Genomic DNA, 57,671 nt, shown 5'->3' with positions numbered 1-57,671 from the left:
TGCGGCGGGTATTTTCATGTCTATGACCAGAACGACCCGCACCCGCAAGCCTGTCAAGCCCAAGGCGAAAGCCGGGCATGGCAGCGCGGGGCCGATCTCGTTCTTCATCGCATTGTTCATCGTGGCGCTGGGCGCCATCCAGCTGGTCTCGACCTTCTACACCTACGCGCTGACGCTATCCGACCTCAACGGGCTGAAACGTCAGGAGGCGGCGCTCGAAACCCGCAAGCAGGATCTCGAGAACGAGATCAGGCGCTGGGACGACGAGGCCTATGTCACCGCGCAGGCCCGTGAGCGTCTGGGTTTCGTGTTCCCCGACGAACAGGCGGTGCGCGTGCTGCATCCCGAAGCCGTGACGGGGCAGACCGACACCGAACAGGGGCAGGACCGCGATGAACCGGACAACCAGTCGCTGCCATGGTATGAGGAGCTCGCCTACGCCTTCGAACAGGCGGATATGCGGGAAGGCGAATCCGTCGCGCCCGCCGCGGACTCCGGACAGGATGCCGGCGGCGCCGAAGGCGCCAACGACGCCACAGGGGAGGAATAACCAGTGAACCAGAGCGAGGAACTCGCCCGTATCGCCGTCACGCTCGTCGACCGATGCATGGAGCATCCCGCCACGCCCGAGGACATCGCCGTGGTGGAACAGCAGCTTGGCCGCTATCCGCGCGGTATGGTCGCCGTGGGCGCACGGTGCGTGTGCGGCCGTCCGTTGGCCGTCGTCACGCGGCCGCTGCTGCCCGGCGGCATCCCGTTCCCGACCACCTGTTATCTGACGGGTCCTTCGGCGGTGAAGGCGGTTTCGCATGCCGAGGCCGCGGGCGTCATGGCTGAATACAATGCGATGCTCGCCGAGGATGACGCGCTGAAGGCGGCATATGAGCGTGCCCATCGGCTGTATCTGGCGTTCCGCCATGAGCTGGCCGGTCGTCTGGGCGATAGCGAGGAGCATATCGAAGGCATCAGCGCCGGCGGCCTGCCGACCCGCGTCAAATGCCTGCACGCGCTGCTGGCGCAGACGCTGGTCATGGGGAAGGGGGCCAACCCGATCGGCGACCTGACCATGGCTCGCATCAGTGACGAGTTCAGTCCGGATGTGTGCCGGTGTACGGTGGAATGACGGATGGACGATGCGCCGTGCGGGCGCGGTGACGGAGAAGGAGGAGACCGACATGGCATCGGTGACGGTGGCCGGCATTGACTGCGGCACGAATTCGATTCGACTCAAGGTGGCGCGTGTCGACGAACACGGCATGCAGGATGTCGTGCCGCGCACGTTGCGCGTCATCCGTTTGGGGCAGGACGTGGACAAGACGCATCGTTTCGCCGACGATGCGCTGGAACGCGCCTACGCCGCCGCCGGCGAGTTCGCCGACATCCTGGCCGGGCATCCCGTGGACGGCATCCGGTTCGTGGCCACCTCGGCCACGCGCGATGCCGAGAACCGCGAACAGTTCGAAAGCGCGATGGAACGCACCCTTGGCGTACGCCCCGAGGTGATTTCGGGCACCGAGGAGGCGGACCTGAGCTTCCTGGGCGCCACCAGCGTGGTCGAACGCGATCTGGACGCGCCGTATCTGGTGGTCGATCTGGGAGGCGGATCCACGGAACTGGTCCTGGGCGGCGACGGCGTGTCGGCCCCGAAAACGCAGGTGCAGGCCGCGTTCTCGATGAACATCGGATCGGTGCGCATGACCGAACGCCACCTGCATACCGACCCGCCGACCGAAGACGAGATCGACGAGGCCATCGCCGACATCGACGAGCATATCGACGAGGCGTTCGGCATCGTGCCCGCCGGCAAGGCCCGGACCATCATCGGCGTGTCGGGTACGGTGACGACGATGACCGCATTGACGATGGGCCTGAAGGAATACGACCATCGCCTGGTGGACGGCGTGCGGGTCCCGTTCGCGGACGCGTTCGCGGTGAACGACCGGTTCCTGCGCATGACGCGCGCGGAACGCCGGGAATACAAGACCATCCATCCCGGCCGTATCGACGTGGTCGGCGGCGGCGCCCTGGTGTGGAGCCGTGTGCTGGCGCGTGTGGGCGAGGCGGCGCAAGCCGACCACGGCCGGGCGATCGATTCGTTCGTGGCCAGCGAACACGGTCTGCTGGACGGCATCGTGCTCGACTACGGCAGGCGACTTCTCGCCGCGCGCTAATCGTGGCATAATACAAGTTGGCCGGTCAACGGCCGTGCCCCCGTGGCGAAATGGTATACGCAGCCGACTTAAAATCGGCCGCTTCGGCTTGCGGGTTCGAGTCCCGCCGGGGGCACCAAGGCGGCTCCGCCCGATGCATCGGGCGGAGCCGTTGTCGTGACCGCCGGACCGTTCTGAAGGAGTGCCTGTGTTCAGCGTGCTTGACATGTTCTCGATCGGCGTGGGGCCGAGCTCATCGCATACGGTGGGGCCGATGCGCGCCGCGCATGCGTTCGTGGCCTCGTTGCGTGACTGCGGTCTGCTCGGGGGCGTGGCCCGCGTGCGTGTGACCCTGTACGGTTCGCTGTCGCTGACCGGTCTGGGGCATGGCACCGATCGCGCCGCGGTGGCCGGATTGGAGGGCAACCTCCCTGAGACCGTGGATACCGACCATCTGCTGCATATCCACGAGGAGTGCGATCGCCGGGGGATCCTGACGCTCGGCGGCACGCACGCCATCGAATTCGACTACGGGCGCGACGTGGTCTTCGACCAGTGGCGCAGGATGGCGGCTCACCCCAACGGCATGCGTTTCGAGGCCTTCGACGCCTCCGGCGACATCGTGGACGAACAGGTCTGGTATTCGATCGGCGGGGGATTCATCCAGCGCGGCAACGCGGACGACCGGTTGATCGGCAACCATGAGCATCCGTCCGCGCAAGACGGGGCGCAGTCGGACGCCGCGGACGCCGCGACCAAATCGGATGGCGCGGCCGCATCCCCCACGGATGGCGACGTGCCGTATCCGTTCGCCACATGCGACGAACTGATCGATATCTGCCGGCGCGAGGGAATGGCCATCGACCAGGTGGTGTGGGCGAACGAGACCGCCATGCGGCCCGCCGACGAGGTGCGCGGACGGCTGCTCGAGGTCTGGCGGGTCATGCGCGAGTGCGTATCCAACGGCTGTTCCAGCACCGAGGCGGTGTTGCCCGGCGGATTGGACGTGCCGCGTCGTGCGCCGAGGATGTACGCGCGGCTGGCGTCCAACGGCGACGTGCTCAAACGAGATGCGGGACGCATCGACGCCGTGCTCGAATCTTCGGACGCCGCGTGGGTGGACCTGTTCGCGCTCGCCGTCAGCGAGGAGAACGCGGGCGGGCGCCGCATCGTCACCGCGCCGACCAACGGCTCGGCCGGCATCATCCCCGCCGTGCTGCTGTACTATTGGCATTTCGTCGACGTGGCCGACGAGGACGGCGTCATCCGGTTCCTGCTGACGGCCGGTGCGGTCGGGTATCTGTTCAAGCGCAACGCCTCGATCTCCGGCGCCGAAGTCGGATGCCAGGGCGAGGTGGGCGTGGCCTGCTCGATGGCGGCGGCAGGGCTCGCGGCCGTGCTGGGCGGCACCCCGGAGCAGGTGGAGAACGCCGCCGAGATCGGCATCGAACACAATCTGGGTCTGACCTGCGATCCAGTGGGCGGATTGGTGCAGATCCCCTGCATCGAGCGCAACGCGATGGGGGCGAACACCGCCATCAATGCGGTGCGCATGGCCATGCTGGGCGACGGCTCGCATATCGTCAGCCTGGATCAGGCCATCCTGACGATGAAGCAGACAGGCGAGGACATGATGTCGAAATACAAGGAGACCTCGAAGGGAGGTCTGGCCGTGAACGTGGTGGAATGCTGAAGCCGCTGTGCTAGGCTATGAGACATTGTGTTTGCAAGGAGGTCATGATGGCAGATATGCCGCAGGTCAACGCCGAGTTCGGCGCGACGCCCGTTATCGAGTTTCCCGCCGATGAGGCGCCGAAGGGTCTGAAGGTTATGGAACTGGTCGAAGGCGACGGTCCGATGGTCCGCCGCGGAGACACCGTGACCGTGAACTATCACGGCGTGGTGTGGGGCAAGTCCGAGCCGTTCGACTCCAGCTTCGTGCGTCACCAGCCGGCCAGCTTCGGCATCGGCGTGGGGCAGGTCATCAAGGGTTGGGACCAGACCGTGCCGGGCCATAACGTCGGCTCCCGTCTGGTCGTCTCGATTCCGCCGGAGTACGGCTACGGCTCCCGTGGCGTGCCGCAGGCCGGCATCGGCGGCGGCGATACGTTGGTGTTCGTCATCGACATCATCTCAACCCGCTGACGGATAGTCGTATAAGGGCAGGCGTCGGCGTCGGCCGGCGCTTTTTCATTCGCGGGCATGCATGGCGGAACGCCATGTTCCGTACTAGACTGGGCTCCCAATGAGCCAGTGCAAGAAGGAGGCACTATGACTGAGGAAAAGACGATTCTGCTGACGCAGGAGGCGTATGACAAGCTCAAGGAGGAGCTCACCTGGCGCGAGGGGGAGTACCGCGATGAGATCACCGAGCGCATCGCGGCCGCACGCGCCGAAGGCGATCTGTCCGAGAACGGCGGCTATCAGGCCGCACGCGAGGAGCAGGGCAAGAACGAGGGTCGTATCAACGAGCTGACCGTCAAGCTGCGCAACGCCAAGATCCTGGAGGCGCCCGAGGCGGGGCTCGTGGGCAACGGCTCCATCGTCACCATCGACATGGCCGGCCGCGAGATGGTATACGTGCTGGGCTCCCGCGATATCGCCGTGGCCACCGACTATGACGTGATCAGCCCCGAATCCCCGATCGGCGCCGCCATCATGGGCGCGCACGCGGGCGACACCGTGAGCTACCAGGCGCCCAACGGCCGTGAGATCTCGGTGACGATCAAGGACGCGAAGCCGCTGAACTGACGTCCTCTCCCGGACTCTGACACATCGTGACCCTGACATATTCCTCAAAACCGCGAAATATCAACGTTTTGGGAATTGTGTCAGGGTTACTCTGCACCAGAGTCCGAAAATGGGGGAGGGGTTACTGCCAGAGGTTGACGATGACCATGTAGATCGCCACCATCTGGCACGCGTATCCGGCCACCGTGCCGCAATGGAAGATCTCATGGAACCCGAAGACGCGCGGCCAGGGGTCGGGTTTGCGCAGCGCGTACACGATTGCGCCGGCGATATAGCAGGCGCCGCCGGCCGCCAACAGGATCACCGCCGGCGGTCCGGCATAGGGGGAGATCCAGAACAGCCACATGAACGCCACGCCGGAGACGCCGAAGACGATGTAGGTGATGGTGTAGAGCCAGCGGGGCGCGCTGATCCAGACCACGTGCACGATCATCGCGATCGAGGTGCAGGCCCACATGCCGCCGATGATGGCGTTTCTCCAGAACGGTTCCAGGGCGAAGGAGACCGGGGTGTAGGTGCCGGCGATCAGCAGGAAGATGTTGAGATGGTCGATGCGGCGCAGCACGTCGGTGACGCGCGGCGACCAGTCGCCCAGATGATAGGCGGCGGAGTTGGCGAACAGCACCAGCGAGCAGACCATGAACACGGCGCACGCCCACTTGAGCTGTGCGCCCTGGGCCAGGCAGATCAACACGATGCCCGCCGCCAATGACAGGGGAGCGGCGACCAGATGAATCCAGCCGCGCATGGCGGGCTTCGGACGGCCGTGCACGTCCAGACGGATCTTGCGCGCCACTTCGGCCGGGGCGATGCCCTCGAGCTTGGCTGCATGCGCCTCGCCCTTGGCTATGGCGAGGCGGGCCTTCGTCTCGGCCTTGCGCCGGATGTTGTCCGCCTTGTTGCGCGCCTTGACGCGCACGGCTTCGGCCTTGGCCTGCAGTGCCTGCTCCCGCGCTTCCGTGATTGCCGCGCGTTTGCGCTCGATGTCCTCGTCGGTATGCCGGTTCATCTGTCCTCCCGGATTGTGGTTACGCAACCGTAACCTACGTTATCGTAGGTTATGGATATCGTCGTTTTCCGGCGCGTGCTGGGGTAATGTGGGCGTATGGCTGATTTTTCCGAGATACTCGCAAGTCGTCCCGATCTTGACGCGAACGACCGTGAATGGCTGCACCAGCTGGTGGCGGACTGGCAGGTCGTCGCCGATCTGAGCTTCGCGGACCTGCTGTTGATCGTGCAGGATGGCGAGGGCAAGTACATCATCGCCGAACAGTGCCGTCCCTCCACGGTCATGAGCCTGCGCGAGGAGGACGTGGTGGGCAAGAGCGTGGCCGAGGACCTGTACGGCGAACTCGACCTGGCGATGCGGTCGCGCTCCGTGTTCCGGTCCACGGTGCTGCGCACGGTGGGCAAATCCACGGTGTGCAACGTGTATGCGCCGGTCCATCACAACGGCAAGACGCTGGGGCTGGTGGTGCGCGAGACGAATATGGCCACTCGCGAGTCGAACGGCCGCTACGAATCCGAAAGCATCAACGCCGGCAAACAGCTGTATGAGATGATTCCCCGCGGGCAGTTCCCGTACCGTGATTCGGTGATGAACCAGCGCCACATCGCCCGCGTGTCGGACGGTTTCATCGTGCTGACCGTGGATGGGGTGGTGCGCTACGCCTCACCCAACGCGATCAGCTGCTTCCGTCGCCTGGGGTCCGTGCGGGCCATGACCGGCCAATATCTCAGCGAGATCGGCACCCAGCTGCTGCACAGGAACGATCCCGTGCCCGAGACGCTGCCCCTGGTGTTGAGTGGCAAGGCCGCCGTCGATTCCGAACTCGACGCGAACCGTTCCGCCGTGTCGATGCGTTCGCTGCCGTTGTACGACGAGAACGGGAGGACCGGCGGCATCGTGCTGTGCCGTGACGTCACCGAGCTGCGCCGCCGTGAGAAGGAGCTGCAGACCAAGGATGCGGCGATCTCCGAGATCCATCATCGCGTGAAGAACAACCTGCAGTCGGTGTCCGCGTTGCTCCGTCTTCAGGCGCGCAAGACCAAGTCGCAGGAGGTCAAGAAGGAGCTGGCGGAGGCGCAGCGCCGCGTGCAGACCATCGCGATGGTCCATGAGGGATTGAGCCAGACCGTCGACGAGATCGTCGACTTCGACAAGGTGATCTCCAACCTGCTCAAGATGAGCGTCGATCTGGCCACCATGCGCGACCAGCACATCTGCATCGATTTCATCGGCAAGTTCGGCATGATGCCGGCGCAGGACGCCACGCCGTTGTCCCTGGTGCTGACGGAGCTGATCACCAACGCCATCGAGCACGGTTTCGAAGGCCGTCGGGAGGGGCATATCACGGTGTCCGTGGGCCGCGGCGGCAACAACCTCAACGTCGTGGTCGAGGACGACGGCGTGGGGCTGGAGCACGAGGAGGACAACGGCATGGCGCGTTCCTCCGGTTCCGGATTGGGCACCCAGATCATCAACACCTTCGTCAAGAATGATTTCGGCGGCACCGTGCGTTGGGAACCGCGCCGCGAGGGTGGCACGCGCGTCATCCTGGACATGAAACTGCGCGCCGCGAAAGACGAGTCCTGACACCGCCCGCGCCCGCATTGCCGACGCGGGCGCGGGCATACGACGCAAAAAGGAGGGCCTTCCGCGGCGGCGGAAGGCCCTCCTCACGGTAAGGACCGGTCGATACGGCTCACACCTGCATCTGCATGGCCTGGGAGCGGCGCGCACGCATCGCCCGACGCTTGAGCGCCCGGCGCTCGTCCTCGCTCAGACCGCCCCACACGCCGTAATCCTGATTGGTGTCCAGCGCGCACTTGAGGCAGGCGTCGATGACCTTGCACGTACGGCACACGGCCTTGGCCTCCTCGATCTGCTGATAGGCCGCACCGGTGTTGCCGACGGGGAAGAACAGCTCGGGGTCCTTGTCTCGGCATGCGGCCTTGGCCCGCCAGTCAAAAGCACTGCTCATAATGTCCTCGCACTCCTCAATCGCATTGTCCGACGTTTCGTACCAAGCACTATTCAGATAACCACGAAATCACCGTTTTTTCAAGAGGTTTCACCATGGAAAAACGCAGGCTTGGTGAAGGTCGTCTCGGGTAGCACGCATTGCAGGATGGTGGCGCGCCCCGGCTCCAGCAACACGCCGCGTCCGGGTGTGGTCAGCTCCTCGTGCCCGAACCGGTTGAGCAGCTCCGAGGGGATCCCGCTCATCAGATCGGTGGCCCTGTCCCCGGTCGGGAAGATGAGTCTGGTGCGGAACCATTCGGGACGTCGAAGATGCTGCGCCTGTTCCAAGGCCACGACCACGGTGGTGTTGTTCCGGCGTGCCGTCAGATTCATCCGTTCCGCAAGCGGATCGCCGCAGAACGGGTCGAACAATGCATCCGCATCGTCGACCAGCCATGCCGTGTGCATGGCCGTGCGTCCGTGTGGCGAGTCCGCCGACGGTGGATGGGGGATGGGCGGCGCCAGGGACGCCGAGGCGTAGGTCTCGCCGTGGCGCAGCGACACCGTGACCAGTGTGCGCGGCCGGCGGCGCCAGAGCTCGGCCAGCATCCGCAGCGCGGTGCTTTTCCCTCGCCCCTTCCCGCCGATGATCGCGATACCGCCCGTCGCCGGCAGAGGCGTGACGTCATGGAACCGCACCCCGTCATCGGCTACGGCGAAGGGGATCTGCCGCCCGTCGCCGGCATAGTTCTCCGTGGTGATCCGCGTCGGTAACGGAGGCGTGAACAGCGGTTCCGCCGAAGCTCCCAGAAACCGTCCCGCCAAGGTGACGGCATCCACCAGCGCCGTCCCCTGCACGGGGGCGCAGCATCGGATGGGGGTGACGTCTTCGCCGTCATAGCAGTATAGGGCGCCCGGCAGGGCCGGACTGATCGAGGCCGCGGCGGGGTTCCCAATCAGCTCCGTGGATTGCAGACCGTCCCGTACGCGCAGGCAGAGGTTGAGCGCCATATTCGATTTCATGTCGGCGTGGACCTGCCCCATCGGGTGTTGCGTGCAGGCGATGACGTGCATGCCGAGCGAACGGCCGAGCGAGGCGATGTGCGTGAGCCGTTCGATGGCGTCCGGCAACTGTTGGCGGAGGGCGTGAAACTCGTCGATGACGATGACGAGGAGCGGCAGCGGCTCCTGCATCGTCGCAATCGATGCGGCGTTGGCCTGCGCCGCCAGACGCTCCCGTCGCTTCAGCTCACGTTCCAACGCGATGATCGCCCGCAGCGCGTGGGCGGTGTCCAGATCGTCGACGGCGCCGACGGTATGGGGCAGTCCCCGGAGCGGATTGAACGCGGAACCGCCTTTGAAATCGAGCAGCACGAAGTGCAACCGTTGCGGCGGATTGCGCGCCGCCAGCGCCAGACACCAGTTCTGCAGCAGCACCGATTTGCCGGAGCCGGTGGTGCCCGCCACCAGGGCGTGGGGGCCCTGCGCCACGATATCCAGTGTGGCGATGCCGCCCGGACAGGTGCCGACGGGGACACGCGTGCTCGGTTCGGAAAGCCAGCGGAACGCAATCGTTCTCCACATCAGCGGGTCCTCGTCGAGCCCCAGCACGGCTGTCATGGACAGTTCCGGCAGCGCCGCGAAATCATCCGCCGTGCGGTGGCCGGGGTCCGCGGCCTGCCGGTGTTCCGGGGGAGGTGCGGCTCGTCCCCGCGCGATCATCGCCAACAGGGAGGCCAGGCAGCCCGCCAATCCGGGAACGATCATCAGCACGAACATCCAGCGCCGTTCGGCGGCCATGGCGGCCAACAGCACCAGCTGCGCGACGGCGGGCGTCACGGCCGCGAGCAAGGTCAGGCCACGGGCCCAATCCCGTCCGGGTTGGCGACGTGCGCGTGCATGATGCGATATCCCCTTCATGGGTCCAGTGTGGGGACGCCAAGGCTCCGTGGTCAAGCGGGGAACGGGGATGTGGTCGAAGGGTTGGCGATGGCGTGTCGATGGCGTGTCGTGCGCGTCACTGGCTTTCGGCCAGCGTGCCGACGGTGCCCGGGGCATGCGATCCGTCAGCCAGCTGCGAGAACAGGTCCAGGTTGCGCTGGTCGTCGAGCAGCACGCTCGAGCCCACGCCGTCGACGTAATAGCCCGGGTCGATCCAGTACACCGATCCGGTGACGCCGTTCTCGCCGGTGGCGTCACGGAACGCCAGCGCCATCGTCAGCAGCGTGTAGGGATTCGTGCTCTCATCCACGGTGACGGCGTTCAGCGTCGTATCCGCCACGGACATGATGGTTCCGGGGTTGGAAAGCGTCTCGGACGACAATCCCTTCTTCATGATGGCGCCGATGACCTGCCGTTGGCGTTCGCCTCGCCCGAAGTCGCCGTTGACATCCGCGTAGCGCATGCGGGAGAACGCCAAGGCGGTGGTGCCGTCGGCCATATGGCAGCCGGCCTGCCATTCCAATCCGGAGTAGGGGTCGCTGACGTCGTTGTCATAGCACAGCTCGATGCCGCCCAAGGCGTCCACCACCGCCGTCAAGCCGTTGAACTTGATCTGGGCGACGTGGTCGATCTTCTGCCCGGTGATCTGCTCGACGGCGGACACCATGGTGCGGTTGTCGTACAGTTCGCCGACGGCGTTGATCTTCATGGAGTAGCCCTCCACGGACACCAGAGAATCGCGGGGGATCGAGATCAGCGAGCTGGCCCCCTGCTCGGGCTTGGTCAGCACCAGTATGGTGTCGGAACGGGAGCCGGTGATGTCGCTGTCGCCGCCCTCACGTTCGTCGGAACCCAGCACCAGCCAGGTGGAGGCGGGGGTGTCGGCGCGGTCGGTCAGCCACGGCGCCTTGACGAGTTTGCCGTCGATCCAGTTCCAGACGCCGAAGGTCCCCAATGCCGCAAGCAGTACGATCGACAGCAGCACGGCGATGATGATGCGCCCGATATGGCGACGTTTCGGCGTTCGGACGGCGGCGCCCGCAGCGGTGCCGTTGGCGAACGGGACGGTGCCGGCACGCGGCATGGCCGAGCGGGTGTCGTACGGCGCGACGGGAGTCGTTCCCGGGGTTACGGGACGCTGTGCCGGGGCGGTGCGCGACGAACCGGAGGTGCGTCGGATGGGGCGTTGCGCCGGCTGGAAACTCTGCGGGATGTCCTGCGCGGCCTGTCCGCTTTTGCGGGCGGGGGTCGCGACGGGGGATTCCGCGGCGTTGACCGCGGATGCGGATGACGCTGCGGACGGCGTCGTCGAACGACGTCGCGCCGCGGGGATGAAGCTGGGAGGGACCGTGGACTGTTGCGGTGCGGACTGCTGTGCCGCAGACTGCTGCTGTGCGGACTGCGGGGAGACGGCCTGCGCCGGGATGCCCGCAGGGTTGTCGGACGCCGCGTTCATCGGATTGTTCGCCGTGCGGGAGGTGCGGCGTTGCCGCTTGCCCGACGGGACGAAACTCGGCGGGACGCCCTGCGAGCCCATGTCTTCCGGTTCAGCGGCCATACTTCCTCCAATGCTCGGTCTCCAGTCGTTTTTACACGGTAGGGGGCCTTTCGCGTGAACCGGTGAGCAATCCTCTGCAGGAACGGCACATTATCGTGCCGTTCCTGCAGGGCGGCGTCATACGATCATGAGGTGACGCCGCATACGGTGAACATCAGGTAGCGGTCGGCCACGCCGATGTACTGTCCGGTGACCGGGTCGACGATGGAACCGTCCTGCGGGTCGACGGTGCCGCCGGTCACCGGATCGATGAGCGTCTCCTGCAAGGTGACGGGATCGGTCACGGTGATCAGCCCGGTGTTCGGATCGGGATCGGGCAGCGGTTCCGTGGCCGTCGTGCCGTCGGCGGATGCGGAACCGTCGGTGCCGTCAAGAGTGTCGCCGGATATGGTCTGGTCCGTCGTTCCGGTCGGATCCTGCGTCTCGGCGCCGTTCTCGGCGTTCTCGTCGGCATCCGCATCCGTGGCGTTCAGCGGCTGCCCGTTGCGCAGCTTCTGCCAGACCTCGTCGGCGTCGGACGCCCACACGACGCGTGCCGCCGGATTCTGGGGGTCGGTCGTCACCGGCACCGTCTGGGCGAACAGGTTGGAGGAATCCAGATCCTTCAGGCTCATGGCCAGGCCGGCGAGGGTCGCCGCGTCGGCAAGGCCGGCGCTCAGATTCAGCGAGTCGATGGCCGAGCGTGCGAGCTGGTACAGCTGTGCGGTGTCGGTGAACAGGTTCTTGCTGAGCGCCTCGTTGAGCAACGCCTTGATGAGGTATTGCTGCCGGGTGGTGCGCATCACGTCGGAGCCGTCGGTGTTGGTGCCGTGGCGCATGCGGGCGTACTGGGTGGCCTGAACGCCGTCGAGATGCTGCATGCCGCGCTGGAGATTGAGCCCGGTGTAGGTGTCCTGCACGTCGAGGGGGATGCAGATGTCCACGCCTCCCAACGCGTCGATCATGCTGCTGAGCCCTTGGAAGTCCACCACCACGGCTTCCTGGATGTCCAGTCCGGTGAGCGCGTTGACCGCGTTGATCGTGCAGCCGGCGGCCGATGCCAGATCGCCGCCGTAGGCGTAGGCGGTGGCGAAGATCGAATTGAACTGGACGTAGTATTGCGCGGGGATCGTGCCGCCCGTGGTCGTGCAGCTGGGGACGTCGACCATCGAGTCGCGCGGGATGGACACCAGATTGATGTACGAGCGGTCGGCGGCGATCTGCGCGACAATCGTGGTGTCCGCGTTATGGATGTTCGCGGTGGAGGCGTCGCTGGAGGCGAGCGACGCGTTGTCGCCCTCGCGCGTGTCCTGTCCCATGATGAGGATATTGACGGTCTGCCCGGCGTTGGGGTCGATCAGGCTCTCCTCCTGCCGGTCTCCGGAGGCCTGGGGCAGGAGCGAGAAGGAGCGTTGGTCGATCGCATGGTTGATGTCGATGAGGGTGGCTGCGGCCGCGGTCCCGATGAACACCAGCGCGGCCAGCACCATGCAGACCAGCGTCGTCCTGACGGCATGCGCGACGCGGTATGCTGTGCCGTGCCGAGGCCGGACGCGTGTGCCGGCGATGTTCGGTGTCCTGCGCTTGACTCTGCGGTGTGATGCCACGTTGTCGCCTTCCTGTCGGTCCGTGCGTCGAAGTCACACGGAGAACGAACGGGATAGATTGTAAGCCATCTTCTTGAGAAATACCCTGAAACGGTACCATACCGCGCAATATCCCCTCGGAATGCGGTCCGCCGCCGGCGTGCGGAAGGGCAATATAGCATATTGTCCCCGAAAGGTGCGGTATTGACACGGGGTTTGATTTGACAAACCGCAAGTGACATGTGTGTAATTTAAAAGGTTGAATTCTCTGACGGCCGAGGCAAGGAGGGCATCATGTGGGGTGTCATGGATGAATCCGCCGACGAGCCGCTATCCGAGTTGTGGGGGCTGTTCCATCCGACGGACGACGTGTCCTGGCAGCACAAGGCGTTGTGCTCGCAGACCGATCCGGAGGCGTTCTTCCCCGAAAAGGGCGGGTCCACGCGTGACGCCAAGCGCGTGTGCGCGCAGTGCGAGGTGCGTGCGCAATGTCTGGAATGGGCCATCGAGCATGATGAGCGGTTCGGCATCTGGGGCGGCATGAGCGAGCGCGAACGTCGCCGTTACAAGAAGGAACGTCGCGGATGGGCGTAACGCGCGGGTGGCCGTTGCGTACACTGGTGCTATGACTTCCACGGGCAATAGCGACATTCAGCACATCCTGGCCGAACAGGCGGCCGCCATGCCGTTGGGGGAGCGGGTCATCGACCATTCGGTGGCGGCCGTCATCACGGTGGAGGAGGACCTGCGGTTCTTCGGCGACACGGTGTCGGCCGTATTAGGGCAGAGCGTCCTTCCCGGCACGGTTGTGGTGGCCGACTGCACCGGTCGGACCGGGCAGCCCGTGCACTCCGAGATCACGGTGCCACAGGGGGATGCGCGGGGGACGGTGGGCATCCAGATCGTGCGCGCGGCCGGCGCCCGGTCGTTCTTCGACGCCGTCACCAAGGGGATGAAATACGCGCGGCTGGAACGTTCCGTCACCGCGCTGTGGACGTTGCATGACGATTCCCGGCCGGCTCCCACCTGCCTGGAGGCGTTGCTGGAGGCCCGGCGCAACACGCCCACCGCCTCGCTGCTGGGGTCCAAGCAGCTGGATTGGAGCGGCCGGAACCTGCACAACGTCGGCTCATACGCCGGCAAGCATCATCTTGAATCCCTGGTGGTGGACGGCGAGCCGGATCAGGAACAGTATGACGGGCGTCGGGACGTGTTCGCGGTGTCGCTGGCGGGCGCGCTGGTGCCGTTGCACACGATTCGCACGTTCGGCGGCACCGATCCGTGGTTCGGCAGCTTCGCCGAGGCGGACGACCTGTGCCGGCGCATCTGTTTGGGAGGCGGCCGCGTCGTCGTGGTGCCGACCGCGGAGGTGGCGCACCGTCGTGCACGGTTCGAAGGCATCCGCACCCATGACGGCGAGCCGTTGGAGGACGACGACGCCGCGAACACCGCATTGGGGGCGCTGGATGCGCAACAGCGGTTCTACTACACCGACGTGCGGATGCTGTGGTGGCCGCTCCTGTGGCTATGGAGACTGATACGCTCGGTGGTCATGGCCGTCGTCAGGCTGTCCCGGAAGCAGCCGTATGAGGCGTTATGTGAACTGGCGCTGCCGTGGCGAGCCCTCGCTTCGGTGTCGCCGGCGGTGAAGGCCCGTCGGCGCGTGGTGCGGCAGGGCAAGGTGCCGTTGAGCCGTCTGGGCGTATTGACCGCGAACAGGCAGCAGATCGCCCAATGGCACGACCGCAGCCAGGCGTTCCACGATCAGCGCGACACCGTGGTGCTCAATCCGTTGGCCAGGGCGCATCTGCTGCGTCGCACCATCTGCCGGTGGACGATTGTGCTGTGCGCGGCTCTGCTGGCGTTGGGCATGGTGGTGGGAATGCACTGGTCCGTGTTCCGCGCCGCATTCGGCGGCGCCTCGATGACCTCCCCGCTGTGGGCTTCGACCAGCGCCGGCTTCTCCGAACTGGTCGAATCGGCCACATCGTCCTGGGCGTTCGGCGCCGGCACGGGCACGCCGGCACCGGCCACCCCGTGGCTGCTGGTGCTGATGGCGGCGTCGGTGTGCACCGGCGGTCATGTCGCCGCGGCCACGGCGCTGATGCTGTTCGCTGCCGCTCCGCTGAGCGTGTTGTCGTTCTGGGCCCTGGCGGGCGTCTTCACCCGTTCCGATGCCGTGCGCATCACCTCGTCGCTGCTGTGGTTCGCCCTTTCGCTGGCCATGGGCCTGTATGCCTCATGCAATCTGTCCATGCTCACGGTGATGGTCTTCCTGCCCGCGGCGTTCGCATTCGCGTTCCGTGCCGTGGGCATGTACCGGACCGAGGACCCGGTGCGTCCCCATGCCTCGGTGCAATCCGCCGCCGCCTCGGCCCTGTGCTTCATTCCGGTGCTGGCCTCCGAACCGCAGCTCCTGCTGCCGTTGGTGGTCGCGTTCCTGACCTTCGTGATCTTCGTCCGCGGGCATCGGGCCACGCTGCTGCTCATCCCGCTGCCCGCCGCGATTGTGCTGGCGCCGACGCTGCTCAACGTCATCCGTCGTTTCCCCGATGGCGCGTGGCGTCAGCTGTTCGGTGACATCGCCACATCGAGCGGGTCGGCCGCCGGCGATCCCGGGTCGTTGTCGCTGCTCGGGGTGTTGGGCCGGGCGTTCGGCATGGGCGATGTCCTGCGTCTCGGTGCGCTCTCGCCGCTCGGTCTGGCGGCGCTCTGCGTCTGCGCGGTCCTGGCGGTGCTCGCCGTCGTCTCCTTGGCGCTGCCGTTCGCGCTGCGGGCCTCCCGGATGATGTGGGTGGTGATGGTGACGGGAACCGTCACGGCGCTGGTCTCTTCCCGCATCGCCGTGTCGCCGCGGACCGACGGCGCCGTCGCGGGCACGGTGCTGCCCGGCGTGGCCATGGGTGTGCTCGGCCTGCTGTCCTGCGCCTGCATTGTGGCCGGCATGGCCGTCAAGCGGTTCGCCCCGTTGCGCGAAGGCGATCCGATGGGTGCCCGGGCGAAGGCCGTCGTCGTCGGCCGGGCCGCACTGGCCGCGGTCCTGGCTCTGGGCGTGTGCGCATGGTCAGGTTATGGCATCACGCGGCATGATGATGAGCGGCTCGCCGCGTCGGGCGAAGGTCTGCCGATGGTGGCCGTGGACTATCTGGAACAGGACCCGGCCCACCGCATCCTCGCGCTCAGCGCCCGTTCCGACAGGCATGTCATGTACGCATCGATGCGTACCGGCAGCGGGGATCTCATCGACGTCTCCGTGCCATGGCAGGCGCAGCGGGTTTCCGGCATCCACAACGAGTCGGACGACCTGTTGGCCTCCGCCGCGGCGCGCCTGCTCGTCGGTGCCGACGCGCAGGCGATCTCCGACATCGCGTCGCTGGGCTTCGGCGGCATCTACGTATCCGCCGACACCGCCGGCAGCGAACGTGCAAGCGAACGCCTGACTGCCAATATCATGTCGTCCGGCGGCGTGCAGTCCGTGGCGGGCGACGATGCGGGCACCTACTTCCGCCTCACGCTGATCGACCCGCTGACGCAAGGCATCGATATGACGCACCAGCATGAGATCCAGTCGAGCGTGTGGCGGCGGATCTGGCTGTGGTGCATGGCCGTGGTCATCGTGCTGTATTGCGTGGTGGCCTGGCCCAGGGCACATCGTTACGATTGGGAGGAAGCATGAGCGACACGCGTCGTCCGAGCCGTACCGGAAAGGCCATGATTGCGGGGAAGGCGGCATTCGCCGCGGTGTCGGCCGCCGCGCTCATCGGCGTGATGGCCGTGGCGGGGGTGTGCCGGCCCTGGTCGTCGCTGGTGGATGATGCCGGGGCGGGGGCGTCCACCTCATCCTTCAGTGTGAGCACCGAGCAGATCGAACAGTATTGCGCCGGCCGCATGGCGCTTGCCGACATGAACACCTATGGCGACAGCGAATTCCAGACTTCGGCCGGCGACATCGCGTCCTCCGCGCGATATGCGGCGTTCGGCTCGGTGTATCTGGCGCAGGTGGAGCCGAACGTCCAGGATGCGGACGTCACGCCGGAACAGCTGGACGAGGCCCCCGGCGACGACGGCGTGATGACGTTGGACGGCGTCGTCGATGACGGGCCGCGTCTGTTCGACGCGGGGTTGACCGAGTCCGAGGATGGCACCGGGGCCTCCGGATCCACCGCATCCTGGGCCACGGAAGGCGACCTGCGCGGATTGTCGGCGGCAAGCTGCGTGGTGCCGTCCCTGAACCAATCGTTCCTGCTGCCCGCCACGCGCAGCGGCGTCACCCAGGAACTGATCGTGGCCAACTCATCCGATATCGCCACCGCGGTGACGCTGCAGGTCTGGGGCTCCTCCGACGGCGAACCGGTGTCGCTGACGACGGGCAACACCCTGACCGTGGAGGCGCATGGGGAGAATTCCGTGGATCTCGCCGCGGGCGCCTCGGGCCACGACGGTCTGTTCGTGACGTTGGACAGCGACGATACGCCGGTATCCGCCGTGGTGCGGATCGTGGCCATGGACGGTCTGGACCCCGCCGGTTCGGACTACGCCTTGCCGATAGGTGCGGCCGAGCGTCGGCTGACGCTCCCATCGGTGAATGCAGGGGACGAGGTACGCCTTCTGGTGCGTCCCGAGCGGGATTCGGACGTGACGGTCTCCTGGATCACGACGCGCGGCACCACGCAGGCCGTCGAGCAATCGGTCGAAGCCGGCAAGGTCACGTCGCTCGATCTGGGGGAGGCACCCGACCGCGTGGTGGGCGTCCGCGTCGATTCCGAGGCGCCGGCCCATGCCTCCGCCTATGTGCGGCGCACGGGGGACGGCGGCCAGTCCGACTTCATGATGGTCAACCCCGGTACGCCCGCCGCATCCGCGGCCGTGGTGCTGCCTTCCGGCATCGACGGCGAACTGACGCTGCACAACACCGGGGAACAGACGGCGGAGGCGACGATCCACGCCTATGCGGCGGATGGAGAGCATCTGGCGGATCGGGATATGACGTTGGACGCCGGAGCATCCGCCAGGGTGCCGATGGACGATCTGGACGGGGACGCCGCCATCGCGGTGCTCGACGATCCGCATCAGACCATCGTCTGGGGCGCACGCGTCACCAACGGGGATGTGGAGGATGCGGGGCTCGCCGGCGTGGCCAACCTGCCATCCACCGCGTTGACGCCGTTGCGGGCGACGGTGCTGTCGGAACCAAGCCGTGCGGTCGTGCGCTGACCGTGCGCTCGTCGGGCGGTCTACAGTCCCCAGTCCGGGTCGATCTCCTCGGGTCGCCGGCCGTACAATTCGCCGATGCGTCCCACCAGTTCGTCGCGGATGATCAGCTGCATATCCAGTTTGCTGCGCGAGCGTGACTGGATGGGCATGCGATAGAGCACCACACGGGCCGGCACGCCGTGGCCCGCGGCGAAGCACTGCGACGAACAGCTGCGGCGCGGCTCCCACGGGGCGGGTTCCGAGGGCGGCACATCCTCGACGGCGAACTGCAACGGGCCGATCAGCTCCGGCCAGGCACCGTTGAGCCGCCGGATTTGGGCGGCGACCATGTCGTCGAACATGCCGCTTCTGGTCCGGTAGCGGGGCATGCGCACCCCGAACATCGGCGTGCGAATGCCCCGGCCATGGCGGTTGCGGTATACGGGGGTCTCCCAAGGCGGTTGGAACATACCCTTCACCTTATGCCAAGACGCGGCCATTGCGCTACGATACTGAACTATACAGGTGAGGAAAGGAGGCGGCGTGGCCCCTGTTGCGGTTCCCTCATGGCGCGATGTGGATGTGGACGCCGTGTGCGCGTCGGTACGGGCGGTGGCGTTCGATCTGGACAACACGTTGGCGCGTTCCCGCAAACCGATGAAGCCCGCCATGGCGGAGCGGTTCTCCGCGTTGACGCGGCTGCTGCCGGTGGCGGTCATCACCGGCGGACGGTACGGGCTGGTGGTCAGCCAGGTGCTGGATATGTTGGGGGACGACGCCGACCGGACGAACCTGCATCTGATGCCCACCAGCGGCACCCGGTACTACCGTTGGGGCGGCGATCGCTGGGATCTCGCATACAGTCATGACATCGACGACCAATCCAAGCGGGCCATCGTCGCCTCATTGGAACGTCGTGCCCGGGAATTGGGGCTGTGGGAGGACCAGGCGTGGGGTCCGCGCATCGACGACCGGGGCAGCCAGATCACCTTCTCCGCGCTGGGGCAGCAGGCGCCCGTCGAGGTGCGCGAACGGTGGGATCCGGATAACGCCAAGAAGAACGTGCTGGCGGACGCCGTGGCGCGTGACCTGCCCGAGCTGCAGGTCCGGGCGGCGGGCACGACGAGCATCGACGTCTCCCTGCGCGGGTACGACAAGGCGTTCGCCGTGCGCGAACTGGCCGGGGCCTTGGGCATCGAGGTTGGTGCGATCCTGTTCGTGGGCGACCGCATGACCCCGGACGGCAACGACTATCCGGCGGCGGCGGCGGGGGCCCTGGCGGTGCGCGTCGAGGGGCCGGAGGATACGGTCAGGCTGTGCGACGCCCTGATCGGGGCGTTGTCCCGGTCCTGCTGACACGCCGGTTTGCCGTTTGCTCGGTGCCGTGATGATATGGGGCCATGGGGATGGCCGCATGGTTGGGAATGGTGCGTGACGTGTTGGTTCCACGCGGATGCGCGGGGTGCGACATGCCCGATGCCGTGCTGTGCCCGCGGTGCCGGACGCTGTTCGCGGGGACCCATCCGTTCCCGATGCCGGGCACGAGGCTGGGGGAGGGATACGCCTGCGCGTGGTATCGCGGCGAGGCGCGGCATGCGGTGCTGGCGTGGAAGGACCATCGTGACGAGGAATGCGACGGTCCGTTCTCGGAGGCGATGGCGGCCCTGACCGCCGACCTGGTCCCCTCGGTCGGGCATTGCCGTTGTCCTGTGGCGGTGGTGCCGGCCCCCTCGTCATCCGCATCATTGCGTCGGCGTGGACGTTGGCAGACGCTGACGTTGGCGCGGGCAGTGGCCGAGGGCCTGCGCCGGCATGGCATCGAGGCGGCGGTGGTGCCGATGCTGACGATGCGGCATGTGCGTGACCGGGCGGTGCAGCTGCACGGCGGCCGGCGTTCCGGTCGCGTCCGTGGACGGATCCTTGTCGAACACGCCGGGCGATGCCCCGGCACCGACGCCGTCGTCGTCGACGACATCGTCACGACGGGATCGACGATGCGGCAGTGCGTGGAGGTGCTGAACGAGTCGGGCCTGCGTGTGCTGACCTGTCTGGCATTGGCGTATACGCCGCAGTCGGATCAGGCTACGCCATGACGTCGTCCGCGATGTGGTATTTGGGCAGGCGGATCTCGAAGTCGGCGCCACGCGGATCGTCGACCACCGTCACGGTGCCGCCGTGCAGTTGGGCCGCCCAACGGGCGATCGACAAGCCGAGTCCGGTGCCGCCCGATTCGGTGCCCGGTCCCGTCTTGCCTTTGACGAAGCGGCGGAAGATCTCCGAACGGGCCTGCTCCGGGATCTGGGAACCGTAGTTGACCACATTGGTCACGATCATGCCGTGTTCCGTATCCTCGTGGGTCTCGATGAGGACCTCGGTGCCATCGGCCGAGTGCTTGAGCGCGTTGGCGATGACGTTGGTGAACAGCTGGCGCAGGCGGTCCTGGTCGCCCTCCACGCGGATGTCGTCGGGCACGCGCACGTCGATGATGTGCCCGTGTCCGCCGTCCGCGATCTCCAGCGGTTCCACGGTGTCGTCGATGAAGTCGTGGAAATCGAACCATTCGATCTGAAGGCTCGCGGCCCCGGCCTCCATGCGCGACAGGTCCAGCAGGAACGCGATGAGATCGGAGAGCCGGTGCGTCTGGTTCAGGATGCTTTCCAGATTCGCCGGTGTCGGCTCCACGATGCCGTCCGCCATGTTCTCCACCATGGCCTGCAGCGCGGAGACGGGGGTGCGCAGCTCATGGCTGACGTTGGCGACCATATCCCGCCGCATCTGGTCGGCATGCTGCAGCTCCTCGGCCATCTCGTTGAAGGAGCGCGCCAGCTGGCCCACCTCGTCGTTGCTGTCGGTCCCGGTTTCGACCCGGACCGTGTAGTCGCCGTCGGCCATGGCCTTGGCGGCGTTCGTCATCTGCCGTAACGGCGAGGTCAGGCCCCGGGAGAAGAAATAGGTGATGCCGAGCGCCACGATGAGCGTCAACGGCATCGCAATCCACCCACTCCAGCCGAATTTGAGCAGGAACCATGCCATGACGAATGCGATGGCGGTGGAGAAGGTGATGATGACGGCCAGCTCGGTTTTCAGGGAGTCCAGCAAACCAATGGGCCGTTCCGTGTGCAGAACGGCCCTGAATGGTTGCTTGGGGGTGTGCGCGGGGCTCACTCGTCCTGCTCCGGTGGCTCGAACGCATAGCCCACGCCGTGCACCGTGCGGATGGTCTGCGACCCCAGCTTGTGACGCAGCGCCTTGACATGGGAGTCGACGGTTCGCGTGCCGGAGGCGTCGACCCAGTCCCACACCTCTTCGAGCAGCTTCTCCCTGGTCAGCACGGACTTGGGCTTGCGTGCCAGCGTGGCGAGCAGATCGAATTCGGTGGGCGTCAGATGGACCGGCTCGCCGTCCAACGTGACGATGCGCTGCGCCGGATCGATGACCAACGAGCCGAAATCGAGGATCTTCTCGTTCTCCGAGTTCTTGGCGATGGCCTTGGCCCGCTCGACGCGGCGCAGCAGCGCCTTGCAGCGGGCGATGAGCTCGCGCATCGAGAACGGCTTGGTCATGTAGTCGTCGGCCCCGGCGCCCAGTCCGGTCACCTTGTCGGCTTCGTCATCCCTCGCGGTCAGGATCAGGATGGGGACGGGCCGTTCGGCGACGATGCGTTTGGTCGCCTCCAGCCCGTCCATGACGGGCAGCATGATGTCCATGATCACCAGATCCGGTTTCAGCTGGGACGCGGCCTGGACCGCGCTGGCCCCGTCCGAGGCCACGCGCACCGTCCAGCCTTCGGCCGTGATGCGCTGGGCGATGGCCGTGGCCAGCGTGGGCTCGTCCTCAACCACCAATACCGTGTGTGGTGCCGTCTGTCGTGCTGCCGTGGTGAGCATGTGATCCGCCTTTCAGTCCTCGGGTACCAAGAATACAGCGCCGAGGGCCGGAATGGTGAGTTTCGCGGACCAGTCGCGCGAATGGTATTCGCCGGCGACGGCCTCGAAGGTGCCGTTGTGGATGTCCGAACCGCCGTACTTGGCGTCATCGGTGGTCAGCGCCTCGCGCCAGCGGCCGCCCTTGGGCAGCGGGACCTGGTAGTCCTGCCAGGCGTTGCCGGAGAAGTTGACCACGACCACCATCTGCTCGCCGTCCCTGCCGATGCGCATGAAGCTCAGCGTGTTGTGGTCGGCGTCGTCGCTGGTGAGCCACTGGAAGCCGGCCGGGTCGAAGTCCTGGCTCCACAGGGCGGGGGAGTCCTTGTACAGCGCGTTGAGGTCGGCGACCAGACGCTGCACGCCGCGGTGCTCCTCCCAGTTCAGGCAGTCCCAGTCCACCGAGGCGTTGTGGTTCCACTCGCCGTACTGGGCCAGCTCGTTGCCCATGAACGTCAGGTTCTTGCCCGGATGCGCCCACTGGTAGGCGAACAGCGCGCGCACGCCCGCATAGCGCTGCCAGTCATCGCCCGGCATCTTGCCGAACAGCGAGCCCTTGCCGTACACGACCTCGTCGTGGCTGATCGGCAGCACGTAATGCTCCGAATAGGCATAGACCATCGAGAACGTGATCTCGCCATGGTGCCACTTGCGGTTGATCGGGGATTCATGCAGGTACTGGAGCGTGTCGTGCATCCAGCCCATGTTCCACTTCAGGCCGAATCCCAGGCCCCCGGCGTCGGTCGGCGCGGTGATGCCCGGATACGCGGTGGACTCCTCGGCGATCATCATGATGCCCGGGTTGTTCTTGTACGCGGTGGCGCAGGCCTCCTTGAGGAAGTCGATGGCCTCCAGGTTCTCGCGTCCGCCGTAGATGTTCGGACGCCACTGGCCGGGTTCGCGGCTGTAGTCGAGGTACAGCATCGAGGAGACGGCGTCCACGCGCAGGGCGTCGATATGGTATTCGTCCAGCCAGAAGCAGGCGTTGGCCACCAGGAAGTTGCGCACCTCGCGACGGCCGAAGTTGAACACGTAGGTGCCCCAGTCCGGGTGCTCGCCGCGCATCGGGTCGGGATCCTCGTACAGCGGGGTGCCGTCGAAGCGACCAAGGGCGAACCCGTCCTTCGGGAAGTGGGCGGGCACCCAGTCCATGATCACGCCGATGCCTGCCTGATGCAGCTTGTCGACGAGGTACTTGAAATCGTCCGGGCCGCCCTGGCGGGAATCGACCGCATAGTATCCGGTGACCTGATAGCCCCAGGATCCGGCGAACGGGTGCTCGGCCAGCGGCATGAACTCCACGTGGGTGAAGCCCTCCTGGCTGACGTAGTCGACCAGCTCGTCGGCCAGCCCGCGGTAGTCCAGGCCCTGACGCCAGCTGCCGGCATGGACCTCGTAGATGCTGACCGGACCGTCATGGGGGTTGGTGGTGCGGCGATGCTCCATCCACTCGTCGTCATCCCACGCATGCGTCGACTCGACGACGATGGAGCCGGTGCGCGGCGGCACCTCATGCGAACGCTCCATCGGGTCGGCCTTCATCACCCATTCGCCGCTGGCGTTGAGAATCTGGTACTTGTAGATCTCGCCGGCCTGCACGCCGGGGATGAACAGCTCCCACACACCGGAGGAGCCCAGTTCGCGCATCGCGTGACGCCGTCCGTCCCAGCTGTTGAAGTTGCCGACCACACGCACGGCGTGGGCGTTCGGCGCCCACACCGAGAACGCGGTGCCGACCATCTGCTCGCCGGCGGTGCCGTCGGCACCGCCCATCGGATCGTCGAAGCGCATGACGTGGGCGCCCAGGGTCTCCCAAAGACGCTCGTGACGCCCCTCGCCGAACAGGTAGGTATCCATCTCGCCGATCGTGGGCAGGTACCGGTACGGGTCGTCCTCGACGATCGTCGGGCCGTCCTCGTAGGAGGTGCGGATGCGGTAGTCGGGCACGGAATATCCCGTATCGGTCTTCGCGGCCGGAACGATGGCCATGAATACGCCGTTATATTCGTGGGTCGCCTCGTACTCGCCATCCTGGGTGATGACGGTGACGGTCTTGGCCAGCGGGCGCAGGACGCGCACGGTGACGCAATCCTCGTGCGCGCCGATGCCCAGATGGCCACCAAGCACTTCATGGGGGTTGTAGAACTCGGCGTTGCTCACCGAATCGAGCACTCCCTGGTTGACGGGTACAGCGACAATATCTTCGTTGATGTTATTGGTCATAGCAAAAGTGTACGCATGGAACGGCCCATAAGTGGGGCAATGTGTCGAAAATAATCGGAAAATGGACGAGTCCACGCCATACGGCATAATTATTCGAGTTTTTGCGTACGTATTCACGGAGGATTCATGGGTTACAAGGTCGGCGATATGGTCGTCTATCCGCGTCACGGGGCCGCGAAGGTGGAGGCCGTCACCGAACGGACGGTGCGGGGCGTCACCCGCGAATATCTGCAGCTGTCGGTGCTGTCGTCGGACGGTCTGGTCATCAACGTGCCGGTGGACAACGTCAAGAAGGTGGGTGTGCGTGACATCGTCGACGCGAACGAGGTCTCCAAGGTGTTCGAGATCCTGCGCACGCCGATCGTCGAGAAGGAGATGAACTGGTCGCGCCGGTACAAGCTGAACGTGGAGAAGATCGCCACCGGCGACGTCAACAAGATCGCCGAGGTGGTGCGCGATCTGGCTCAGCGCGATGTGGACGAGCACGGCCTGTCGGCGGGGGAGAAGCGCATGCTGACCCGTGCACGCAGCATCCTGACCTCCGAGATTGCGCTGTCCGAGAAGATCGAGGAGTCCGAGGCCCAGCGCCTGCTGGACGTCAACCTGGGCTACGAGCAGCCCCAGCCGGGCGACGAGCGGCATCACACCGAGGCCCCCGAGGAGGCGGCGCAGGATACGCTGGCCCGCCTGGAGGCCGAGGGCAAGAAGTCCAAGCGGAAGTGAGCGGCTCGGATATGCGCATCGGACAGGGGTTCGACGCCCACCGGTTCGCCGATCCGGAATCGGATCGCCCCCTGTGGCTGGCGTGCCTTCCCTGGGATGGCGCCGGCATCGAGGGCGATTCGGACGGCGATGTCGCCGTCCATGCATTGATCGATGCGCTGTTGTCCGCCGCGGGATTGGGGGATATCGGCTCCCTGTTCGGCGTGGGGGCCGATTCCGCGGGGGCGGGTTGCCATGGCGAGGCCATGCTGCGTCGTGTCGTCTCGGAATTGGACGCGCATGGGTTCGCGCCGGTGACGGCCAGCGTGGTGGTCATCGGCAATCGACCCAAGATCGGTCCCAGACGTGCCCAGGCCGAGGCCGCGTTGTCGGCCGCCGTGGGCTGCCGCGTGTCCCTGACGGCCACCACCACCGACGGCATGGGGTTCACGGGCACCGGCGAGGGGTTGGCGGCCATAGCCAACGCATTGGTGACCGAGAAGGCCTGAACGGTGCAGTGACGTATCGACGGAAGGCGGCCGGCACCGAAACGTGCCGGCCTCCTTCCGTTCGTGTGTGGCGTGCCGGATCCGACGTGGTGTGAGCCCAACGAGGTCGGGCCCGCGGCCGGGATCAGCGGCGTTTGCGCAGCGCCTCCACGCCTCGGGCGATGGCCCAGAACGCCGTGGACAGTGCCACGATGATGAAGCTGGGCGGGGCCGGGAACATGGCGGACAGCACCAGTCCTCCCCAGATGGCCACCAGGCACAGCAGCGTGGCCAGGACCATGGCCCTGAACGGTGAGGCCGCGAGGATGTTGGCCGTGGCCGCCGGGGTGATGACCAGCGCGAAGATGAGCAGGGTCCCGACCGCCGGCACCGCGATGGTGATGACGCCGGCCATGATGGCCATGAACACGATGTTCATGGCGCCGATGGGCACGCCCTTGGCCTGGGCCACCTGTTCGTCCAGGGAGCTGAACAGCAGCGGGCGGTAGATGACGGCCAGAACCGCCAGCAGGATGGCGTCGAACAGCAGGAAACCGATGATCTGGCCGGTTGAGATCGTCAGGATCGAGCCGAACAGAATGGACTGCATCTGTTGGGATGCCGAACTGGACAGTCTGGAGAAGAACAGACCCAGACCGGTGGCGAACGCCAGCACGGTGCCGGTGGCGATCTCCCGCTGCGAGGCGCGTTTGCCGAGCGCTCCGATCACCAGCGCGCCGCCCAGCGCGAAGATGCCGAGCCCCGCCGAGACCGGCAGGCCGAGCAGCGCCGCGCCGGTGGCGCCGGGCAAACCGATATGGGCCAGGGCGTGCGCCGCGAAGGTGGAGTGCCGGGCGATGGTGAAATAGCCCATCACGCCGGCGGCCAGGGATATGGCCAGGCCGGCCAGGAACGCGTTGGCCATGAACGGGGCGGACAGGGTGGTCAGCCAGTTCGGATCGAAGGCGAACGAAATGCCGTTCATCGGGAGCCTCCCTCATGGTGGTGCATCATCGCCAGCTCGGCTGCGTCGTGGGTGTGCTGCGGGACGGCTTCGCCGCTCCCGTTCCCGGGGGTGACGAACATATCGCCCTGGGGGGTGGTGACCACGCGCACGCTGGTGCCGTACAGATGGGTGAGCAGGTCGGAGTCGAGGACCTTGTCCAACGCCGCGTAATGGGGGTGGCCGTCCAGCAGGTACACGGCGCCGGTCAGGATCGGCAGCAGCATGTTGATGTCATGGGCCACCACCTGTATGGTCATGCCCATCTCGCGGTTGAGTTTGGCCAGCACGTCCACCACGGAACGCTGGCTGGCCATGTCGAGGTTGGCCAGAGGTTCGTCGAGCATGAGCAGCAGCGGGTCGCTGACCAGCGCCTGCGCGATGGCGACGCGCTGCCGCTGGCCTCCCGAAAGCTCGGAGAGCCGGTATGCCGCACGGTCGGCGATGCCGACGAATTCCAAGGCCTGCCTGGCTTTGGCGCGTTCGGCGCGCGAGACGATGTGGATGCCGAACATGGTGCCGGTCAGCCCGAGCAGCACCGATTGCTCGGCGGTCAGGTTGGAATCGATATCCGAGGTGTAGCTTTGCGGCACGTATCCGATGCGTTGGTTCGCCGCGCCGGCGGGTTGCCCCAGCACCTGGATGCTGCCGTGGTCCAGGGGCAGCAGGCCGAGTTCGGCCTTCATCATGCTGGTTTTGCCGGTGCCGTTGGTGCCTACGATGGCGGTGACCGAGCCCATCGGAATCTCGAAGTCGCCATCCCTCCAGATGATGCGGCCGCCCCGGCGTATCGCGGCTTCGCGGAAGATCACGCAGGGGGCATCCTGTTCGGGCTGCGCATTGCGCTGACGCATACTGATCGCTCCTGAATGGCAATGATGGTGAAGACTGATTCAGTATGCCAAATGAGATTGACAATAATTCTCAATAGTGACGGTCGTGAGCCGGCTCACTCATCGGAATCCTGTGGGTCCTTGTCCGATGCCTCATCCTCGGTCCCGGCATCGGAATCGTTCTGCGAATCGGATGGGGAGGAATCCTCGGAGGGCTCGTCCACGGGCAGCAGACCGTCGACCGTCTCCACCAATGCGGCGATCCAATCCGTCGGATTGGCGAATTCCTCGGGCATCTGCTCACTGACATCGAATACCGGCATGCCGGCGTTCGCGGCGGTCTCGGTGATCATATCGGAGGCGTCGCTGCCCTGCTGCGTGTTATCCACCAGCAGGTCGACGCCCTGCGAGGCGATCAGGTCCTGGAATTCCTGAAGGTCGGCGGGCGCCGGCTCCGCCTCGTTGGCGGCGGCCTGCGCATAGCCCTCCGGGGTCAGGTCCTCGAACCCCAGATCGCTCATCAGATAGTAGGCCACCGATTCCGTGGCCGCGTACGTGACGTTCGGATGGGATCGGGAGAACGTCTCCATCGAATCCTCCAGCTCCTGCTCGTGGTCCTGCCACTGCGCCAGCCTCTCCTGGAAATCGGCCTTCTTGTCGGGCAGAAGCTTGGAGAACGCCTCGGCCAGCTCGGTGGCCATGCCGTTGCGGGCGTCCTTGGAGAACCACAGATGCGGATTGTCGCCTTCGGAGGCGCCGACGGTCTCCGCGGCCGACACGCTCACCGTCCCCTGGCCCAGATTCTTCGTGGCCCAGGCGTCATATCCCGCACCGTTGCTGACCACTACCTGCGCCTGCTGCAGCGCGGCCATATCGGAGGACTGTGGCTCGAAATCGTGGGCGTCCACCGCCGTCGTGTTCACGATCGAGGTGACGGAGACGTCGTCCCCGCCGATCTGCGCCGCCAACGACCCCCACTGGTTGACCGAGGCGACCACGCTGATCGGGCCCTGGGGTTCGGCCGAAGGTTCCACGGGGTCCGCCTGCCGCCCGTCCTGCCCGCATCCGCCCATGGCCGCGACCATGCCGCATATGGCCGCGATCGCCGCGATTGTGCCCCAACGGTGTGTTGCGCCCTTCATATCCGTAGCTCCTTAGCATGCCGCGCCGCCCAGGTTGTGGGCTGTCGATTATGGCCTGACTCCACGATAGCCTACGATGCAGAGCATCGGTTCAACGAAGCAAGGAGCGTTCACATGCCCACCAAACTCGATGGCAAGGCGGTCGCCGCCGCGATCAAGGACGAACTGCGACAGCGCGTTCAGGCGCTGGCGGACCGCGGTCTGGAGCCCGGGCTGGGCACGCTGCTGGTGGGGGAGGATCCCGGCTCGATCAAATACGTGGCCGGCAAGCATTCGGATTGCGCCGATGTCGGCATCCGCTCGATTCGGCTCGATCTGCCTGCCGGTGCGGATCACGGGCGTATCGCGGCCGCCGTTCGCGAACTGAACGACGACCCGGCCTGCACCGGATTCATCGTCCAGCTGCCGCTGCCCGCGGGGGTGGACGCGAACGCGATCATCGGTCTGATCGATCCGGCCAAGGACGCCGACGGCATGCACCCGTACAATCTGGGCGAACTGGTGCTGCATGTCGACGGGGACATCGACACGCCGCTGCCGTGCACGCCGCGCGGCGTGCTGACGCTGCTCGACCATTACGGCATCGACCTGAACGGCAAGCATGTGTGCGTGCTGGGCCGTGGCATCACCATTGGACGGACGATTGGACTGATGCTGACGCGGCGTGACGTCAACGCCACCGTCACGTTGTGCCATACGGGGACGCCGGACGTCGCCGAGCAGATGCGCAGGGCCGACGTCATCGTGGCGGCGGTGGGATCGGCCGGATTCGTCCGCCCGGACTGCGTCAAGCCCGGCGCGGTGCTCGTTGACGTAGGCGTTTCGCGCGTCTGGGACGAGGAAGCCGGACGCTACCGCATCAAGGGGGACGTTGACCCGGCCTGCTACGAGCTGTGTTCGGCGTACACCCCGAATCCGGGGGGCGTGGGGCCGATGACGCGCGCCATGCTGCTCGCCAATGTCGTGGACATGGCGGAACGGGCGGCCCGCTGACCCGATGCCGCCGCTGGAATATTTCGGGCGTGTCGTTTTCGGGGGAGCCGTGGTTTTGGCCATGGTTGCCGGTATTCTGGGCACTTGTGTGTGCCGTGAGGCGCACGCGGATAACTGAAGAACGATTTTATCCACCCACTAGTTACAGAAACCACAATTAATGGCACAGAACAACACGGAAGTCACCAAGGTCGCGATCAACGATATCGGCACCGAAGAGGACTTCATCAAGGCAGTCGATTCCACCATCAAGAACTTCGATGATGGTGATCTGGTCGAGGGTACCGTCGTCAAGATCGATCATGACGAGGTCCTGCTCGATATCGGCTACAAGACCGAGGGCGTGATCCCCTCCCGTGAGCTTTCCATCAAGAAGGACGTCGATCCGGACGAGGTCGTCGAGGTCGGCGACACCGTCGAGGCCCTTGTCGTCACCAAGGAGGACAAGGAAGGCCGTCTGATCCTGTCCAAGAAGCGTGCCCAGTACGAGCGCGCCTGGGGCGATGTCGAGAAGATCAAGGAATCCGATGGTGTGGTCGAAGGCACCGTCATCGAGGCCGTCAAGGGCGGTCTCATCGTCGACATCGGCCTGCGCGGCTTCCTGCCGGCCTCCCTGGTCGAGATGCGTCGCGTGCGCGATCTCAGCCCGTACATCGGCCAGACCATCAAGGCCAAGATCCTCGAGCTGGACAAGAACCGCAACAACGTGGTCCTGTCCCGTCGCCAGTACCTCGAGGAGACCCAGTCCGAGGTCCGCGAGACCTTCCTCTCGCAGCTCAAGAAGGGCCAGATCCGCGAGGGCGTGGTGTCCTCCATCGTCAACTTCGGCGCGTTCGTCGATCTGGGCGGTGTGGACGGCCTGATCCACGTCTCCGAGCTGTCCTGGAAGCACATCGACCATCCGTCCGAGGTCGTCAAGGTCGGCGACAAGGTCACCGTCGAGGTGCTCGACGTCGATCTGGACCGCGAGCGCATCTCCCTGTCGCTCAAGGCCACCCAGGAGGATCCGTGGCAGCGCTTCGCCCGCACCCACGTCCCCGGCCAGATCGTCAAGGGCAAGGTCACCAAGATCGTCCAGTTCGGCGTGTTCATCTCCGTCGAGGACGGCATCGAGGGCCTGGTGCACATCTCCGAGCTGGCCAACCGCCACGTCGAGAACCCGGAGACCGTGGTCAAGCCGGGCGAGACCGTGTTCGTCAAGGTCATCGACGTCGACCTGGATCGTCGCCGCATCTCGCTGTCCCTCAAGCAGGCCAACGACTCCGTCGACCCGGCCTCCGAGGACTTCGATCCGGCGCTGTACGGCATGCCGGCCGAGTACGACGAGCAGGGCAACTACAAGTACCCCGAAGGCTTCGACCCGGAGACCAACGAGTGGATCGCCGGCTTCGAGAAGCAGCGCGAGGAGTGGGAGGCCCAGTACGCGGCCGCTCACGACCTGTGGGAGCAGCACAAGGAGTTCGTGGCCAAGGAGATCGAGAACGCGGCCGAGTCCGCCGCGGCCGACGGCCAGGCTCCGCGCCAGGAGCGTGTCGAGGAGACCTCGAACTACTCGTCCGAGTCCACCTCCACCGGCACCCTCGCCGATTCCGACCAGCTCGCCGCCCTGCGCGACCAGCTGCTCGGCAAGAACTGAGCCGACTCTCGTTCCCCAGGGAACCGATAGTCCGATGGACGGCCTCCGCTGCGGCGGGGGCCGTCCCGTTTTTCCGCGCGGATGCACTGCCGTTCGGCTTCGTCGCGGGCGCAGACGTTGCACGTCGTGGCACAATGTCATACATGACGAACGGTGATGGGCATATGATTCGCGTCGGGCTGACGGGCGGCATCGCGGCGGGCAAGAGCACGGTGGCCGCGCGTTTTCGGGAGTTGGGCGCATCCGTTGTCGACTACGACGACCTGGCTCGCGCGGTCGTGGCGCCCGGTGGCGAGGGGCTGCGTCGCATCGTCGAGGAATTCGGAGAGCGCGCCGTGGGGGCGGACGGCACCCTCGACAGGGCGTGGATGGCGGATCACGTGTTCGGCGCGGATGCGGCGCCGGGTGCCCGTGAACGGCTCGACGCCATCGAACATCCCCTGATCTATCGGGAGGCCGAACGCATCGAACAACGGTTGTCGGGGACGGGGGATGGCCCGGGCCGGGGGAGGGACGAAGGGCGCCGGACGGATCCGCCGATCGTCGTGCATGACGTGCCGCTGCTGGCGGAGGTCATCGACGCCATGCCGTTCCGGTTCGACCATATCGTGACCGTGGAGGCGTCCGTCGAGACGCGCGTCGCCCGGATGATCGCGACGCGCGGCATGACCCGCGATCAGGCCTTGGCCCGCATCGGCAGCCAATCCACGCGCGCCGAGCGTGAGGCGATCGCCGACGTGGTCATCGACTCCGAACAGCCGTTCGAACAGATGTTCGATGCTGTTGATACACTGGTGGCGCAGTGGCGGTCCGGGTGCGGGGAGCCGTCCCGCCGAGCGACGGAACAGGAGGTCTGAGATGGGGTTCAATATCGAGCGGATCGACAAACCGTTCGTCGTCAAGTCGCCGTATCAGCCGTCCGGCGACCAGCCGCAGGCCATCGAGGAGCTGGCCGCGCGCATCGAGAACGGCGAGAACGACGTCGTGCTCATGGGTGCCACCGGCACCGGCAAGACCGCCACCACGGCATGGCTCATCGAGCGGCTGCAGCGGCCCACGCTGATCATCGAGCCGAACAAGACGCTGGCCGCCCAGCTGTGCGCCGAATTCCGCGAGCTCATGCCCGACAACGCGGTCAGCTACTTCGTCTCCTACTACGACTATTACCAGCCGGAGGCCTACATCCCGCAGACCGACACCTACATCGAGAAGGACTCGAACATCAACGACGACGTCGAGCGTCTGCGCCATGCCGCCACCGCGAACCTGCTGACGCGGCGCGACTGCGTGGTGGTGGCCACCGTCTCGTGCATCTACGGCCTGGGCACGCCGGAGGAGTACGCCGGGCGCATGCTGCTGCTCAAGGAGGGCCAGCAGCTTGATCGGGACCAGCTGCTGCGCCGGTTCGTGGACATGCAGTACAAGCGCAACGACATCGCGTTCACCCGCGGCACGTTCCGCGTGCGCGGCGACACGGTGGAGATCATCCCGGTGTACGAGGAGCTGGCCGTGCGCATCGAGTTCTTCGGCGACGAGATCGACCGCATCTCCACGTTGCATCCGCTGACCGGCGACGTCATCGACCACGTCAGCGAGACGCACATCTTCCCCGCCTCGCACTACGTGGCCGGTCCCGAACGCATGGAACGGGCGTTGGGCACCATTCGCGAGGAGCTGGACGAGCGCGTGGCCGAGCTGCGCAAGCAGAACAAGGAGCTGGAGGCGCAGCGCCTGACGATGCGCACGAACTACGACCTGGAGATGCTCGCCCAGGTCGGTAGCTGTTCGGGCGTGGAGAACTATTCGAGGCATTTCGACGGGCGTGACCCGGGCACCCCGCCGCACACCCTGCTGGATTTCTTCCCGGACGATTTCCTGCTGGTCATCGACGAATCGCATGTCACGGTGCCGCAGATCGGCGCGATGTACGAGGGCGACGCCAGCCGCAAGCGCACGTTGGTCGAACACGGGTTCCGTCTGCCCAGCGCCATGGACAACCGGCCGCTCAAATGGCCGGAGTTCCTGGATCGCGTCGGCCAGACCGTCTACCTGTCCGCCACGCCGGGCGACTACGAGCTGGGGTTGTCCGACGGCGTGGTCGAACAGATCATCCGCCCGACCGGCCTGGTCGATCCCAAGATCGAGGTGCGACCGGTGGAAGGGCAGATCGACGACCTGCTGGCCGAGATCAAGGATCGCGTGGCGCGCGGCGAACGCACGCTGGTGACCACGCTGACCAAGAAGATGGCCGAGGACCTGACCGATTATCTGCTCGAGCGCGGCATCAAGGTGGAGTACCTGCACTCCGACGTCGACACGCTGCGGCGTGTCGAACTGCTGCGCGAACTGCGCGAAGGCAAGATCGACGTCATCGTCGGCATCAACCTGCTGCGGGAGGGCCTGGATCTGCCGGAGGTCTCGCTGGTGGCGATCCTCGACGCCGACAAGGAAGGGTTCCTGCGTTCGTACCGTTCGCTGATTCAGACGATCGGCCGCGCGGCGCGCAACGTGTCCGGCACGGTGATCATGTACGCCGACGAGATCACCGAGGCCATGCACAAGGCCATCGACGAGACCAACCGCCGCCGTGACCGGCAGATCGCCTATAACAAGGAGCACGGCATCGACCCCAAGCCGCTGATCAAGAAGATCAGCGACGTCAACGACATGCTGGCCAAGGAGGACGTCGACACGCAGACGCTGTTGGCCGGCGGGTACCGCAACGCCGGCAAGGCGGGGAACAGCCATCTGGGCGTGCCGCCCGCGGCCGACCGGCAGGAGGCGCAACGCCGCCATGAGGAGCTGCTCAAGGCGGGGCTGCCGGCCCAAGACCTGGCCGACCTGATCCGCCAGTTGAGCGAGCAGATGCATACGGCGGCCGAACAGCTCCAGTTCGAGCTGGCGGCCCGGCTTCGCGACGAAATCCGTGACCTGAAGAAGGAACTGAGGCAGATCACCGAGGCCAAGCGCTGACGTTCCGGCGGGGCCGACCCCCGGATGCCTTGCCCGCGGGCGGCGTATCCCTGCGGGCAAAGCGTGTCCGTGATTGTGTCCACCGGAATGTGAGCGCTAACAAACACACCGTGCGGAAAAGTGGCTCCGTTCAGGTTTTCCTAGTAAACTGTCATGTGGCAACTGGGTCGTCAGACCCCCACACGTCAAGAAGGATAGGCAGCCATATGCGTAAAGCCAAGATCGTAGATACCATCGGTCCCGCCACCGAATCGCTCGAGAACCTCACCAAGCTCGTTGAAGCGGGTATGGACGTCGCCCGTCTGAACCGCTCCCACGGCACCCCTGAGGATCACCTGCGCGTGTACAACAACGTGCGTGAGGCTTCCAAGACCGCGGGCCGCAACGTGGCGGTTCTGGTCGACCTGCAGGGCCCGAAGATCCGTTGCGGCTGGTTCAAGAAGAACGCCGAGGGCGAGGACAAGGTCCAGCTGACCGAGGGCCAGGAGTTCATCATCACCACCGACGACATCGAGGGTGACGAGCACATCACCTCCACCACGTTCAAGGGCCTGCCGGGCGATTGCCACGCCGGCGACCCGATCCTGATCGACGACGGCAAGGTCCGTCTGGAGGTCACCAAGGTCGAGGGCAACAACGTGCACACCAAGGTCATCGTGGCCGGCCCCGTCTCCTCGCACAAGGGCATCAACCTGCCGGGCGTGGCCGTGTCCCTGCCCGCGCTGACCGAGAAGGACGAGGAGGATCTGCGCTGGGCCATCCAGACCGGCGCCGACATCATCGCCATGTCCTTCGTGCGCTTCGCCTCCGACATCGATCGCGCCCATGAGATCATGGACGAGGAAGGCCGTCGCATCCCGGTCGTGGCCAAGATCGAGAAGCCGCAGGCCCTGGAGAACCTTGAGGATATCGTCAAGGCCTTCGACGGCATCATGGTCGCCCGTGGCGATATGGCCGTCGAGTGCCCGCTCGAGGAGGTCCCGCTGGCCACCAAGCGCTGCATCGAGCTGGCCCGCCAGTACGCCAAGCCGGTGATCGTTGCCACCGAGGTGCTGGGCTCCATGGTCAACTCCCCGGTCCCGACCCGCGCCGAGGCCTCCGACTGCGCCAACGCCATCCTGGATGGCGCCGACGCCACGATGACCTCCAACGAGACCGCCGTCGGCAAGTACCCGGCCGTCACCGTGGACACGATGAGCCGCATCTCCGGCTACGCCACCGAGCACGGCTACGACCGCATCCCGCAGCTGAAGAACCTCGACATGTCGTCGACCGGCGCCGTGTCGTCCGCCGCCGTGGACCTGGCCGACAAGCTCAACGCCAAGGCCATCGTGGCCTACACGCAGACCGGTTCCACCGTGCACCGCGTCTCCCGCGAGCGTCCGGCCACCCCGATCTACGGCCTGACCAACAACGAGCACACCTACCACTGGCTGGCTCTGAGCTGGGGCACCGAGGCGTTCCTGCTCGATGAGGACTACCATGACAAGTCCCGCAAGGAGCTCATGGTCTTCACCGATTCGGTGCTCAAGAGCGCCGGCAAGGTCGCCGACGGCGACAAGATCGTGGTCCTGAGCTCCGCCCAGGGCGAGCACAAGGCCGGCAGCACCGACACGATCTACGTGCACACGGTTGGCGCCAACGAGTGAGCATGACGCCGCATCGGCGGTGTTGACGCTACGTTGAACGCGAATCGGGGTCCCTTATCCGGGGACCCCGATTCTCATATCCGCCGCAGGACACGTCGGCGCGTCGGTTGGCAAGTTCTGGCTGATATGGTATATTTCCGTAGGTTGGTATATGCCCCTGTATCCCAATTGGTAGAGGAAGCAGCCTCAAAATCTGCGCAGTGTGGGTTCGAGTCCCACCGGGGGCACGGTATTGATTCGACTGTATGAAATACCCGAGGTCGGGTATCTTCGCGCGACCTCGACGATCAGGAATGGAAAGAGGTCGGCATGGCTGCAAGGAATAAGACCGCGGAACCCGGAGACGAGATGAACGAGGTCGTGCTCACCGACGAGGAGATCAAGGCCGCGGCCGAAGGGGACATCGAGGCCGTCGCCAAGTCGAAGGAGAATGAAACCCCGCGCAAGCGCACCGTCGTGGTCGCCGAGGATGAGTCCGTCAACCGTATGGATTTGGTGGCCATGCTCGAGGACAACGGATACGAGGTGGTCGGCGAGGCCGCCAATGGTGAGGAGGCCATCGAGCTCACCCGCAAGTATCGTCCCGATGTGGTGTGCATGGATGTCAAGATGCCCCGTATGGACGGCATCGCCGCCGCCGGCATCATCTGCGACGAGAACATCGCCCCCGTGGTGATGCTCACCGCGTTCTCCCAGTCGGACCTGGTCAAGAAGGCCACCGGTGCCGGCGCCATGGCGTATGTGACCAAGCCCTATGAGGAATCCAAGCTGCTGCCCGCCCTTGAGGTGGCCATGGGCCGTTTCGCCGAGATCAACGATCTGCTGGACAACGTGGAGCGCAGCGAGAACAAGCTGCGTGAGACCGAGGAACGGCTCAAGAAGATCGAGGAGAAGCTGAAGAAGACCGAGGAGACGCTCGAGGAGCGCAAGCTGGTCGACCGCGCCAAGGGTCTGCTGATGGACAAGGCCGACTTCTCCGAACAGGGCGCGTTCCGCTGGATCCAGAAGACCTCCATGGACCAGCGCATCCCGAAGAAGCGTCTCGCCCTCGCCATCATCGCCAAGTACGGCGATCCCAAGCCGGAATCCGGTGATGAGCGCTAATCCCGAATCGATGGATGAGAGCACCTACCGCGGAACGCTGCTGGTCGTAGACGGCCATTCCTTGGCGTTCCGCGCTTTTTTTGCACTGCCGGTCGAGAACTTCAGCACGTCCTCCGGACAGCCTACGAACGCGGTATGGGGGTTCGCCACCATGCTCTCGCAGGTCATCGAGTCGGAGCATCCCGACCGTCTCGCCGTGGCGTTCGACGTCAAGGGCGGCACGTTCCGCAACGACCTGCTGCCCCAGTACAAGGGAACGCGTGAGGCCGCGCCCGAGGAGCTGCTCAGCCAGTTGCCGCTGATCCAGCAGATGCTCAAGGCGTTGGGCGTCACGTATATCGAAAAACCGGGATTCGAGGGCGACGACGTCATCGGCACGCTGGCCACCATGGGGGAACGCGCCGGATACCGCACGCTGGTGCTGTCCGGCGACCGCGACGCCTTCCAGCTGGTCGACGAGCACATCACCGTGCTGTATCCGGGTCATCATTTCAAGGATCTCAAACGCATGACCCCACAGGCGGTCGAGGAGAAGTACCATGTGACGCCGGCACAGTACCCCGATCTGGCCGCGTTGCGCGGGGAGACCGCGGACAACATCCCCGGCGTGCCGGGCGTGGGCGACGGATTCGCCGCCAAATGGATCAACCTGTACGGCGGCCTGGACCAGATCATCGAACATGCCGACGAGATCGGCGGGAAGAAGGGCGAGGCGCTGCGGGAGAATCTCGAACAGGTCAAGCTCAACCGCAAGGTCAACGCTTTGGTCCGGGACGTCGACCTGGGCGTCGCCGTGGACGATCTGGCGTTCGGCGCGCTCGACGTCAATGAGGTCGACGCGCTGTTCAAGCGTCTGGAATTCGGGGCCCGAACGAAAAGCCGCGTACTCAAGACCTTCAACGGCGGCGAGCGTCCCGCGGCCTCCGGTGGGGCGGAACCGTCCGGCCAATCCGCATCCGATGGGCTGGACATGCCCGAGTCCGTTCGCATCGACGACGCGGAGACATTGCGTGCCTGGAGCGATCGGCATCTGGCCGAGGTGCTGGGCGACACGGCCGGGGTCGACGGTTCCCGGGCCGGCATCGACCACGAGCATGGCATCAGCGCCGACATCGGCCGCTCCTGGGTGCTGTATGCGCAGGGGCAGTCCAAACCGGGCGACGAGACGCTGACCACCCTGGTCATACTCTGTGGACGGCACGCCGCGCTGATCGAGGGGCCGATGGATCCGGCCCTTGCGAACGAGGTGCGCACGTTGGTCGGGCGATACCACTGCACGATGGTGGTGCACGGGTTCAAGGAACATCTGCACATGCTCTCGGCGGCCGGCATCGATCTGGATACCCCGTTGTTCGACACCAAGCTGGCCGGGTATCTGGTGCATCCGGATTTCCACGCCGAAACGGTGGAACAGGCCGCGGGCCACTTCCTGGACCTGCATTTCGAACAGGAGCAGGAGGCCACCCAGGGACAACTGGATTTCGGGGAATCCTCCGAACCGCGGGAACCAGGGCCGGACGACGGCACCATCAGACGCGCGGCCATCGTCCGTGCGTTGGCCGACGCGTTGGCGCCGCTCATCGACGAACGCCGGCAGTTCTCTCTGCTGCATACCATCGAACTGCCGACATCCCGTGTGCTGCACGGCATGGAGACGGCCGGCGCGCAGGTGGATCTGCAGCGGCTGACCGATATGCGGGACCAGTTCGCCTCCGATGCGCGCCAGGCGCAGGAGATCGCCTGGGAACACGCCGGCACACGGGTCAACCTGCAAAGCCCGAAGCAGCTTCAGGCCGTATTGTTCGAGGACATGGGGCTTAAGCCCACCAAGCGCACCAAGTCGGGGTCATACACCACCAGCGCGGCCGCGCTGCAGGACCTGTACGTCAAGTCGGTGAACAACGAGCGGGCCAACGGATTCCTGGGCGCGCTGCTGCGGCATCGGGAGACGAACAAGCTCAAGCAGATCGTGCAGACGCTGATCGACGCGGTCAATCAGGGCGACGGCCGCATCCACACGACGTATGAGCAGACGGTCGCCGCCACGGGCCGGTTGAGCTCCGTGGACCCGAATCTGCAGAACATTCCGAACCGGAACGCCGCCGGCCGTGAGATCCGTTCCGCATTCGTCCCGGGAGAAGGATACGAGGCGCTGCTCAGCGCCGACTATTCGCAGGTGGAATTGCGCATCATGGCGCACCTGTCCGGGGACGAGGCCCTGATCGAGGCGTTCCGCTCGGGCACCGACTTCCACAAGTACGTGGCCAGTCTGGTCTACGGGGTTCCGGTCGACCAGATCACCCCGGACCAACGCAGCCACGTGAAGGCGATGAGCTACGGCCTGGCCTATGGTCTGAGCACCTACGGTCTGGCGCAGCAGCTCAAGATCAGTCCGGCGGCCGCCGATGTGCTGAAGGACAAGTACTTCGCCACGTTCGGCAAGGTCCACGACTATCTGGAGTCCCTCGTGTCCGACGCCCGGGTCAACGGGTATACCGAGACGATGTTCGGCAGGCGCCGGTATTTCCCCGCGTTGAAGTCGCCGAACCGCGCGGCCCGGGACGCGGCGGAACGCGCCGCCCTGAACGCGCCGATCCAGGGCTCGGCGGCGGACATCATGAAGATCGCCATGATCCATGCGGACAAGGCGTTGAAGGACGCCGGCGTGAACAGCCGCATCATCATGCAGATCCATGACGAACTCGTGGTGGAGATCGCTCCCGGCGAAAGCGAGCGGGTCACCGCCCTGGTCAAGGATGCCATGGAACACGCCGTCAGCATCGCGGTGCCCCTCGACGTGTCGACGGGCATCGGTTCGGACTGGCAGCTGGCTGCACACTGACGGCGCACGGAACAGGAAGGAGATCGTATGCCGACGCTCAAACAGGTCGTGGACGTCCTGGAGACGCTGTACCCGCTGCGTTACGCCGAATCGTGGGACCATCCCGGGCTGATCGTGGGCGATCTGTCCGCACAGGTCCGGCGCATCGAATTCGCCGCCGACCCCACAATGGAGGTCGTGCGGCAGGCCGTCGAGCGGGGGACCGATCTGCTGATCTGCCATCACCCCCTGCTGTTCCGTTCGGTGCATGAGGTGTCGGGGCTGGGCGTGCACGGCGACATCGTCCGCAGGCTCAGCCAGGCGTGTTGCGCGCTGTGGGTGGGCCATACCAATGCGGACGCCTCATACCGGGGAACGGGTACGGCGGCCGCCGATCTGTTCGGATTGATCGACCAGCGGCCGCTGGTGCCCATCGACGATCCCTCCTGCGCACACCCGGTGGGATTGGGGCGCATCGGCGCGCTGCCGGAACCGATGACGTTGGAGGCGTTCGCCCGACGTGTGGCGGACGTGCTCCCGCATACCGAACTCGGCGTGCAGGTATGCGGTCCGTTGGAGGCGCCGGTCCGCAGCGTCGCGGTGCTGCCGGGATCGGGCGATTCGTTGTTCGACGAGGTGCGCGCCGCCGGCGTCGACGTGTACGTGACCAGCGACCTCAGACATCACCCGGCCACGGACGCCATCGAGCAGGCCCGCTACGAGGCGTCGATGCGCGGGCGCGGCATACGACTGGGCGCCGGGGACGCCGCAGTCCGCCCGATGCTGATCAATACGCCCCACAGCGCCATCGAATCGCTGTGGTTCCATTACGCGCTGGACGATGTGCCGCAAGCCGTGGAACAGGCCACGGGGGAGCGGCCGGAGGTGTACTGGAACCGTATGAACACCGATCCGTGGACGTTGTCGATCAGGTGAGGTGACGGGATGGCGGACATGGAACAGAGCGGTGACATCATCGATATGAACCGGCCGGTCAGCGTGCTGGAACGCCACACGGTATACCGGGGCGCGGTGTTCGACGTGGAGGACATGCGACTGGCCCTCCACGCCAAGGACGGTACGGACATCGAGGTTCGCCGGCAGGTGATGAGGCATGCACCGTGCGTGGTCATGCTGGTGCATGACACGGTTGCCGACCGCTACCTTATGGAACGCGAATACCGGGCCGGATCGGATCTGTTCGCGTATGGCCTGCCCGCGGGGCTGATGGACGCCGGTGAGGATGTGATGACCGCCGCGCTGCGTGAACTGCGCGAGGAGACCGGCGTGGCGCCCGACGATGACGAGGCCGTGCACGTGGACCATGCGGGGGCCTTCTATTCGTCCGAAGGCATGTCCGATGAGCTGGCCCATATCATGGTCATCCATCTGGACCGTTGGCACACCGTGCCGCGCCATCTGGACGCGGACGAGCATGTGTGGTCGGCGTGGGTGTCCTGGGAGGAACTGATCCGTGCCGGGGTCACGTCGTCCAATTCGATGATCGCCATCCAGCACGAGGCGATACGTCGCCTGTCTCGTTGAGCGCGGCCGGCCGGCGGCATCATGCCGACATTCGCGACGTGCCGCAATCGTGCCGATAGCGAACCGGTTGGAGACAATACCGTGTCGTGGCGGATACGACGTGCGATACTGGAACTATGCAGATCAGACCAGGTTCGATGTATCCGCTCGGCGCGCATTACGACGGTGCCGGCGTGAATTTCTCCATCTACTCCCAGGTCGCAGAGAAGGTCGAGTTGTGCCTGTTCGACGATCAGGACCGGGAGACCCGCATCGAGATGACCGAGCAGAACTCCTACGTGTGGCATAACTACCTGCCGGGCATCCAGCCCGGGCAGCGGTACGGATACCGCGTCTACGGGCCGTACGATCCGAACAGGGGCCTGCGCTGCAACCCGAACAAGCTCCTGCTCGACCCCTACGCCTACGCCATCGAGGGCAACATCGACAGCGACGAAAGCCTGTTCTCCTATTGGTTCAAGAGTCCCGAGGACAACTCGGCGATGAACGACCTCGACTCGGCCTCGCATACGATGAAATCGGTCGTGGTCAACCCCTACTTCGATTGGGGCGCGGACCGCCATCCGAACATCCCGTACCACGATTCGGTCATCTATGAGGCGCATGTGCGAGGCATGACCAACCTCAACATCGACGTGCCGCCGGACATCCGCGGCACCTACGCGGGACTGGCCTACCCGTCGGTGATCGAATACCTGAAGAACCTGGGCGTCACCACCATCGAGCTGATGCCGATCCACCAGTACGTCAACGACACGTTCCTGCAGGAGAAGGGGCTGAGCAACTACTGGGGGTACAACACCATCGGCTTCTTCGCCCCGCACAACGCCTATTCCAGCTCCGGGCAGCGCGGCGAACAGGTCAACGAATTCAAATCGATGGTCAAGGCCTACCACAACGCTGGCATGGAGGTCATCCTCGACGTGGTGTACAACCACACCGCCGAAGGCAACGACCGCGGGCCGACGCTGAGCTTCAAGGGCATCGACAACCAGGCCTACTACCGGCTCGTCGACGGCGACCCGCAGCACTACTTCGACACCACCGGCACCGGCAACTCGCTGCTCATGCGTTCGCCGCGCGCGCTGCAGGTCATCACCGACAGCCTGCGCTACTGGGTCACCGAGATGCATGTCGACGGCTTCCGCTTCGACCTGGCGGCCACCCTGGCCCGCCAGTTCCATGACGTGGACAAGCTCTCCGCCTTCTTCGACATCGTCGAACAGGATCCGGTCATCTCCCAGGTCAAGCTCATCGCCGAACCGTGGGATATCGGCTCCGGCGGCTACCAGGTCGGCGGCTTCCCCTCCAGCTGGTCGGAATGGAACGGCCGGTACCGCGACTGCGTGCGCGATTTCTGGCGCTCGCAGCCGTCCACGCTGCCGGAGTTCGCCAGCCGTCTGATGGGCAGCTCAGACCTGTACCAGATGAACGGGCGCCGACCGGTCGCCTCGGTGAACTTCATCACCGCGCACGACGGCTTCACGATGAACGATCTGGTCAGCTACAACAACAAGCACAACGAGGCGAACGGCGAAGGCAACCGCGACGGCGAAAGCAACAACCGTTCATGGAACTGCGGCGTGGAGGGCCCGACCAACATCCGCGACGTCAACGAACTGCGCCAGCGGCAGATGCGCAACATGTTCGCCACGCTGCTCGTCAGCCAAGGCATCCCGATGATCTGCGGCGGCGACGAGGTCATGCGCACGCAAGGCGGCAACAACAACGCGTACTGTCAGGACAACGAGATCTCGTGGACGAATTGGGAACTCGACGATTCGCAGCGGGAGATGCTGGCGTTCGTCTCCAAGATGATTCACCTGCGTCTGAGCCATCCGGTGCTGCACCGACGCCGCTTCTTCTCCGGCCGTATGCCGGGCGACCCGGTGGACAAGATCCCGCAGGCCGAATGGTTCGACCATACCGGTTCGATCATGGATATGGCCGACTGGCAGAACACGCACGCGTTCTCGGTGATGATCTACCTCAACGGTTCGGATATCCCGGAGGTGGATTGGTACGGCAACCAGATGGTGGACAACGACTTCATCCTGATCTTCAACGCCCACTACGAGCCGATCCAGTTCACGCTGCCGGACGAACGCTACGGCAAGAAGTGGAAGCTGGTGGTCGACACGCACAACCCCGACGGGCCGGAACTCAACTACGAGGCCGGATTCGCCATCACCGCGCAGTCGCGCAGCTTCCTGCTGCTGATGAGCGACCGGAAACCGGAAGCGGAACGCAAGTTCTAGGACTTATGCCGGTCCGGGCACAGACGGGTGGCAGTCCGCTTCGCGGAGCGGGCTGCCACCCGTGTTGTGTGTTGCGCGGTCGGCAAGGTCTGCGGGTGCGATATACTGATTCATTGTGTCGCGACTGGTGACGACCGGAACCGACGCAAAACGGGCTGTAGCGCAGTTTGGTAGCGCGCCTGCTTTGGGAGCAGGATGTCGCAGGTTCAAATCCTGTCAGCCCGACAAAAGCCTTGAAATACCAACGATTTCAGCCGCTCAATAATGAGCCTTCCCGAATTGTGCTAACACTCGGTAACACAGAAGGCTACCGGTCCTTCTCGCGAGGGGACGATGAGATCACAGGTAGGACGGAACATACCAGGGTACCGTTGCCATATGGCTGAAGGCAAGGGGGCAATGGAAGCGCGACGCCCTATGCGATAATGGGCTTTACGAAGCGCGAACATGAAGGGGGAGTGCTGAATCATGCGAGGCGGTGTCATGGGAGTCTTTCTGCTGGTGGTGGGCGTCATCTGCATCATCTACGGTGTCACCATCATGCTCACCTGGTCGGGAACGGCGTTCTTCCTGGTGTGGTACGTCCTCGGCGTCATCTGCGGCGGCACGGGCGCGCTCGCGCTTGCGTTGCCCGACTCCACCGTGGTGCGCGGCGTCCGCACCGCGGTGTGCTGTCTGACGGTCTGCGGCATCGCCGTCGTCTCCATAATGAGCATCGCCATCATGCATACCGCATACCGTACACCGCCGCGCGACCTTGATTATCTGATCGTGCTTGGCGCACAGGTGCGTCCCTCCGGCGAGCCGTCCGTGGTCCTGCGCTACAGGCTTGCCGCCGCCCGTGACTATCTGGACGAGAATCCGCGCACCCGTGTGGTGGTATCCGGCGGACAGGGGCCCAACGAACCGTGTTCCGAGGGCGAGGCGATGGCGCGCTGGCTCGAACGCGCCGGCATCGACGCCGATCGCATCGTCGTCGAATCCGAGTCGAAGACCACCGTCGAAAACCTGCAGAACTCGCGGGAACTCATCGGCGACGATGATGCGCGCGTAGGCATCGTGACCAACAACTTCCACATCTTCCGAGCCACACGCATGGCCGAACGCCTGGGCATGGGGGATGTCTGGGGAATCCCCGCGCATTCCACGCCGTGGTATCTGCCCAACAACCTCCTGCGCGAATGCCTCGCGCTCGTCAAGGCGGCGATCTGCGGCACCATCTAGAACCCGACGGACGGGGCGAGCCCCGGACCTCTTGAGGCTGATCCTGCGGCGTGCATGTCAGGGTCCTGTCGACAATGTCGGGCATGGACTATCATGGTGCACGTCGGCGGGTGCCCTGGCTTACCGGGCGCGCCCGTTCGGCATGGACTGCGAAGTACGGAAATCGGAGCACAAGGTATGGGACGACACCAGCGAGCCGAAACCGCGGGATTGGTGTCGTGCCTGTTCTGCGCCATCATGGGCGGTCTGGCCATGTCGCTCTATATGATGCTGGCGCCGGCCATCTGGCAGATCAGCCAGCGTTTGTTCACCGTCTGCTCCGGCATCGTCGCGGCCTGCGGCGTCATCTCGTTCTGCAGCGGATACATCAGGGGATCCAGTTCGTTCACGCTGCGTAACGGCTGGTTCGCTCCCATCCGCCGTGTCGCGGAAACGTTCGCGTTGTCGGTGGTGTACGCGGCCACCGCCTTCCTGACCTCCTTCCTGATTCTCAATATCGCCAACGGCATCATCGGCACACAGATGTTCGTGGGATATCTGGTCGGCGCGTGCGCGGGCCTGTCCGGTGTCGTCGGCTATCTGACCTTCGTGCAGGCCCAGGCCATGCGGGCCAAAACCCTCGCCGCACTGCTGCCGTTCTTCGTCATTGCGGGCGTCGGGGGAGCGGGCATGACCACCGATGACCCGTGGTGGTTCGTCAACAATTTCTCCCGGCTCGGCGACCGCACCACGTTCGCCGCGTCCATGTTCAACACCACGCTGATCCTGGCGGGGCTGTGCGTGATCGTCATCAGCTACTTCTCCGTGTCCGAGCTGGTTACCACGTACCGGCAGCGTGAACTGTGGCATCGTCGGCGGTTCGACCGGCCGGGCAGGGACCTGCCGTGGTTCCGTTGGCGCATGGCCATACTGTCGGTGCTGCTGGCGGCGTGCGGCTGCTGTTTCATCGGCATCGGCAGCTTCCGTCAGACGCCGCACCCGATTGCCCATAACGCGTTCGCCTTCAGCCTGCCGGGCATCGCCGCCGTGCTGCTGCTCGCGCTGCCGTGGTTGGCGCCTCTGTTCTCCAAAGCCATGTATGTGGTCTCCGATCTGATCGTGGTCGTCGGCACGGTGGCGGTGGTCGTCTGGCGGTATGACATCACCTCGATGACCAATCTGGAGCTGCTGTTGGGCATGCTGTTCTTCGGATGGTTCATCGTGTTCTGCCGGCAGATCGCCGCGTTGGAGGCCGACCGCATCCAGGAACAGGTCGTCCACCTGCAGTTGGCCGCGGAAGGCGCGGACGCCGTGGACGAACCGTTGGAATCCCGCGTGGCATCCGACCGTTGACGATCGGCCCGACGGTCGACCAGGCTTCGCTCCGCATGGTAAGCATTTTCCCGAAATCGCCGTCGTTTCCCGATACGATGGACACTATGAGTGAATTCCAGAACCCCTGGCCCGCACCGCTGGCCACCCGGCCGTTGTCCGCCACCGTTACGATTCCCGGCAGCAAGTCGTTGTCGAACCGGTATCTGATCTTGGCCGCGATGGGGCGGCGGCCGGTCACGCTGGTCGGCTTGCTGCGTTCGCGTGATACGGATCTGATGATGGGTGCGTTGCGGTCGTTGGGCGTGGATTTTGAGATCGATCCGGATGATGAGACGACGGTGCGTGTCGTACCGCCGGCGTCCGGGCGATTCACAGGAGACGTGGACGTGTACTGCGGTCTGGCCGGCACGGTGATGCGGTTCGTTCCCGGACTGGCGATGTTCGCCGACGGGCCGGTGCGGTTCGACGGCGACGCGCAGGCCTACGCTCGCCCGATGAAGCCGGTGTTGGACGGGTTGGAACAGCTGGGCGCACACATCGAATACCACGGGGAGCCGGGACATCTGCCGTTCACGCTGACCCCGCCCGTGGCATCCGACGGTACGGATGCGCCGGCGCATACGGTGGCCATCGACGCATCCGGATCCTCCCAGTTCATTTCCGGTCTGCTGCTGATCGGCGCACGGTTGCCTGACGGATTGGAACTGCGCCACACCGGCGATCATCTGCCGAGTCTGCCGCATATCCGTATGACGGTCGCCGATCTGCGGGCGGCCGGCGTCACCGTGGATGCTGATGAGGAGCATCATCGCTGGCGTGTGCATCAGGGGTTGGTCCAGTTGCCAGAACGGGTCGTGGTGGAACCGGATCTGTCGAATGCCGCGCCGTTCCTGGGGGCGGCGTTGATTGCGGGCGGAACGGTGTCGGTGCCGTACTGGCCGCGCGAGACCACGCAGCCCGGCGGCCTGCTGCCGGGGATCCTGCAGGCCATGGGCGCCGAGATTACATGGGATGGCGAACCGTGGGGCGAGGTCGCCCCCGGTGAGGGCGCGCCAGCGGCAGCGACGTTGACGGTGCGAGGCGATGGCGTGATCCAGGGTCTGGGACGTTTCGATATGTCGGCGGCGGGGGAGATTGCCCCGAGCATCGCCGCGCTGGCCGCTTTGGCCGATGCCCCGACCCAGCTGGTCGGTATCGCCCATCTGCGAGGGCATGAAACGAACCGTTTAGCCGCGTTGGTGAGCGAGATACGGAGAATCGGCGCCGAGGCCGAGGAACTGGAGGACGGCATCGAGATCCGTCCTGTGCCGCGCGAACGGCTGCATGGTGCGGTGATGGAGACCTATGCGGATCATCGTATGGCCACGTTCGCCGCGATGATCGGTCTGACCGTGCCGGATATCGCGGTGGTCGATGTGGCCACTACGCGCAAGACCATTCCCGATTTCGTGGGTCTGTGGTCCGCGATGCTGGGCTGAGCCTTCTCGGGACTGCTGTTGACTATGTTGCGTAACCGGGCCGGTTTGTGCAACATAGTCAACAGCGCCAACAAGCCAACAGTTGAGTACCCTGCGGGAATGGCCCGATGGGCGCCAAGTAATGCACAGTACCACGAGTCAACAGTTGAATGGTCTGCGGGAACCGGCCGATTAACGCAAAGTATGCAACAGCACCAACCAGTCAACAGTTGAATACCTTGCGGAACCGGGCCGGTTGTCGCAAAGTATTCAACAGTACCCAGACGGCGGCATGGAAGTGAACAGTTGAAAAGGTGTCGCTAGCCGGGTGGAACGGATATACGGGCGGACTGATTCGGATATAAAGAAGGGGCTTCACGGACGGATGCCGTGAAGCCCCTGTTGTCTGTCAGGCAGTCAGCCTTTTACTCACTTGGTGAAGACGTTGCCGTAGGAATCCTTGCCCTCCTCGGCGATCGCGGCGGACTTGCGGGCGATCGCAAGCTCCTCATTCGTCGGGATGACGGCGATGATGATGGAGGAATCCGGGGTGGAGATGACGCGCGGTTCCTTGGAACGGGTCGCGTTCTTCTCCTCGTCGAGCTTGACGCCGAACGGCGCGAGCTTGTCGCACACCATCTTGCGGACGATGTCGTCGTTCTCGCCGACACCGGCGGTGAAGGTGATGACATCCACGCCACCCATCTGGGCGGTGTAGTTGCCGATGTAGCCAACGATGCGGTGCACGTAGACGTCCAGAGCCAGCTTGGCGTTCTCGTCGCCGGCCTCGACCAGCTTGTGGACCTCACGCAGATCGCCGTGGCCGGTCATGCCCATCATGCCGGAGCGCTTGTTGAACAGGGCATCCAGCTCGTCCACGTTCATGTGGGCGTTGCGGATCAGGTGGAACACCACGGCCGGGTCGATGTCGCCGGTACGGCCGCCCATCATCAGGCCCTCGAGCGGGGTCAGACCCATCGAGGTCTCGACCGGCTTGCCGGAGATCTCGGCGGAGGCGGAGGCGCCGTTGCCGATGTGCAGCACGATCTGCTTGAGGCCTTCGGCCGGCTTGCCGATGACATCCGGGACCACGGAGGAGATGAACTCGTGGCTGGTGCCGTGGGCGCCGTAACGGCGGATGTGGTACTGGTCGGCGATCTCCTTGTTCAGCGCGTAGGTGCTGGAGGCCTTCGGCAGCTGGAAGAAGAAGGAGGAATCGAACACGAACACCTGCGGGACATCCGGCAGCAGGGCGCGCATGACCTCGGCGCCGACGGCCTCAGGGCCGTTGTGCAGCGGGGCGAGCACGGCCAGATCCTTGACCTGGTTGATGGTCTTGTCGGTGACGAGCGCCGGGTTCGGGAAGATCGAGCCGCCCTGGACCACACGGTGACCGACGGCGACGATGCCGGCATCGGCCAGCTTCGGGCCGTACTCGTCGAAGAAGCCGAGCACGCGCTTCAGGCCCTGCTCGTGGTCGTGGATGGGCTCCTCGAGCTCATGCTTCTCGCCGTTGTACTCATGCTTGTAATGGCCGTCGACCGGTTCGCCGATCTTCTCGACGAGACCGGAGGCAATGCCTTCGCCGGATTCGAGGTCGACCAGCTGGTACTTGATCGAGCTGGAGCCGGAGTTGATAACAAGGACGGTTTTCGCCATTGGGGCATCCTCCATGTGTGCTTCATTGATCCCGCGGATACGGGGTTTCCACCATCTAGAGTACTCGCCCGATACTACAAAACGGTGTAACCGCGTGCATGGGCCATGCAAAAAGCCTCCCCGAGAGGAGGCTTTTTGCTGTCAGCGGTCCGGGAAAGGCCTACGCGGGTTTCCCGGACGTTCCGGGGTCACTGCGCCTCGATGGCGGTCAGGGCCACGGTGTTGATGATGTCCTGCACCAGCGCGCCGCGGGACAGGTCGTTGACCGGGCGGTTCAGCCCCTGCAGCACCGGGCCGACGGCGATCGCGCCGGAGGAGCGCTGCACGGCCTTGTATCCGATGTTGCCGGCGCACAGGTTCGGGAACACGAACACGTTGACATGGCCGGCCACATCGTTGCCCTTGGCCTTGGCGGCTGCCACGGTGGGCGACCACGCCGCGTCGAACTGGATCGAGCCGACGACGGCCAGCTCCGGGGCCTTCTGCTTGACGATGGCGGTGGCCTCCTCGACCAGATCCACGTCCGGTCCCTTGCCCGAGCCCAGCGTGGAGTAGGAGAGCATGCCGACCTTCGGTTCGATGCCGAAGGCCTTGGCGGTTTCGGCGGACTGGATGGCGATGTCGGCCAACTGTTCGGCGTTCGGATTCAGGTTGATCGCGCAGTCGGCGAATACGGCCACATGGTCCTTGAAGCACATGAGGAACGCGCCGGAGACCAGCGACTGGCCGGGCTTGGTCTTGATGACCTGCAGCGCCGGGCGCACGGTGTTGGCGGTCGAGTTGATCGAACCGGAGACCAGACCATCGGCCTTGCCGAGCACCACCAGCATCGTGCCGAAATAGCTGGCATCGGTCAGCGTCTTGCGGGCCTGCTCCTCGGTCATGCCCTTCTTGGCACGCAGCTCGCACAGCTTGGCGACCATGGGGGAGAGCACCTCTTCATCGTCCATCGCCTGGAACGTGGCCTTGTCCAGCGAATTGAGCCCCAGCTCCCTTCCACGGGCCAGGATCGCGTCCTTGTCGCCGACGATGATCAGGTCCACGATGTCGCGTTCGAGCAGATAGTCGGCCGCCTTGATGATGCGGTCCTCCTCGCCCTCGGGCAGCACGATGGTCTTCCTGTCGGCCTTGGCCTTGCCCAGCAGGCTATACTGGAACGCGTACGGCGTGACCGGGGCGGCATACGGGGCGTCCAGCGCCGCGATCACTTCGGCGGCGGGCACGTGGGCGTCGAACGCGGCAGCGGCGGCGTCGGCGTGCCCGGCATCGGAGAAGTCCACCGCCGGAATCGTCCAGACCGGGACGTCACCGGCCAGCGCGGACTTGACCTCGTCGGCGTTCTCATCCGGGCAGCCGGTCACGAACACGCCGAGCACCTCGGTGCAGGCCTTGCGCACCACGGCGGTGCAGGCGGCCACGGTGTCCTTGACCTGCTCCGGGGTGCGGTCGATGGCGCATACGGCCAGGAACACGGGGGAGGCCAGATCCGCGGCGACATCGGTGTTGAACGCGAACAGATCGGGATCGTTGACCGCAGAGCGATCGGTGCCGACGACCACCATGGCCTCGGGGGCGGCCGCGGCCACGGTCTCCTGATAGGCGGCCACGATATCGGCGCGCGAGCCTTCCTTGTCCTCGCGGGCGCGCCGCGGGCACACGCCGACGGCCTGTTCGCGGGTGATGCCGGCATTGGCCGCGGAAAGCAGCACATCGGTGAAGGTGTCCTTCTTGCAGACCGCCGGACGGAACACGCCGGTCTTCTTCTCCGAAGCGAGCGCACGGATGACGCCGTAGGCGACGACGTTGCGTCCGTTGGCGGCCTCGGGGCTGAGAATGCTGATGGTGGTAAGACTCACGATGTCTCCTTGTTCGGTTTCTGTGTGACCACTACGTTCACACTACACAGTCATTCTAACCATGCCTGTTCTCTTATGCCGACATGTGCCGCATGTTTTCCGTGCGGAGGCCGACGTACGGGCATACGAAAGAAGGCCCGGGATTTCCCGGGCCCTCAGGGACTACATGACCGTGTCGGTCAGGCGGTCATCACTCGTTGTCGCCAGCGGTGGCGGCGGTGGCGGTGACGGCACCCTGCACGTCGGTCTTGACATCCGAGTACACCCAGTCGGTGTAGTCCGGATGATCGTAGCCGTTGTCGACCGCGAACTGGAAGGCTTCGGTGCGGAAGGCCTCGAGCTCGTCGATCTTGTCGGCGTACTTGTCGGCGTCGATCATGCGCAGAGCCTCGGCGACGAGCTCGTAGCGATCGATGTCGTTGACGCGGACCATATCGAACGGCGTGGTGGTCGAGCCCTGCTCCTTGTAGCCGTGAACGTTGAAGTTATCGTGGTTCGGACGGTCGAAGATCAGGCCACGCACGTCGTGCGCATAGGAGTGGTAGGCGAACAGGACCGGCTTGTCGGCGGTGAAGATCTCAGCGAACTCCTCGTCGGTCAGAGCCTCGTCGTTCTCCTTGGCGGACTGCAGCTTGATCAGATCCACCACGTTGACGACCTTGAACTTGATGCCCATCTCGTTCAGCTTGTCGGCGGCGGCCATGATCTCCTGGGTCGGGACATCGCCGGCGCAGGCCAGCACGATCTGAGCCTCGTCGTTCGAAGCGGCGGTGGAGGCCCACTTCCACTCGGCGGCACCCTTCTCGAGCTCGGCACGAGCCTCGTCCAGGGTCATCCAGGTGGCGGCCGGCTGCTTGCCGGCGATGATCGCGTTGATCTGGTTGGTGGACTTGTAGCACTTCTCGGCGACGGCCAGCAGCATGTTGGAGTCGCACGGGAAGTAGATGTTCACCACATGGTCGTTGTTGAACGTCTTGTTCAGCAGGACGGAGGTGACACCCGGATCCTGGTGCGAGAAGCCGTTGTGATCCTGACGCCAGACGTGCGAGGAGACCAGGAGGTTCATCGAGGAGATCGGCTTGCGCCACGGGATCTCACGGACGGTGGCCTCCAGCCACTTCGCGTGCTGGTTCAGCATGGAGTCGATCACGTGCACGAAGGACTCGTAGGAGCTCCAGATGCCGTGACGACCGGTGAGCAGGTAGCCCTCGATGAAGCCTTCCATCTGATGCTCGGAAAGCTGCTCGGTGACCTGGCCGGTGACGGCCATGTGCTCGTCGGTCAGCTCGGACAGGTAGCCGGCATCCCACTGCTTGTTGGTCACCTCGTAGGCGGCCTGCAGACGGTTGGACGCGGTCTCGTCCGGTCCGAAGATGCGGAACGAATCCGGGTTCAGCTTGATGATGTCGCGGGTGTAGACACCGAGGCGACGGGTGGCCTCGAGCTGGCCCCAGCCATGGCCGAACTTGGCGACTTCCTTGACCTCGTAGTTGTCCAGCGGCGGGAGGACCAGATCCTCACGGATGCGGCCGCCGTTGGCGTTCGGGTTCTCGCCGATGCGCAGTTCGCCGGTCGGCATGAACGCGGTGACCTCGGGCTTGACGGCGCCGTTCTCGTCGAACAGCTCCTCCGGCTTGTAGGACTCGAGCCAGTTCTTGAGCACCTGGAAGTGCTCCTCGGTATCGCGGGCGGAAGCCAGCGGCACCTGGTGGGAGCGCCACGAACCCTCGGTCTTCTTGCCGTCGATGTACTTCGGGCAGGTCCAGCCCTTCGGGGTGCGGAAGATGATCATCGGGTAGAACGGACGGGTCATGTCGTCGGTCTGGGCCGCGGCCTTGATGTCGCAGATCTCGTCGAAGACGGTCTCGAACAGGTCGGCGAAGCGGCGGTGGATCGACATGTGATCCTCATCGTCGAAGCCGGCGACGAACTCGTACGGCTGGTAGCCCATGCCGTGGAAGAACTCGTGCAGCTCTTCGTCGGAGATGCGGGCCAGGATCGTCGGGTTGGCGATCTTGTAGCCGTTGAGGTGCAGGATCGGCAGGACGATGCCGTCGGTGCGCGGGTTGATGAGCTTGTTGGACTGCCAACCGGTGGCCAACGGGCCGGTCTCGGCCTCGCCGTCGCCGACGATGGCCGGCACGAACAGGCTCGGGTTGTTCATCACGGCGCCGTAGGCGTGCGACAGGGCGTAGCCCAGCTCGCCACCCTCGTGGATCGAGCCCGGGGTCTCCGGCGCGTAGTGGGACGGAATGCCGCCCGGGTAGGAGAACTGACGGAAGAACTTCTGCAGGCCAGCCTCATCCTTGGTGATGTTCGGGAAGTACTCCGTGTAGGTGCCGTCCAGGTAGGACTGCGAGGTGCCGGCGGGGCCGCCGTGGCCCGGACCCATGATGATCACGGTGTTCTGCTGGTGATCGGCGATGAGTCGGTTGATGTGGCCGATGAGGAAGTTCAGGCCAGGGGTGGTGCCCCAGTGACCCACCAGACGGTGCTTCACATCATTGCGAGTGAACGGTTCCTTCATCAGCGGGTTGCTGCGCAGATAAATCTGGCCGATGGACAGATAGTTCGAAGCGCGCCAGTACTTGTCGACGCCTTCGAGAGCCTCCTCAGAAACCGGAGCGTCAAGCTTCTTCCAAGGGGTGCCAATAACAGGACTCGTCATATGTACTCCTGTACTCCTGCACGGTGTTGTGCGATTGATACTTATCGTCGGTCGCGGACCTCCGGAAACCTTGCGATTCCGCGGTTAGCCCACGTCCAATCGTTCTTAATCCTACGAGGAACGTGCGACTTTGTGGTGATTTTTTGCTCGAGCGTTCGAAATTGTTAGGAAAATTTACTGGATTGTTCATGTTTCGTGGCCGGATTGTGAACACCGAGACTCGCCGGAATATGCCGGAAAACGGCGGAAAGTCAAGCAAAAACGGATTTGCGATTCGCTCGGCGCGTTCGTTTCGCGGGCTCGGATGCGGCGTGTTGGAGGTTGCAATGGTGCGTGTTGTGACATTCTCGAACCGGTTTATCGCGCGTGCCGCGCCGCCGCGGATGTCCCCTTGAACCGCCACAATAGACCTATTCACTCCACCCCGATGAAAGAGGAGAGCTTCATGGCCACAGGTCCGGTTCTTGTTGTTGATTTCGGAGCCCAGTACGCCCAGCTGATCGCCCGCCGCGTGCGTGAAGCGAACGTGTATTCGGAACTGGTGCCCCATTCGATGCCTGTTGATGAGATGCTGGCCAAGGATCCCAAGGCCATCATCCTGTCCGGCGGTCCGGCTTCGGTGTTCGAACCGGGGGCGCCGAGCATCGACCGCAAGGTGTTCGAGGCGGGCGTGCCGGTGCTGGGTATCTGCTACGGCTTCCAGGTTATGGCCTATGAATTGGGCGGCAAGGTGGACAAGGCCGCGTTGGGCGAGTACGGCAAGACCGCCACGGTGATCGACAAGGCCGAGGGTCTGCTGGACGGCTCCCCGGCGGACCAGAGCGTGTGGATGAGCCATGGCGTGGCCGTGGAGGCCGCACCCGAGGGCTTCGAGGTGCTTGCGCACACCGAGGGCGCGCCGGTGGCCGCCATGCAGGATCCCGCGCGCAAGCTGTACGGTGTGCAGTGGCATCCGGAGGTCAAGCACACGCCGATGGGGCAGAAGCTCATCGAGACCTTCCTGCATGAGTGCGCCGGCCTTGGCTCGGATTGGGACGCCTCCAGCATCATCGAGGACCAGGTGGCCAAGATCCGCGCCCAGGTGGGCGACGCCCAGGTGATCTGCGGCTTGTCCGGCGGCGTGGACTCCGCCGTGGCCGCCGCCCTGGTGCACAAGGCCGTCGGCGACCAGCTTACCTGCGTGTTCGTGGATCACGGTCTGCTGCGCAAGGGCGAGGTCGAGCAGGTCAAGCACGACTTCGTGGCCGCCACCGGCATCAAGCTCATCGCCGTGGATGCCGCCGACGACTTCCTGGAGGCGTTGAAGGGCGTCTCCGAGCCGGAGCGCAAGCGCAAGATCATCGGCGAGAAGTTCATCCGCACCTTCGAGAAGGCGCAGCGCCAGGTCATCGAGGAAGCAGGCGCCGAAGGCAAGGAAGTCAAGTTCCTGGTGCAGGGCACGCTCTACCCGGATGTGGTGGAGTCCGGCGGCGGCGACGGTGCGGCCAACATCAAGAGCCACCACAACGTCGGCGGCCTGCCCGAGGATCTGAAGTTCGAACTGGTGGAACCGCTGCGCACCCTGTTCAAGGATGAGGTGCGCGCCATCGGCACCGAGCTGGGCCTGCCCGATGAGATCGTCTGGCGTCAGCCGTTCCCCGGCCCGGGCCTGGGCATCCGCATCATCGGCGAGATCACCAAGGAACGTCTGGACCTGCTGCGCGAGGCTGACGCGATCGCCCGCGAGGAGCTCACCAAGGCCGGACTGGACCGTGACATCTGGCAGTGCCCGGTAGTGCTGCTGGCCGACGTGCATTCCGTTGGCGTCCAGGGCGACGAGCGCACCTACGGTTCGCCGATCGTGCTGCGTCCGGTCAGCTCCGAGGACGCGATGACCGCCGACTGGTCCCGTGTGCCCTACGATGTGTTGGCTACGATTTCGACGCGTATTACTAATGAATGCCGCCAAATCAACCGTGTGGTGCTCGATGTCACATCGAAGCCGCCGGCAACGATTGAGTGGGAATGATTTCAGAGGCCCGAAAAAGCCCGTAGTTACTGGGTTTTTGAGGGGTTAAGGCCCTTTGTGGCAACGATTTGGCAACACTTTTTCATTATTCATAAAAAGAGAGCTAACTGATTTTGATTAGTCAGTTAGCTCTCTTTTTCTTCTTATAGTGCTTCCTCTGCAATGCACTTCACATCAAGTTTATTTAAGATCCTATTATCAAAGTGCTTCATATGTGTTTCAACTAGACCTTCCAAGCGAGGTAGTTGTTCTTTCGTGGTAACTATAACAACAAGAAGTGTAAAATTTCGATGAGCAATTGTTTCGTAGTTTACTCCGGCATCGAAAAGACGATAGAGCACTTCTTTGAGTCTACCCGAAATGCTCACTGGTGATTTCCAGTATTTAACTTCTACGAGTAAGTCGATATTATCCTTTTTGGATACGCCAATAAAATCGCAATGATATTTACCCATGCGTATATTTTGCTTGAAAGTGTAGTTTCTTGAATATTTAGCAGTGAAATAATTATAGCAAAGGTCTTCGATTTCCTTATACCTATTGATTTGACATAAGTGAGTATCCTCCGAAATCGGGGGTGGTTCGTCAACAGTCTCCGCAGACGTTTCTTCTGATACTTCTTCCTCAACTTTTGCTTCCACTTCTTTGGCGCTCATTTCCATCAAACTTAATGTTTGCATTGTGGCCTCAGCATCAAGTTTCTTATCAAGATTTTTTTGAACTGATGTCCATTTGTATATGCCATACCCAAGAAAAAGCACTCCAAGACAAATGAAAATGCCACCAAACCAAGGGAATATATCGATGAAATATGTTGTTATAGAATCTCTATGTCCAATCATTTGCTGTGAATACTCGGATAATGCGTCGAAATCACTTTGACTTATTAAGATAGGCTCACTATTAAGTAAATAGACAAGTGCGGCAATGGGAAGTGCAATAAGAATTATTCCAAGTGAAACAAGAAATTTATATAGGCTGTCATATTGTAGTTTGTCCATATCTGTAGTCCCTTATTTTTCATCTTTTAATGCATTGATCAGAATATCACTAAGCCCCTGCGAAGGGACCTCTTTCCATCGCTGGTCCTCATCAAACTCCGGGTAGCGGTAGCGCCACTTGTCGTAATCCTCTTTGGAGATCTCGCCAGCCTCCAACATGGCAGCGGCCTGCTGCCAGGAACAGAGCATCTCATGCAGCCGGGCGGCGTCCTTGCCCTTCCGCACATCGACCTTCAGGCAGACTTCTCCATCCACCTCGCTGATCTTGAGCCCGTAGTTGTCCTCCAAAGTAAACAAGGTGTGCATCAGCCCCACATAGGAGTCTATGTCCGGGACAGAGAGGGCATGGGGAGAGACATCCAGTACCTGGGCTAAGGCGGCAGTCAGGTCCGCCTTAGGAGTTCTTGATCCTGTTTCGTATTGAGCAAGGCGCACATCGGCGGACTTCTCCGGGAAACCCAGCGCCATACCAAGATATTTCTGTGTCATCCCCCGAAGGAGACGGAAAAAGTGAATCCGTTCGCCAATCGCCATATCACCCACTCCAATCGTTGGTTGGGGGGTGGTGACGTTTTGTTGGACTCCGGTGTCCTTGTTCTTTGATTATGCCATGAGTCCGAGCTCACGTCTTCGTTTGGCGATGCTGGTGCCGAAAGTGAGTTTGATCCTCTCGTCCCGGTACCAGGTCATGTATGCGTCCAGTCGTTCGATGAACCCCTTGATGGTGACGCCGGCGAAGTCGCGCCCGTGGAAGAACTCCTGCTTGAGACGCCCGAAGAACCCCTCCGCGGCCGCGTTGTCCGGGGAACAGCCCTTCGCGCCCGTCGACCGGGTCAGCTTGTGCTCTTTGCGGATGCGGATCCATCCGGGCCACCGGTAATGGCAGCCGCGGTCGGAGTGGATGATCGGATGCTCCCCGTCGCCGAGCGTGGAGCACGCGTCGCGGAGCATCCGGTTGGCCAGCTCGGCGTTCGGGCTCGTTCCGATCGTCCAGGAGACCGGCATCCCGTCACAGCAGTCGATCACAGGCGACAGGCAGACCTTGCCCGCGGGGATGCGGAACTCCGT

General features: G+C 64.5%; 45 protein-coding genes, 3 tRNA genes and 2 pseudogenes. 32 read left to right on the top strand and 18 right to left on the bottom strand.

From position 1 onward, the window contains the following. The first annotated feature begins 22 nt into the window (after positions 1-22). The 8 genes and pseudogenes from OU11_RS01580 (at position 23) to OU11_RS01550 (ending at position 4,901) form a co-directional block, all read left to right on the top strand. Positions 23-550, top strand: coding sequence for an FtsB family cell division protein (locus OU11_RS01580; RefSeq protein ID WP_052122541.1), 528 nt, complete (start codon positions 23-25; stop codon positions 548-550). A 57-nt stretch (positions 551-607) separates the two neighbouring features. After that, entirely contained in the window at positions 608-1,123 is a 516-nt protein-coding gene (locus OU11_RS01575; RefSeq protein WP_052122560.1) for a DUF501 domain-containing protein, read from the top strand. Positions 1,124-1,175: 52 nt separating this feature from the next. Continuing rightward, positions 1,176-2,171, top strand: a complete 996-nt coding sequence (locus OU11_RS01570) for a Ppx/GppA phosphatase family protein (protein WP_033514258.1) — start codon at positions 1,176-1,178, stop codon at positions 2,169-2,171. 36 nt (positions 2,172-2,207) lie between these two features. Then, positions 2,208-2,289: transfer RNA gene (locus OU11_RS01565), tRNA-Leu, on the top strand. Between the two features lie 69 nt (positions 2,290-2,358). Continuing rightward, positions 2,359-2,862 (top strand): annotated as a pseudogene (locus tag OU11_RS09560) (serine dehydratase beta chain); the annotation flags it as partial. 75 nt (positions 2,863-2,937) lie between these two features. Then, positions 2,938-3,843 (top strand): annotated as a pseudogene (locus OU11_RS09555) (L-serine ammonia-lyase); the annotation flags it as partial. Positions 3,844-3,887: 44 nt separating this feature from the next. Continuing rightward, a complete protein-coding gene (locus OU11_RS01555; RefSeq protein ID WP_033514107.1) occupies positions 3,888-4,295 on the top strand; it encodes an FKBP-type peptidyl-prolyl cis-trans isomerase in 408 nt (135 codons plus the stop codon). Between the two features lie 126 nt (positions 4,296-4,421). After that, positions 4,422-4,901 carry a GreA/GreB family elongation factor gene (locus tag OU11_RS01550; RefSeq protein WP_033514106.1) on the top strand — a complete coding sequence of 160 codons (480 nt, stop codon included), beginning with the start codon at positions 4,422-4,424 and terminating at the stop codon, positions 4,899-4,901. Between the two features lie 121 nt (positions 4,902-5,022). Here OU11_RS01550 and trhA read toward each other — a convergent pair whose 3' ends face one another. Next, positions 5,023-5,910, bottom strand: a complete 888-nt coding sequence (gene trhA, locus OU11_RS01545; RefSeq protein WP_033514105.1) for a PAQR family membrane homeostasis protein TrhA — start codon at positions 5,908-5,910, stop codon at positions 5,023-5,025. Positions 5,911-6,006: 96 nt separating this feature from the next. On the opposite strand from trhA, the gene OU11_RS01540 reads away from it, so the two are divergent. Then, entirely contained in the window at positions 6,007-7,497 is a 1,491-nt protein-coding gene (locus tag OU11_RS01540; protein WP_033514104.1) for a sensor histidine kinase, read from the top strand. A gap of 109 nt (positions 7,498-7,606) precedes the next feature. Here the strand turns inward: OU11_RS01540 and OU11_RS01535 are convergent, their stop codons facing one another. The 4 genes from OU11_RS01535 to OU11_RS01520 all read right to left on the bottom strand — a co-directional run bounded on the left by OU11_RS01535 (position 7,607) and on the right by OU11_RS01520 (position 12,951). Further along, on the bottom strand, positions 7,607-7,885 hold the full coding sequence (locus OU11_RS01535; protein ID WP_003809589.1) for a WhiB family transcriptional regulator: 279 nt from the start codon (positions 7,883-7,885) through the stop codon (positions 7,607-7,609). Positions 7,886-7,965: 80 nt separating this feature from the next. Next, positions 7,966-9,786, bottom strand: coding sequence for an FtsK/SpoIIIE domain-containing protein (locus OU11_RS01530; RefSeq protein ID WP_152597030.1), 1,821 nt, complete (start codon positions 9,784-9,786; stop codon positions 7,966-7,968). A gap of 97 nt (positions 9,787-9,883) precedes the next feature. Beyond that, positions 9,884-11,365 carry an LCP family protein gene (locus tag OU11_RS01525; RefSeq protein ID WP_033514103.1) on the bottom strand — a complete coding sequence of 494 codons (1,482 nt, stop codon included), beginning with the start codon at positions 11,363-11,365 and terminating at the stop codon, positions 9,884-9,886. 125 nt (positions 11,366-11,490) lie between these two features. Next, entirely contained in the window at positions 11,491-12,951 is a 1,461-nt protein-coding gene (locus OU11_RS01520; protein ID WP_033514102.1) for an LCP family protein, read from the bottom strand. 273 nt (positions 12,952-13,224) lie between these two features. Here OU11_RS01520 and OU11_RS01515 point away from each other — a divergent pair, with 273 nt between their 5' ends. From OU11_RS01515 to OU11_RS01505, 3 genes are read left to right on the top strand one after another with little or no spacing between them, the layout of a single operon-like run. Beyond that, a complete protein-coding gene (locus tag OU11_RS01515; protein ID WP_033514101.1) occupies positions 13,225-13,524 on the top strand; it encodes a WhiB family transcriptional regulator in 300 nt (99 codons plus the stop codon). A 31-nt stretch (positions 13,525-13,555) separates the two neighbouring features. Continuing rightward, on the top strand, positions 13,556-16,606 hold the full coding sequence (locus OU11_RS01510; RefSeq protein WP_033514100.1) for a glycosyltransferase family 2 protein: 3,051 nt from the start codon (positions 13,556-13,558) through the stop codon (positions 16,604-16,606). Further along, the gene (locus OU11_RS01505; RefSeq protein ID WP_052122538.1) at positions 16,603-18,144 is read left to right on the top strand and encodes a DUF5719 family protein; all 1,542 of its coding nucleotides are present in this window, start codon (positions 16,603-16,605) and stop codon (positions 18,142-18,144) included. Before OU11_RS01510 ends, OU11_RS01505 begins: the two co-directional genes overlap by 4 nt. 20 nt (positions 18,145-18,164) lie before the next feature. Here the strand turns inward: OU11_RS01505 and OU11_RS01500 are convergent, their stop codons facing one another. Continuing rightward, complete coding sequence (locus OU11_RS01500) at positions 18,165-18,593, bottom strand: metallopeptidase family protein (protein WP_033514099.1); 429 nt, start codon at positions 18,591-18,593, stop codon at positions 18,165-18,167. A 73-nt stretch (positions 18,594-18,666) separates the two neighbouring features. Between OU11_RS01500 and OU11_RS01495 the strand changes: the two genes are divergently transcribed. Then, on the top strand, positions 18,667-19,479 hold the full coding sequence (locus tag OU11_RS01495) for an HAD-IIB family hydrolase (protein ID WP_033514098.1): 813 nt from the start codon (positions 18,667-18,669) through the stop codon (positions 19,477-19,479). A 113-nt stretch (positions 19,480-19,592) separates the two neighbouring features. Continuing rightward, complete coding sequence (locus tag OU11_RS01490; protein ID WP_161782750.1) at positions 19,593-20,216, top strand: ComF family protein; 624 nt, start codon at positions 19,593-19,595, stop codon at positions 20,214-20,216. Here OU11_RS01490 and OU11_RS01485 read toward each other — a convergent pair. The 3 genes from OU11_RS01485 to glgB are packed head-to-tail and all read right to left on the bottom strand — an operon-like array spanning position 20,206 to position 24,269. Beyond that, positions 20,206-21,246: a sensor histidine kinase gene (locus OU11_RS01485; RefSeq protein ID WP_188599663.1), complete on the bottom strand. Its 1,041-nt coding sequence runs from the start codon at positions 21,244-21,246 to the stop codon at positions 20,206-20,208. The genes OU11_RS01490 and OU11_RS01485 overlap by 11 nt on opposite strands. A 38-nt stretch (positions 21,247-21,284) precedes the next feature. After that, entirely contained in the window at positions 21,285-22,010 is a 726-nt protein-coding gene (locus tag OU11_RS01480) for a response regulator transcription factor (protein WP_033514095.1), read from the bottom strand. A 12-nt stretch (positions 22,011-22,022) separates the two neighbouring features. Further along, positions 22,023-24,269, bottom strand: coding sequence for a 1,4-alpha-glucan branching protein GlgB (gene glgB, locus OU11_RS01475; RefSeq protein WP_033514094.1), 2,247 nt, complete (start codon positions 24,267-24,269; stop codon positions 22,023-22,025). Between the two features lie 126 nt (positions 24,270-24,395). Here glgB and OU11_RS01470 point away from each other — a divergent pair, with 126 nt between their 5' ends. Next, complete coding sequence (locus OU11_RS01470; protein WP_033514093.1) at positions 24,396-24,992, top strand: CarD family transcriptional regulator; 597 nt, start codon at positions 24,396-24,398, stop codon at positions 24,990-24,992. A gap of 11 nt (positions 24,993-25,003) precedes the next feature. Continuing rightward, positions 25,004-25,480, top strand: a complete 477-nt coding sequence (ispF, locus tag OU11_RS01465) for a 2-C-methyl-D-erythritol 2,4-cyclodiphosphate synthase (protein WP_033514254.1) — start codon at positions 25,004-25,006, stop codon at positions 25,478-25,480. 124 nt (positions 25,481-25,604) lie between these two features. On the opposite strand, the gene OU11_RS01460 is transcribed toward ispF, so the two are convergent. The 3 genes from OU11_RS01460 to OU11_RS01450 all read right to left on the bottom strand — a co-directional run bounded on the left by OU11_RS01460 (position 25,605) and on the right by OU11_RS01450 (position 28,437). Beyond that, positions 25,605-26,444, bottom strand: a complete 840-nt coding sequence (locus OU11_RS01460; RefSeq protein WP_033514092.1) for a metal ABC transporter permease — start codon at positions 26,442-26,444, stop codon at positions 25,605-25,607. Beyond that, positions 26,441-27,316 carry an ABC transporter ATP-binding protein gene (locus tag OU11_RS01455; protein WP_033514091.1) on the bottom strand — a complete coding sequence of 292 codons (876 nt, stop codon included), beginning with the start codon at positions 27,314-27,316 and terminating at the stop codon, positions 26,441-26,443. The genes OU11_RS01460 and OU11_RS01455 overlap by 4 nt, the downstream gene beginning before the upstream one ends. Before the next feature lie 95 nt (positions 27,317-27,411). Further along, a complete protein-coding gene (locus OU11_RS01450) occupies positions 27,412-28,437 on the bottom strand; it encodes a metal ABC transporter solute-binding protein, Zn/Mn family (protein WP_033514090.1) in 1,026 nt (341 codons plus the stop codon). Positions 28,438-28,551: 114 nt separating this feature from the next. Here OU11_RS01450 and OU11_RS01445 point away from each other — a divergent pair, with 114 nt between their 5' ends. From OU11_RS01445 to aroA, 15 genes are all read left to right on the top strand, one after another. Then, on the top strand, positions 28,552-29,430 hold the full coding sequence (locus tag OU11_RS01445) for a bifunctional methylenetetrahydrofolate dehydrogenase/methenyltetrahydrofolate cyclohydrolase (RefSeq protein ID WP_033514089.1): 879 nt from the start codon (positions 28,552-28,554) through the stop codon (positions 29,428-29,430). A gap of 160 nt (positions 29,431-29,590) precedes the next feature. Continuing rightward, entirely contained in the window at positions 29,591-31,066 is a 1,476-nt protein-coding gene (rpsA, locus tag OU11_RS01440; RefSeq protein ID WP_033514088.1) for a 30S ribosomal protein S1, read from the top strand. A 143-nt stretch (positions 31,067-31,209) separates the two neighbouring features. After that, complete coding sequence (gene coaE, locus OU11_RS01435; RefSeq protein ID WP_081963394.1) at positions 31,210-31,923, top strand: dephospho-CoA kinase; 714 nt, start codon at positions 31,210-31,212, stop codon at positions 31,921-31,923. 1 nt (position 31,924) lies between these two features. Next, on the top strand, positions 31,925-34,039 hold the full coding sequence (gene uvrB / locus OU11_RS01430) for an excinuclease ABC subunit UvrB (protein WP_033514087.1): 2,115 nt from the start codon (positions 31,925-31,927) through the stop codon (positions 34,037-34,039). 206 nt (positions 34,040-34,245) lie between these two features. After that, positions 34,246-35,688 carry a pyruvate kinase gene (gene pyk / locus OU11_RS01425; protein ID WP_033514086.1) on the top strand — a complete coding sequence of 481 codons (1,443 nt, stop codon included), beginning with the start codon at positions 34,246-34,248 and terminating at the stop codon, positions 35,686-35,688. 153 nt (positions 35,689-35,841) lie between these two features. After that, positions 35,842-35,915: transfer RNA gene (locus tag OU11_RS01420), tRNA-Leu, on the top strand. A gap of 82 nt (positions 35,916-35,997) precedes the next feature. Further along, a complete protein-coding gene (locus OU11_RS01415) occupies positions 35,998-36,792 on the top strand; it encodes an ANTAR domain-containing response regulator (protein ID WP_033514085.1) in 795 nt (264 codons plus the stop codon). Then, complete coding sequence (gene polA, locus OU11_RS01410) at positions 36,782-39,634, top strand: DNA polymerase I (RefSeq protein ID WP_033514084.1); 2,853 nt, start codon at positions 36,782-36,784, stop codon at positions 39,632-39,634. Before OU11_RS01415 ends, polA begins: the two co-directional genes overlap by 11 nt. 27 nt (positions 39,635-39,661) lie before the next feature. Beyond that, on the top strand, positions 39,662-40,549 hold the full coding sequence (locus OU11_RS01405; protein ID WP_033514083.1) for a Nif3-like dinuclear metal center hexameric protein: 888 nt from the start codon (positions 39,662-39,664) through the stop codon (positions 40,547-40,549). Between the two features lie 9 nt (positions 40,550-40,558). After that, complete coding sequence (locus OU11_RS01400; RefSeq protein ID WP_033514082.1) at positions 40,559-41,158, top strand: NUDIX hydrolase; 600 nt, start codon at positions 40,559-40,561, stop codon at positions 41,156-41,158. Between the two features lie 116 nt (positions 41,159-41,274). Continuing rightward, complete coding sequence (gene glgX, locus OU11_RS01395) at positions 41,275-43,416, top strand: glycogen debranching protein GlgX (protein WP_152597029.1); 2,142 nt, start codon at positions 41,275-41,277, stop codon at positions 43,414-43,416. Between the two features lie 151 nt (positions 43,417-43,567). Continuing rightward, positions 43,568-43,641, top strand: a tRNA-Pro gene (locus OU11_RS01390). A 258-nt stretch (positions 43,642-43,899) separates the two neighbouring features. Further along, entirely contained in the window at positions 43,900-44,640 is a 741-nt protein-coding gene (locus OU11_RS01385; RefSeq protein WP_052122535.1) for a YdcF family protein, read from the top strand. Positions 44,641-44,817: 177 nt separating this feature from the next. Then, on the top strand, positions 44,818-45,972 hold the full coding sequence (locus OU11_RS01380; RefSeq protein WP_033514079.1) for a hypothetical protein: 1,155 nt from the start codon (positions 44,818-44,820) through the stop codon (positions 45,970-45,972). Positions 45,973-46,058: 86 nt separating this feature from the next. Further along, positions 46,059-47,432 carry a 3-phosphoshikimate 1-carboxyvinyltransferase gene (aroA, locus tag OU11_RS01375; protein ID WP_033514077.1) on the top strand — a complete coding sequence of 458 codons (1,374 nt, stop codon included), beginning with the start codon at positions 46,059-46,061 and terminating at the stop codon, positions 47,430-47,432. Between the two features lie 408 nt (positions 47,433-47,840). Here the strand turns inward: aroA and OU11_RS01370 are convergent, their stop codons facing one another. The 3 genes from OU11_RS01370 to OU11_RS01360 form a co-directional block, all read right to left on the bottom strand. Next, positions 47,841-49,070: an acetate/propionate family kinase gene (locus OU11_RS01370; RefSeq protein ID WP_033514076.1), complete on the bottom strand. Its 1,230-nt coding sequence runs from the start codon at positions 49,068-49,070 to the stop codon at positions 47,841-47,843. Between the two features lie 188 nt (positions 49,071-49,258). Then, on the bottom strand, positions 49,259-50,926 hold the full coding sequence (pta, locus tag OU11_RS01365) for a phosphate acetyltransferase (protein WP_033514075.1): 1,668 nt from the start codon (positions 50,924-50,926) through the stop codon (positions 49,259-49,261). 190 nt (positions 50,927-51,116) lie between these two features. Continuing rightward, positions 51,117-53,594: a phosphoketolase gene (locus OU11_RS01360; protein WP_033514074.1), complete on the bottom strand. Its 2,478-nt coding sequence runs from the start codon at positions 53,592-53,594 to the stop codon at positions 51,117-51,119. A 445-nt stretch (positions 53,595-54,039) separates the two neighbouring features. On the opposite strand from OU11_RS01360, the gene guaA reads away from it, so the two are divergent. Next, entirely contained in the window at positions 54,040-55,602 is a 1,563-nt protein-coding gene (gene guaA, locus OU11_RS01355) for a glutamine-hydrolyzing GMP synthase (RefSeq protein ID WP_033514073.1), read from the top strand. Between the two features lie 143 nt (positions 55,603-55,745). On the opposite strand, the gene OU11_RS09130 is transcribed toward guaA, so the two are convergent. From OU11_RS09130 to OU11_RS01345, 3 genes are all read right to left on the bottom strand, one after another. After that, entirely contained in the window at positions 55,746-56,603 is an 858-nt protein-coding gene (locus tag OU11_RS09130) for a hypothetical protein (protein ID WP_152597027.1), read from the bottom strand. A 12-nt stretch (positions 56,604-56,615) separates the two neighbouring features. Further along, the gene (locus OU11_RS01350; RefSeq protein WP_033514072.1) at positions 56,616-57,137 is read right to left on the bottom strand and encodes a helix-turn-helix domain-containing protein; all 522 of its coding nucleotides are present in this window, start codon (positions 57,135-57,137) and stop codon (positions 56,616-56,618) included. Between the two features lie 69 nt (positions 57,138-57,206). Next, positions 57,207-57,671, bottom strand: a 465-nt coding sequence (locus tag OU11_RS01345) for a DDE-type integrase/transposase/recombinase (protein ID WP_033514071.1), incomplete at its 5' end; no start/stop codon positions are given.

Source organism: Bifidobacterium pullorum DSM 20433, from assembly GCF_000771405.1.
Taxonomy (GTDB): domain Bacteria; phylum Actinomycetota; class Actinomycetes; order Actinomycetales; family Bifidobacteriaceae; genus Bifidobacterium; species Bifidobacterium pullorum.
Note: the sequence above shows the minus strand (reverse complement) of the source record. Positions and strands in the feature narration are given on the sequence as shown.

Bases quoted from the DNA above. Each gene is read 5' to 3' on its own strand.
- OU11_RS01580 (WP_052122541.1), top strand. From the start codon at position 23: ATGACCAGAACGACCCGCACCCGCAAGCCTGTCAAGCCCAAGGCGAAA.
- OU11_RS01575 (WP_052122560.1), top strand. From the start codon at position 608: ATGGAGCATCCCGCCACGCCCGAGGACATCGCCGTGGTGGAACAGCAG.
- OU11_RS01570 (WP_033514258.1), top strand. From the start codon at position 1,176: ATGGCATCGGTGACGGTGGCCGGCATTGACTGCGGCACGAATTCGATT.
- OU11_RS01555 (WP_033514107.1), top strand. From the start codon at position 3,888: ATGATGGCAGATATGCCGCAGGTCAACGCCGAGTTCGGCGCGACGCCC.
- OU11_RS01550 (WP_033514106.1), top strand. From the start codon at position 4,422: ATGACTGAGGAAAAGACGATTCTGCTGACGCAGGAGGCGTATGACAAG.
- trhA (WP_033514105.1), bottom strand. From the start codon at position 5,910: ATGAACCGGCATACCGACGAGGACATCGAGCGCAAACGCGCGGCAATC.
- OU11_RS01540 (WP_033514104.1), top strand. From the start codon at position 6,007: ATGGCTGATTTTTCCGAGATACTCGCAAGTCGTCCCGATCTTGACGCG.
- OU11_RS01535 (WP_003809589.1), bottom strand. From the start codon at position 7,885: ATGAGCAGTGCTTTTGACTGGCGGGCCAAGGCCGCATGCCGAGACAAG.
- OU11_RS01530 (WP_152597030.1), bottom strand. From the start codon at position 9,786: ATGAAGGGGATATCGCATCATGCACGCGCACGTCGCCAACCCGGACGG.
- OU11_RS01525 (WP_033514103.1), bottom strand. From the start codon at position 11,365: ATGGCCGCTGAACCGGAAGACATGGGCTCGCAGGGCGTCCCGCCGAGT.
- OU11_RS01515 (WP_033514101.1), top strand. From the start codon at position 13,225: ATGTGGGGTGTCATGGATGAATCCGCCGACGAGCCGCTATCCGAGTTG.
- OU11_RS01510 (WP_033514100.1), top strand. From the start codon at position 13,556: ATGACTTCCACGGGCAATAGCGACATTCAGCACATCCTGGCCGAACAG.
- OU11_RS01505 (WP_052122538.1), top strand. From the start codon at position 16,603: ATGAGCGACACGCGTCGTCCGAGCCGTACCGGAAAGGCCATGATTGCG.
- OU11_RS01500 (WP_033514099.1), bottom strand. From the start codon at position 18,593: ATGTTCCAACCGCCTTGGGAGACCCCCGTATACCGCAACCGCCATGGC.
- OU11_RS01490 (WP_161782750.1), top strand. From the start codon at position 19,593: ATGCCCGATGCCGTGCTGTGCCCGCGGTGCCGGACGCTGTTCGCGGGG.
- OU11_RS01480 (WP_033514095.1), bottom strand. From the start codon at position 22,010: ATGCTCACCACGGCAGCACGACAGACGGCACCACACACGGTATTGGTG.
- glgB (WP_033514094.1), bottom strand. From the start codon at position 24,269: ATGACCAATAACATCAACGAAGATATTGTCGCTGTACCCGTCAACCAG.
- OU11_RS01470 (WP_033514093.1), top strand. From the start codon at position 24,396: ATGGGTTACAAGGTCGGCGATATGGTCGTCTATCCGCGTCACGGGGCC.
- ispF (WP_033514254.1), top strand. From the start codon at position 25,004: ATGCGCATCGGACAGGGGTTCGACGCCCACCGGTTCGCCGATCCGGAA.
- OU11_RS01460 (WP_033514092.1), bottom strand. From the start codon at position 26,444: ATGAACGGCATTTCGTTCGCCTTCGATCCGAACTGGCTGACCACCCTG.
- OU11_RS01455 (WP_033514091.1), bottom strand. From the start codon at position 27,316: ATGCGTCAGCGCAATGCGCAGCCCGAACAGGATGCCCCCTGCGTGATC.
- OU11_RS01450 (WP_033514090.1), bottom strand. From the start codon at position 28,437: ATGAAGGGCGCAACACACCGTTGGGGCACAATCGCGGCGATCGCGGCC.
- OU11_RS01445 (WP_033514089.1), top strand. From the start codon at position 28,552: ATGCCCACCAAACTCGATGGCAAGGCGGTCGCCGCCGCGATCAAGGAC.
- rpsA (WP_033514088.1), top strand. From the start codon at position 29,591: ATGGCACAGAACAACACGGAAGTCACCAAGGTCGCGATCAACGATATC.
- coaE (WP_081963394.1), top strand. From the start codon at position 31,210: ATGACGAACGGTGATGGGCATATGATTCGCGTCGGGCTGACGGGCGGC.
- uvrB (WP_033514087.1), top strand. From the start codon at position 31,925: ATGGGGTTCAATATCGAGCGGATCGACAAACCGTTCGTCGTCAAGTCG.
- pyk (WP_033514086.1), top strand. From the start codon at position 34,246: ATGCGTAAAGCCAAGATCGTAGATACCATCGGTCCCGCCACCGAATCG.
- OU11_RS01415 (WP_033514085.1), top strand. From the start codon at position 35,998: ATGGCTGCAAGGAATAAGACCGCGGAACCCGGAGACGAGATGAACGAG.
- polA (WP_033514084.1), top strand. From the start codon at position 36,782: ATGAGCGCTAATCCCGAATCGATGGATGAGAGCACCTACCGCGGAACG.
- OU11_RS01405 (WP_033514083.1), top strand. From the start codon at position 39,662: ATGCCGACGCTCAAACAGGTCGTGGACGTCCTGGAGACGCTGTACCCG.
- OU11_RS01400 (WP_033514082.1), top strand. From the start codon at position 40,559: ATGGCGGACATGGAACAGAGCGGTGACATCATCGATATGAACCGGCCG.
- glgX (WP_152597029.1), top strand. From the start codon at position 41,275: ATGCAGATCAGACCAGGTTCGATGTATCCGCTCGGCGCGCATTACGAC.
- OU11_RS01385 (WP_052122535.1), top strand. From the start codon at position 43,900: ATGGGAGTCTTTCTGCTGGTGGTGGGCGTCATCTGCATCATCTACGGT.
- OU11_RS01380 (WP_033514079.1), top strand. From the start codon at position 44,818: ATGGGACGACACCAGCGAGCCGAAACCGCGGGATTGGTGTCGTGCCTG.
- aroA (WP_033514077.1), top strand. From the start codon at position 46,059: ATGAGTGAATTCCAGAACCCCTGGCCCGCACCGCTGGCCACCCGGCCG.
- OU11_RS01370 (WP_033514076.1), bottom strand. From the start codon at position 49,070: ATGGCGAAAACCGTCCTTGTTATCAACTCCGGCTCCAGCTCGATCAAG.
- OU11_RS01360 (WP_033514074.1), bottom strand. From the start codon at position 53,594: ATGACGAGTCCTGTTATTGGCACCCCTTGGAAGAAGCTTGACGCTCCG.
- guaA (WP_033514073.1), top strand. From the start codon at position 54,040: ATGGCCACAGGTCCGGTTCTTGTTGTTGATTTCGGAGCCCAGTACGCC.
- OU11_RS09130 (WP_152597027.1), bottom strand. From the start codon at position 56,603: ATGGACAAACTACAATATGACAGCCTATATAAATTTCTTGTTTCACTT.
- OU11_RS01350 (WP_033514072.1), bottom strand. From the start codon at position 57,137: ATGGCGATTGGCGAACGGATTCACTTTTTCCGTCTCCTTCGGGGGATG.